This is a genomic window from Azospirillum sp. ST 5-10 (assembly GCF_051225715.1).
GTDB lineage: Bacteria > Pseudomonadota > Alphaproteobacteria > Azospirillales > Azospirillaceae > Azospirillum.
The window spans coordinates 1-57,023 of sequence record NZ_JBPJSP010000006.1 but is presented as its reverse complement, the minus strand read 5'-3'; the positions used below and the strand labels follow the sequence as shown (position 1 = coordinate 57,023).

General features: G+C 71.8%; 49 protein-coding genes (1 of these 49 running past the window's edge). 32 read left to right on the top strand and 17 right to left on the bottom strand.

Annotated features, from left to right (window positions below; all coding sequences use genetic code 11):
- The 3 genes from ACSBPG_RS09190 to ACSBPG_RS09180 all read right to left on the bottom strand — a co-directional run.
- Positions 1-962: the 5' end (the start) of a histidine kinase dimerization/phosphoacceptor domain -containing protein gene (locus ACSBPG_RS09190; protein WP_435536846.1), read on the bottom strand. 1,207 nt of this gene lie to the left of the window's left edge; only the first 962 of its 2,169 coding nucleotides appear in the window; its start codon is at positions 960-962; its stop codon lies beyond the left edge, outside the window.
- A 287-nt stretch (positions 963-1,249) separates the two neighbouring features.
- Positions 1,250-5,062, bottom strand: a complete 3,813-nt coding sequence (gene amt, locus ACSBPG_RS09185; RefSeq protein WP_435536845.1) for an ammonium transporter — start codon at positions 5,060-5,062, stop codon at positions 1,250-1,252.
- Positions 5,063-5,418: 356 nt separating this feature from the next.
- Complete coding sequence (locus tag ACSBPG_RS09180; protein WP_435536844.1) at positions 5,419-6,564, bottom strand: PQQ-dependent sugar dehydrogenase; 1,146 nt, start codon at positions 6,562-6,564, stop codon at positions 5,419-5,421.
- A gap of 309 nt (positions 6,565-6,873) precedes the next feature.
- On the opposite strand from ACSBPG_RS09180, the gene ACSBPG_RS09175 reads away from it, so the two are divergent.
- From ACSBPG_RS09175 to ACSBPG_RS09150, 6 genes are all read left to right on the top strand, one after another.
- Positions 6,874-7,764, top strand: coding sequence for an isocitrate lyase/PEP mutase family protein (locus ACSBPG_RS09175; protein ID WP_435536843.1), 891 nt, complete (start codon positions 6,874-6,876; stop codon positions 7,762-7,764).
- Positions 7,765-7,793: 29 nt separating this feature from the next.
- On the top strand, positions 7,794-8,786 hold the full coding sequence (gene dctP, locus ACSBPG_RS09170; RefSeq protein ID WP_435536842.1) for a TRAP transporter substrate-binding protein DctP: 993 nt from the start codon (positions 7,794-7,796) through the stop codon (positions 8,784-8,786).
- Positions 8,787-8,919: 133 nt separating this feature from the next.
- The gene (locus ACSBPG_RS09165) at positions 8,920-9,489 is read left to right on the top strand and encodes a TRAP transporter small permease (protein WP_435536841.1); all 570 of its coding nucleotides are present in this window, start codon (positions 8,920-8,922) and stop codon (positions 9,487-9,489) included.
- Positions 9,486-10,769: a TRAP transporter large permease gene (locus tag ACSBPG_RS09160; RefSeq protein ID WP_435536840.1), complete on the top strand. Its 1,284-nt coding sequence runs from the start codon at positions 9,486-9,488 to the stop codon at positions 10,767-10,769. The genes ACSBPG_RS09165 and ACSBPG_RS09160 overlap by 4 nt, the downstream gene beginning before the upstream one ends.
- A gap of 80 nt (positions 10,770-10,849) precedes the next feature.
- A complete protein-coding gene (locus tag ACSBPG_RS09155; RefSeq protein WP_435536839.1) occupies positions 10,850-12,703 on the top strand; it encodes an ABC transporter ATP-binding protein in 1,854 nt (617 codons plus the stop codon).
- A 145-nt stretch (positions 12,704-12,848) separates the two neighbouring features.
- The gene (locus ACSBPG_RS09150) at positions 12,849-15,629 is read left to right on the top strand and encodes an ATP-binding protein (RefSeq protein WP_435536838.1); all 2,781 of its coding nucleotides are present in this window, start codon (positions 12,849-12,851) and stop codon (positions 15,627-15,629) included.
- Here the strand turns inward: ACSBPG_RS09150 and ACSBPG_RS09145 are convergent.
- The gene (locus ACSBPG_RS09145) at positions 15,583-16,290 is read right to left on the bottom strand and encodes a response regulator (RefSeq protein WP_435536837.1); all 708 of its coding nucleotides are present in this window, start codon (positions 16,288-16,290) and stop codon (positions 15,583-15,585) included. The two genes, ACSBPG_RS09150 and ACSBPG_RS09145, sit on opposite strands and share 47 nt — an antisense overlap.
- 186 nt (positions 16,291-16,476) lie before the next feature.
- Between ACSBPG_RS09145 and ACSBPG_RS09140 the strand changes: the two genes are divergently transcribed.
- The 7 genes from ACSBPG_RS09140 to fdh3B all read left to right on the top strand — a co-directional run bounded on the left by ACSBPG_RS09140 (position 16,477) and on the right by fdh3B (position 23,162).
- Positions 16,477-17,601, top strand: coding sequence for a NapC/NirT family cytochrome c (locus ACSBPG_RS09140; RefSeq protein ID WP_435536836.1), 1,125 nt, complete (start codon positions 16,477-16,479; stop codon positions 17,599-17,601).
- Positions 17,602-17,644: 43 nt separating this feature from the next.
- Positions 17,645-18,322, top strand: coding sequence for a molecular chaperone TorD family protein (locus tag ACSBPG_RS09135; protein WP_435536835.1), 678 nt, complete (start codon positions 17,645-17,647; stop codon positions 18,320-18,322).
- Positions 18,323-18,415: 93 nt separating this feature from the next.
- Positions 18,416-20,878 (top strand): trimethylamine-N-oxide reductase TorA, encoded by a 2,463-nt coding sequence (torA, locus tag ACSBPG_RS09130; RefSeq protein WP_435536834.1) that lies wholly within the window; start codon positions 18,416-18,418, stop codon positions 20,876-20,878.
- A 75-nt stretch (positions 20,879-20,953) separates the two neighbouring features.
- Positions 20,954-21,259 (top strand): hypothetical protein, encoded by a 306-nt coding sequence (locus tag ACSBPG_RS09125; protein WP_435536833.1) that lies wholly within the window; start codon positions 20,954-20,956, stop codon positions 21,257-21,259.
- A gap of 40 nt (positions 21,260-21,299) precedes the next feature.
- Positions 21,300-22,325, top strand: coding sequence for a GTP 3',8-cyclase MoaA (gene moaA, locus ACSBPG_RS09120; RefSeq protein WP_435536832.1), 1,026 nt, complete (start codon positions 21,300-21,302; stop codon positions 22,323-22,325).
- Between the two features lie 26 nt (positions 22,326-22,351).
- Positions 22,352-22,555, top strand: coding sequence for a twin-arginine translocase TatA/TatE family subunit (gene tatA / locus ACSBPG_RS09115; RefSeq protein WP_435536831.1), 204 nt, complete (start codon positions 22,352-22,354; stop codon positions 22,553-22,555).
- A gap of 10 nt (positions 22,556-22,565) precedes the next feature.
- Positions 22,566-23,162 carry a formate dehydrogenase FDH3 subunit beta gene (fdh3B, locus tag ACSBPG_RS09110; RefSeq protein ID WP_435536830.1) on the top strand — a complete coding sequence of 199 codons (597 nt, stop codon included), beginning with the start codon at positions 22,566-22,568 and terminating at the stop codon, positions 23,160-23,162.
- Between the two features lie 39 nt (positions 23,163-23,201).
- Here the strand turns inward: fdh3B and ACSBPG_RS09105 are convergent, their stop codons facing one another.
- Positions 23,202-23,978 (bottom strand): alpha/beta fold hydrolase, encoded by a 777-nt coding sequence (locus ACSBPG_RS09105; protein WP_435536829.1) that lies wholly within the window; start codon positions 23,976-23,978, stop codon positions 23,202-23,204.
- On the opposite strand from ACSBPG_RS09105, the gene ACSBPG_RS09100 reads away from it, so the two are divergent.
- Complete coding sequence (locus ACSBPG_RS09100; RefSeq protein ID WP_435536828.1) at positions 23,964-25,058, top strand: LysR family transcriptional regulator; 1,095 nt, start codon at positions 23,964-23,966, stop codon at positions 25,056-25,058. The two genes, ACSBPG_RS09105 and ACSBPG_RS09100, sit on opposite strands and share 15 nt — an antisense overlap.
- 58 nt (positions 25,059-25,116) lie before the next feature.
- Here ACSBPG_RS09100 and ACSBPG_RS09095 read toward each other — a convergent pair whose 3' ends face one another.
- Positions 25,117-25,707, bottom strand: coding sequence for a hypothetical protein (locus tag ACSBPG_RS09095; protein WP_435536827.1), 591 nt, complete (start codon positions 25,705-25,707; stop codon positions 25,117-25,119).
- 313 nt (positions 25,708-26,020) lie between these two features.
- Here ACSBPG_RS09095 and ACSBPG_RS09090 point away from each other — a divergent pair, with 313 nt between their 5' ends.
- Positions 26,021-26,605 carry a superoxide dismutase family protein gene (locus ACSBPG_RS09090; RefSeq protein ID WP_435536826.1) on the top strand — a complete coding sequence of 195 codons (585 nt, stop codon included), beginning with the start codon at positions 26,021-26,023 and terminating at the stop codon, positions 26,603-26,605.
- Positions 26,606-26,666: 61 nt separating this feature from the next.
- Here ACSBPG_RS09090 and ACSBPG_RS09085 read toward each other — a convergent pair whose 3' ends face one another.
- Positions 26,667-27,251, bottom strand: a complete 585-nt coding sequence (locus tag ACSBPG_RS09085) for a class I SAM-dependent methyltransferase (protein ID WP_435536825.1) — start codon at positions 27,249-27,251, stop codon at positions 26,667-26,669.
- Between the two features lie 268 nt (positions 27,252-27,519).
- Between ACSBPG_RS09085 and ACSBPG_RS09080 the strand changes: the two genes are divergently transcribed.
- Entirely contained in the window at positions 27,520-28,668 is a 1,149-nt protein-coding gene (locus ACSBPG_RS09080) for an HPP family protein (protein ID WP_435536824.1), read from the top strand.
- Positions 28,669-28,774: 106 nt separating this feature from the next.
- Here the strand turns inward: ACSBPG_RS09080 and ACSBPG_RS09075 are convergent, their stop codons facing one another.
- The 10 genes from ACSBPG_RS09075 to ACSBPG_RS09030 form a co-directional block, all read right to left on the bottom strand.
- Complete coding sequence (locus ACSBPG_RS09075) at positions 28,775-29,035, bottom strand: hypothetical protein (protein WP_435536823.1); 261 nt, start codon at positions 29,033-29,035, stop codon at positions 28,775-28,777.
- A gap of 326 nt (positions 29,036-29,361) precedes the next feature.
- Positions 29,362-30,612 (bottom strand): formyl-CoA transferase, encoded by a 1,251-nt coding sequence (gene frc, locus ACSBPG_RS09070; protein ID WP_435536822.1) that lies wholly within the window; start codon positions 30,610-30,612, stop codon positions 29,362-29,364.
- A 409-nt stretch (positions 30,613-31,021) separates the two neighbouring features.
- Positions 31,022-31,708, bottom strand: a complete 687-nt coding sequence (locus ACSBPG_RS09065; RefSeq protein ID WP_435536821.1) for a GntR family transcriptional regulator — start codon at positions 31,706-31,708, stop codon at positions 31,022-31,024.
- An 11-nt stretch (positions 31,709-31,719) separates the two neighbouring features.
- Entirely contained in the window at positions 31,720-33,369 is a 1,650-nt protein-coding gene (locus ACSBPG_RS09060; RefSeq protein ID WP_435536820.1) for a dipeptide ABC transporter ATP-binding protein, read from the bottom strand.
- 13 nt (positions 33,370-33,382) lie between these two features.
- Positions 33,383-34,276 (bottom strand): ABC transporter permease, encoded by an 894-nt coding sequence (locus ACSBPG_RS09055; RefSeq protein ID WP_435536819.1) that lies wholly within the window; start codon positions 34,274-34,276, stop codon positions 33,383-33,385.
- Positions 34,277-34,279: 3 nt separating this feature from the next.
- The gene (locus tag ACSBPG_RS09050) at positions 34,280-35,314 is read right to left on the bottom strand and encodes an ABC transporter permease (protein WP_435536818.1); all 1,035 of its coding nucleotides are present in this window, start codon (positions 35,312-35,314) and stop codon (positions 34,280-34,282) included.
- A 306-nt stretch (positions 35,315-35,620) separates the two neighbouring features.
- On the bottom strand, positions 35,621-37,243 hold the full coding sequence (locus tag ACSBPG_RS09045) for an ABC transporter substrate-binding protein (protein ID WP_435536817.1): 1,623 nt from the start codon (positions 37,241-37,243) through the stop codon (positions 35,621-35,623).
- A gap of 237 nt (positions 37,244-37,480) precedes the next feature.
- Positions 37,481-37,945, bottom strand: coding sequence for a MaoC family dehydratase (locus tag ACSBPG_RS09040; RefSeq protein WP_435536816.1), 465 nt, complete (start codon positions 37,943-37,945; stop codon positions 37,481-37,483).
- Positions 37,946-37,973: 28 nt separating this feature from the next.
- Positions 37,974-38,804 (bottom strand): SDR family oxidoreductase, encoded by an 831-nt coding sequence (locus ACSBPG_RS09035; RefSeq protein WP_435536815.1) that lies wholly within the window; start codon positions 38,802-38,804, stop codon positions 37,974-37,976.
- Positions 38,801-39,670: an oxepin-CoA hydrolase, alternative type gene (locus ACSBPG_RS09030; protein ID WP_435536814.1), complete on the bottom strand. Its 870-nt coding sequence runs from the start codon at positions 39,668-39,670 to the stop codon at positions 38,801-38,803. The genes ACSBPG_RS09035 and ACSBPG_RS09030 overlap by 4 nt, the downstream gene beginning before the upstream one ends.
- 140 nt (positions 39,671-39,810) lie before the next feature.
- Here ACSBPG_RS09030 and ACSBPG_RS09025 point away from each other — a divergent pair, with 140 nt between their 5' ends.
- The 16 genes from ACSBPG_RS09025 to ACSBPG_RS08950 all read left to right on the top strand — a co-directional run.
- Complete coding sequence (locus tag ACSBPG_RS09025; protein WP_435536813.1) at positions 39,811-41,022, top strand: CaiB/BaiF CoA transferase family protein; 1,212 nt, start codon at positions 39,811-39,813, stop codon at positions 41,020-41,022.
- Positions 41,019-41,864 (top strand): IclR family transcriptional regulator, encoded by an 846-nt coding sequence (locus ACSBPG_RS09020; RefSeq protein ID WP_435536812.1) that lies wholly within the window; start codon positions 41,019-41,021, stop codon positions 41,862-41,864. Before ACSBPG_RS09025 ends, ACSBPG_RS09020 begins: the two co-directional genes overlap by 4 nt.
- Before the next feature lie 402 nt (positions 41,865-42,266).
- Positions 42,267-43,424, top strand: coding sequence for a TAXI family TRAP transporter solute-binding subunit (locus tag ACSBPG_RS09015; RefSeq protein WP_435536811.1), 1,158 nt, complete (start codon positions 42,267-42,269; stop codon positions 43,422-43,424).
- 107 nt (positions 43,425-43,531) lie between these two features.
- Positions 43,532-45,517 carry a TRAP transporter permease gene (locus ACSBPG_RS09010; protein ID WP_435536810.1) on the top strand — a complete coding sequence of 662 codons (1,986 nt, stop codon included), beginning with the start codon at positions 43,532-43,534 and terminating at the stop codon, positions 45,515-45,517.
- A gap of 88 nt (positions 45,518-45,605) precedes the next feature.
- The gene (locus ACSBPG_RS09005) at positions 45,606-46,679 is read left to right on the top strand and encodes a serine hydrolase domain-containing protein (RefSeq protein WP_435536809.1); all 1,074 of its coding nucleotides are present in this window, start codon (positions 45,606-45,608) and stop codon (positions 46,677-46,679) included.
- A gap of 99 nt (positions 46,680-46,778) precedes the next feature.
- A complete protein-coding gene (locus ACSBPG_RS09000; protein WP_435536808.1) occupies positions 46,779-47,675 on the top strand; it encodes a LysR family transcriptional regulator in 897 nt (298 codons plus the stop codon).
- A gap of 174 nt (positions 47,676-47,849) precedes the next feature.
- Complete coding sequence (locus ACSBPG_RS08995) at positions 47,850-49,136, top strand: ABC transporter substrate-binding protein (protein ID WP_435536807.1); 1,287 nt, start codon at positions 47,850-47,852, stop codon at positions 49,134-49,136.
- Between the two features lie 71 nt (positions 49,137-49,207).
- On the top strand, positions 49,208-50,074 hold the full coding sequence (locus ACSBPG_RS08990; RefSeq protein WP_435536806.1) for a branched-chain amino acid ABC transporter permease: 867 nt from the start codon (positions 49,208-49,210) through the stop codon (positions 50,072-50,074).
- Complete coding sequence (locus ACSBPG_RS08985; RefSeq protein WP_435536805.1) at positions 50,074-51,069, top strand: branched-chain amino acid ABC transporter permease; 996 nt, start codon at positions 50,074-50,076, stop codon at positions 51,067-51,069. Before ACSBPG_RS08990 ends, ACSBPG_RS08985 begins: the two co-directional genes overlap by 1 nt.
- Complete coding sequence (locus ACSBPG_RS08980; protein WP_435536804.1) at positions 51,066-51,785, top strand: ABC transporter ATP-binding protein; 720 nt, start codon at positions 51,066-51,068, stop codon at positions 51,783-51,785. Before ACSBPG_RS08985 ends, ACSBPG_RS08980 begins: the two co-directional genes overlap by 4 nt.
- Positions 51,786-51,790: 5 nt before the next feature.
- Positions 51,791-52,495, top strand: a complete 705-nt coding sequence (locus tag ACSBPG_RS08975; RefSeq protein ID WP_435536803.1) for an ABC transporter ATP-binding protein — start codon at positions 51,791-51,793, stop codon at positions 52,493-52,495.
- A 25-nt stretch (positions 52,496-52,520) separates the two neighbouring features.
- Complete coding sequence (locus tag ACSBPG_RS08970; RefSeq protein ID WP_435536802.1) at positions 52,521-53,318, top strand: putative hydro-lyase; 798 nt, start codon at positions 52,521-52,523, stop codon at positions 53,316-53,318.
- A 97-nt stretch (positions 53,319-53,415) separates the two neighbouring features.
- Complete coding sequence (locus ACSBPG_RS08965; protein WP_435536801.1) at positions 53,416-54,174, top strand: substrate-binding periplasmic protein; 759 nt, start codon at positions 53,416-53,418, stop codon at positions 54,172-54,174.
- 75 nt (positions 54,175-54,249) lie between these two features.
- Positions 54,250-55,017: a 5-oxoprolinase subunit PxpB gene (pxpB, locus tag ACSBPG_RS08960; protein WP_435536800.1), complete on the top strand. Its 768-nt coding sequence runs from the start codon at positions 54,250-54,252 to the stop codon at positions 55,015-55,017.
- Positions 55,014-56,039: a biotin-dependent carboxyltransferase family protein gene (locus tag ACSBPG_RS08955; RefSeq protein WP_435536799.1), complete on the top strand. Its 1,026-nt coding sequence runs from the start codon at positions 55,014-55,016 to the stop codon at positions 56,037-56,039. Before pxpB ends, ACSBPG_RS08955 begins: the two co-directional genes overlap by 4 nt.
- Positions 56,040-56,058: 19 nt before the next feature.
- On the top strand, positions 56,059-57,023 hold a 965-nt coding region (locus ACSBPG_RS08950; protein WP_435536798.1), incomplete at its 3' end, for a HAMP domain-containing protein.

Here is a 57,023-nt window from a genome sequence, read left to right as displayed (position 1 = left end):
AGGCGGGCGTCCTCCTTGGCACGGATCTGCCGCGCGAAGCCGCCGGCCAATGTGCGGCAGAGCGCCCGGGCGGCGTGCGGCAGCGGCTTCGCCGTCCAGTGATGGCAGGCGACCAGCCCCCACAGCACGCCGTCGGTGACGATCGACACCGAGGCCGAGGCGGCCACGCCCATGTTCTTGAGATATTGGAGGTGGACGGGCGAGACGCTGCGCAGGGCGACGTCGCTGAGGTCGAGGTCGGCCAGCCCGGCCGCGGCCGGCCGCAGCGGGGCCGGCGCGTACGCGACGTCGGGAATGACGCGCACGCGGTTGCGGACGTACAGGCCGCGCGCCTGCCTGGGGATGTCCGAGGCCGGGAAATGATGGTTGAGGAAGGACGGCACGCCGGCGTCGGCGTCCTCGGCGACGACCTCGCCGGCGCCGTCCTCGTGGAAGCGGTAGATCATGACGCGGTCGAACCCGGTCAGCCGCCGGAAGGCGGTGGCGGCGCGAGCGCACAGGTCGGCCAGGTCGGCCGCCCGCTCGAAGGCGGCGCCGACCTCGTCGATGTCGGCCAGCACCTCGGCGGCGGTGGCCGACGAGGCGGCGGCCGGCTCCAGCTCGACGAGGATGCGGTCGTCCGCAGCGCTGGCGACCGCGTCGAAGCGTTCCGCCGCTCCCTGGACCTGGCCGACGTAGGCGGGGCCGCCTCCCGACCGCCGGCACGCCGCGTCGGCGAGGCCGGGCCCCAGCAGCTCGTCCAGCGTGCGGTGCAGCCAGGGCGCCGCCAGCCGTTCCTCGAGGGCGCCGGCCCCGCCGACGATCCGCCGCGTCGCCCGCTCGGCGACCAGCAGCAGGCCGTGGGGCTGGATTGAGCCGGGGACGTGGATCGGTTCCCGGTCGCAGGCCGTGAGATCCAGGCCGCCGTCCGACGGCGCCGCGGCGGCTCCCGGCCCGGCGTTCGGGGTGTTCCTTTCCGACACAGGCGTACACTTTCCATCGGCGCTTCCGTCCGATGGAAGCATGAGCATCCTTAAACGCCCTTGCAAACGGATTGTTTCCGGCGGCGCGCGGACCCGGCAGCCGGGCCGTACGTGTCATACCCCCGAGCCGAAACCCTGACACACGAGTGCCCCCACCCCGACCCTCCCCCGCTTCGCAGGGGAGGGAGTCAGGCCCTCCCCTGCGAAGCGGGGGAGGGAGGGGACCCGCGGCGGAGCCGTGGGGAGGGTGGGGGCAGCGGGTGTGTCAGCCGTTCCGCGCGACGGTGTCAGTCCTCGCCGGGCTGGGCGGGGACCGGCAGGGCGGTGCGGCGGCCGCCCGGCGCCGGCAGGGGGGCGGAGGGGGCGGTCGACAGGAAGGCGACGACGTCGTCGAGCGGCATGGGCCGCCCCAGCAGATAGCCTTGCGCCTTGGCGCAGCCCAGGGAGGCCAGGCACTCCGCCTGCGGCTCGGTCTCCACGCCCTCGGCGACGACGTCGATCTCCATGCTGCGGGCCATGGCGACCATGGCGGCCACCAGCACCCGGTCGTCCTCGTCGTCGGGCAGCGCCTCGACGAACTCGCGGTCGATCTTGATCTCCTGCACCGGCAGCCGCTTGAGCCGCGACAGCGACGAATAGCCCTTGCCGAAATCGTCGAGCGCCACGGCGATGCCCCGGGCGTTCAGCCGCTCCAGCAGCGGCACCGCGGCGGCCTCCGAGGCGAGCAGGCTGTTCTCCGTCAGCTCCACCGTCAGCATCGCCGGATCGACCCCGTGCTCGCGGCAGGCGGCGGCCAGCGTCTCCTCCAGCCCGGCGCCCTCGGCGAGCTGCTTGACCGAGACGTTGATCGACACCCGCAAATGGCCCTGCCCGCGCGCGCGCAGGCGCACCAGGTCGGCGCACACCAGGCCGATGACGTGGTTGCCCAGCTTGATCGCCAGCCCCAGCTCCTCGGCCAGGCCGACGAAGACGTCGGGGCCGACCAGCCCGTGCTCGGGCGAGCGCCAGCGCACCAGCGCCTCCAGCCCGTAGACGGCGCGGCTGTGCAGGTCCACCTGGGGCTGGTAGACCATGAACAGCTCGCCCTGCGCCAGAGCGCGCGCGAAGCGGGTCTCGAAGTCGAGGCGCTGGCGGGTACGCCGGTTCAGCTCCTCGGTGAACAGCTGGTGGACGTTGCGACCCTGCGCCTTGGCCTGGTAAAGGGCGGCGTCGGCCTTGCGCAGGAGGTCGTCGGCGTCCTCCGCGTGCCCGGGAAACAGTGCCGCGCCGACCGACGTCGACACCTGCACCTCGCCGCCGTCCAGCACCACCGGCTGGGCGACGGCGGCGACGATCTTGCGGGCCACCAGGTCGAGGGTGGCGGCGTCGCCGAGGTTGGTGAGCAGCACCGTGAACTCGTCGCCGCCCAGCCGCGCCACCGTGTCGGAGCTGCGCACGCAGGCGCGCACCGCGCCGGCGACCTGGACCAGCAGCTCGTCCCCGGCCTTGTGGCCGAGCGTGTCGTTGACCGCCTTGAAGCGGTCGAGGTCGAGGAACAGCAGGCCGACCTGGCGGCCGGTGCGCCGCGCCTGCTCGATGGCCTGGGCCAGGCGGTCGAGGAACAGGCGGCGGTTGGGCAGGCCGGTGACGGCGTCGAAGTTGGCGTGGCGCCAGATCGCCTCCTCCTGCTGCTTGCGCTCGCTCAGGTCGGTGAACAGGGCGACGCGGTGGGTGACGTCGCCGGCCGGGTCGCGCACGGCGGAGATCGACACCCACATCGGCAGCAGCGCCTCGTCCTTGCAGCGGATCAGCAGCTCGCCCTGCCACGACCCGCCCGAGCGCACCGCCGCGAGGATCGCCTCGTACTCCTCGCGGGTGTAGCGGGCGCTGCCGAGATGGGACAGCGACAGGCCGCGCGCCTCGCGCTCGCTGTAGCCCAGCACCTGGCGGAAGGCGGCGTTGACCGTCTCGATGGCGCCGTGGGCGTCGAAGATGGCGATGGCCTCGCGGGTGTTGGCGAAGACCGAGGCCGCCAGGCTGAGCGCGCGGGCGTCGCGCCGCGCCGCCGTGATGTCCTCGGCCACCGCCAGCGCCACCGGGGCGGGGTGGCCGGCCAGCCGCGCGTGGGTCAGCGACAGGCGCACCCAGATGATGTGGCCGTCGGCGCAGATGAGCCGCGCCTCCACCGATCCCTTGACGGCGCGCCCGGCGGCCACCTCGGCGACGGCGCGCCGCGCGGCGCCGAGGTCGTCGGCGTGGACGACGTCGACGATCGTGCCGACCACCGGCCGCCGCCGGATCGCCCCGCCGCCGGCCGTCCCGCCGTGGGCGAGCATCCGCAGGAAGGTGGCGTTGGCGTCGAGGACGACGCCGTTCTCGGCCAGCATCAGCATGCCGAAGGCGGCCTCGTTGAACACCGTCTTGAAGCGGGCCTCGCTCTCGCGCAGCTCCGCCTCGGCGTGCTTGCGCTCGGCGATGTCGCGGAAGGTGAGGATGCGCAGCCGGCCGAACTGGGTGTTGGCGCCGGCGCTGGTGACCTCGACCGGGAAGCGGTGGCCGTCGGCGTGGCGGCCGGAGGTCTCGAACAGGGTGTGCTCGCCCGCCGCCTCCTCGTCCAGCCCCTCGGCCAGGTCGGCGGCGCCGAGGAAGGGGAAGATCTCGGCGCTGCGGCCGAACATCCGCTCGGCCAACGCGTTGTGGAACAGCACCCGGCCGGAGGCGGAGAAGATGACGATGGCGTCGTTGGCGGTGCGCACGATGGCCTCGGTCTTGGCCACCGCCTCCTCCAGGCGGTCCATCACGTGGTTGTAGCGGGCGGCGATCTGGCCGGCGTCGGTGAAGGGGTCGACGGGGACGCGCAGCGACAGGTCGCCGGTGCGCGCCTGCTCCTGCAGCACCTCGTAGAGGTCGTGCATCTCCGTCTTGGCGCCGTGCTCGGAGACGTTGAGGCCGATCTCCTCGTGCTCGGGCAGCACGCGCAGCCGCATCACCCGTGCCAGCAGGCGGAACACCAGGTAGGGCACGACGAAGGCGACGACGAAGCAGACCAGCAGCCCCTCCGCCTGCACCAGCAGCTGCTGGCGCGTGTCGAGGCCGGTGCCCAGCAGCTCCGGCTTGCCGAACAGGGCCACCGCCAGGATGCCCCAGATGCCGGCGCCCAGGTGCACCGGCACGGCGCCGACGGCGTCGTCGATGCGCAGGAGCAGCAGGCCGCGCTCCATGCAGATGCCGATGACCCCGGCGATGGCGCCGATCACCAGGGCCGAGCCGAAGGACACGGCGTGGCAGTTGGCGGTGATCGCCACCAGCCCGGCCAGCAGGCCGTTGAGCAGCGCCGTCACCTCGGCCCGCCGGGCCAGCGCCCAGCCCAGCAGCATCGCCGCGACGCCGCCGCTGGCGGCGGCGAGGCAGGTGTTGGCGATGATGCGACCGATGCGGTGGTCGAGGTGGAGCGTGGTGCCGCCGTTGAAGCCGATCCAGCCGAAGCACAGCAGCAGCACGCCGAGGGCGGCCAGCGGCAGGTTCGACATGGCGACCGGGCGCGGCCGGCCGGTCGCCGGGTCGAAGCGGCCGAGGCGCGGCCCCACCACCAGCAGCAGCGCCAGCGCCACCCAGCCGCCGAGCTGGTGGACGGCGCTCGACCCCGCCCAGTCGACGTAGCCGGCGGCGCCGAGCAGCCCGCGCAGCGCCGGCCCGTCCAGCCCGTTCCACACGAGGTGGCCGAAGGTCGGGTAGATCACCCCGGCCACCAGCAGCGAGACGACGATGTAGCCGGAGAAGGTCATGCGCTCGGCCACGGCGCCCGAGACGATGGTCACCGCGGTGGCGCAGAACATGGCCTGGAACAGGAAGAAGAGGGAATCGCCGGCGGTCTCCGCGTCCAGGAAGTAGCCGGTGGTGCCGATCCAGCCGGCGTGGGAGGCGCCGAACATCACCCCGTAGCCGACCGCCCAGAAGGCCAGCAGCGAGACGACGAAGTCGACCACGTTCTTCATCGCCACGTTGATCGAGTTCTTCGAGCGGGTCAGCCCGGTCTCCAGGCACAGGAACCCCGCCTGCATGATCAGCACGAGCCCGGTCGCGGTGGCGACCCACAACAGGTCGGGAAGGGTCAACGCCATCGCAGCACTCCCGTGCGCCACCGCCCGCCGCCCGTGCCCCCAGCGGGCACCGGTCCGGACGGGAGCCAAGCAACAAGCGGGCCATCCGTCGGGGGTAAGACGGTTTCGCCCCGCCGCCCGGCGCGGCTGCCCGTGCGTCCCGGACGGTGTGCCGCCGCCTGCCCAATCGCTGGGCAGCGCGCCCGTTTTGCAGCCTCCCGGCGGGCCCGCACCGTCCCGTTCGCGGCGGCCAAATGTGGAAGACGGTGGGAAAGGGCACCGGGCCGGGGTGCGGCGCCGCCCCGGCGCCGTGGAGGAGCCGGCCGGCGCCGTCGAGGAGGTCGTCGCGCTGTTCCCGGCGGCGGCGCGCCGGCCGCTCACCGCTGCGCGCTTGAGTCCTCGGCCGGGCTGAGCCGCAGCACGGCGCCGTCCTCCTCGTCGGTCAGCGCGTACACCCGGCCGTCCGGGCCTGTCGCCACGTCGCGGATGCGCGCGTCCATCTCGAGGCGCTCGACCTCGCCGACGGACGGGCCGTCCGTGTCCACCCGCACGATGACCTGCGAGAGCCCGCCGACCAGGGCGTCGCCCTTCCACTCGGGAAAGCGCTCGCCGGTGTAGAAGGCGAGGCCCGAGGCGGCGATCACCGGCGTCCAGTGGGTGAGGGCGTCGGTCAGGTCCGGCCGGGTCGGCGGGTCGGGGATGTCCTTGCCGCTGTAGTGGTCGCCCCAGCTCACCAGCGGCCAGCCGTAGTTCTTGCCGGCCTCGGCGACGTTCAGCTCGTCGCCGCCGCGCGGCCCGTGCTCGACCTCCCAGAGCGCCCCCGTCGCCGGGTTGATCGCCGCGCCCTGGACGTTGCGGTGGCCGTAGGACCAGATCTCCGGGCGCGCACCGGCGCGGCCGACGAAGGGGTTGTCGGCGGGCACCGAGCCGTCCGGCTCGATGCGGACGATGGCGCCCAGCGTGTTCGACAGGTCCTGCGCCGGATCGAACTTCGCGCGCTCGCCCAGGGTGACGAACAGGCGCCCGTCCGGTGCGAAGACGAGGCGGGAGCCGAAATGGTTGCCGCCCTGCACCTTGGGCTCCTGGCGGAAGATCACCGCGACGTCCTCCAGCGCCGCACCGGTGAAGCGGCCGCGCGCCACCGCGGTGCCGGCGGTGCCGGCCTCGCCCGGCTCGGCGTAGGACAGGTAGACCAGCCGGTTCTCGGCGAAGGCGGGGTCCAGGGCGACGTCGAGCAGGCCGCCCTGGCTGCGCGCGTACACCTTGGGCACGCCGGCGACGGGCGACGACACCACCCCTTGCGGGGTGACCACGCGCAGCCGTCCCGGCCGCTCGGTCACCAGCATGCGCCCGTCGGGGAGGAAGGCCATGCCCCAGGGATGCTCCAGCCCCTTGGCGACGGTCTCCACCAGCACCGGCCCGGCCTGGGTGTCGAGGGTCCGCGGGTCGGCGCAGGCGGCCGGGGCGTGGGCGAGCAGCGCCAGCAGGGCGGCGGCCGTGGCGGATCGTGGGCTGAAGGGCATGATGCGCGGTCTCCCGTGATGGCGTCCCGGTTCCGGCCCCACAGAGTCGTGCCGCGTACGGCCAGGATCAAGCCGGCCCGGCCGTTTGGCCGAGCCCCCGGCCGATCGGCCGGGCCCTGCCGTCATGGCTGGTAAGCCGATGTTGTGTTCGTTCGCGGGGGTGTTATACCGTTCGCCCAACAGACGCCGCCGTACGGCGTCGCCAGGGGGGACGCCCGGTGCCAGGCGCCGGCCGGCACCGGCCGCCGTCGACCGGTGCGCGCCGGCCGGATCCGCCCTGGTCCCATCGAACCAGGAGCTGTCCGGTCCATGAAACGCACCACCCGCTTCCGCCGGCTCGTCGAGGCGCCCGAGATCCTGGTGCTGCCGGGCATCCAGGACGCGCTGACCGCCCGCATCGCCGAGGCGGCCGGGTTCGCCGCCATCACCTGCGGCGGCTACGCGGCGACGGCGGCGCTGCTGGGCGCTCCCGACACCTCGCAGCTCGGCCTGATGGAGCTGGCCGACCACTACGCCCGCATCTGCGACGCTGTGGCGGTGCCGTTGTTCGTCGACGGCGACACCGGCTTCGGCAACGCCACCAACGTCGCCCGCACCATCCGCGCCTACGAGCGGGCCGGCGTCGCCGGCCTGTTCATCGAGGACCAGGTGTTCCCCAAGCGCTGCGGCCACATGGCGGGCAAGGCGGTGGTGCCGCCCGAGGAGTTCGTCGCCAAGCTGAAGGCGGCGCTCGACGCCCGCCAGGACCCCGACCTGGTGATCATGGCGCGCACCGACGCGCTGGCGGTGAACGGCATCGACGACGCCATCGCCCGCGGCCGGCTCTACCGCGAGGTCGGCGCCGACATGGTGTTCGTCGAGGCGCCGCGCGACGTCGAGCAGATGCGCCGGATCTGCCGCGAGATCCCGGCGCCGGGCATGGCCAACAACATCGAGGGCGGCCTGACCCCGTCGCTGACGCCGGCCGAGCTGCAGGAGATCGGCTACGCCGTCTCCGTCCATCCCGTCGCCACCACCTACGCCGTCACCCACGCCGTCACCCGGCTGATGCGCGAGCTGGCGGCGAGCGGCACCACCGCCGCCGTGCGCGACGGCATGGTCGATTTCGAGACCTTCAACCGCTTCATCGGCCTGCCCGAGCAGCGCCGGCGGGAGCAGGACTACGCCGACTTCGCCCGGGCGCGCTGCGCGGACCGGTGAGACATCGCACAAGGGAGGGAGAGAGACCCATGAAGAACATCGTCGCCGCCGGCGTCGCGGCCACCGCCGTCCTCGGCCTCGCCGGGGCTGCCTGGGCCGCCGACCCGGTGGTCATGCGCATCAGCCACCAGCTCCCGCCGGCGCACCACATCGCCAAGCTGGTGGAGCAGTTCGCCGCGGCCGTCGAGCAGAGCACCAACAACGCCGTCGACGTGCAGATCTTCGGCGCCTCCCAGGCCTACAAGCCGGAGCAGAACCACCCGGCGGTGGCCCGCGGCCAGGTCGAGGCGGCGCTGGCGGTGAACTTCCAGTGGGGCAACACCATCCCCGAGATGAACGTCCTCACCATCCCCTACTACTTCACCGACCTGAAGCGCATCGAGGCCTTCCCCGGCTCCGCGGCCGCGAAGTTCCTCGAGGCGAAGATGGAGGAGAAGGGGGTCAAGAACATCGCCTGGTTCTACACCACCCGGCAGTCCGCCTTCACCTCCAGCACCAAGCCGCTGATCAAGGCGGAGGACTTCGAGGGCGTCAAGATCCGCGGCCTCAACAAGCTGGTGGACAACGCGCTGACCGCCGTCGGCGCCGCCCCCGCCGCCATGCCGGGGTCGGAGGTCTACCAGGCGCTGCAGACCGGGGTGATCGACGCCGGGCTCACCGACATCTCCGCCGCCTACAGCCGCAAGTACTACGAGGTGCAGAAGTACGCGACGGTGACGCCGTTCTTCAGCGTCTACTTCCACATGTACGTCAACCCCGCGTGGTGGAACGGCCTGACCCCGGACGTCCGCGGCGCCATCGAGAAGGCGGCCGTCAAGGCCGAGCGCGACGCCATCCCGCTGACCGAGCAGACCGCCGACGAGGCGGTGGCCGAGCTCAAGGCCAAGGGCATGCAGGTGCACGTGCACAGCCCGGCGGAGGCCAAGGCCCTGGAATCGGTCATGCAGCCGCCGGTGATGGAGGCCTTCAAGAAGGCCTCCGACGACGCCGGCAAGATCATCGAGCTGGTCGACAAGCTGTAAGTCGGCGTCGTTCCAGCGGACCCCCCTCCCGACCTCCCCCCACTCGCGCGGGGGGAGGAGAGAAGCCCTCCCCCGCGTCAGTGGGGGAGGGTTTGGGTGGGGGGCCGATGCGACCACCTCTGCCGGAGCCCCCATGCCCCACTCCTCCTCGTCCGCCGAGCGGCTGGTCGCCGTCGTCGACGGGCTCGCCGCCGTGGTGAGCCGCGTCGGCATGGTGCTGGCCGCCCTCGGCCTGCTGGCCTGTCTGGGGCTGGTGATCTGGGCGGTGGCGATGCGCTACCTCCTCAACGCGCCGGTGCCGTGGACCGACGAGCTGATCGGCTACCTGCTGGTCGGCGTCGTCATGCTGGCCGCCGCCGACGCCCTGCGCCGCGGCGAGCACATCGCCGTCGACGTGCTGACCGAACGGCTGGGGCCGCGGGGGCGGCGCGCCACGGCGGCGTTCGGCATGCTGTCGGTGCTGGCGGCCGGCGCGGTGCTGGTCTACGAGGGCTGGAAGACCATGGCCTTCACCGAGATGCTGGGGATCGTCTCGACCGGCTACCTGGAGATGCCGATGCACCTGCCCCAGGCCCTGGTGCCGGTCGGCGGCGCCCTGCTGATGCTGGCGGCGGTCGCCGGCCTCGCCCGCATGGCGGTCGGCCGGCCGCCGGTCGATCTCCCGGCGGCGCCGGACGCCGGCGACGGGGCGCCCACGCCATGACCTTCCTGCTGATCCTCGTCGGCGTGGTGGCGCTGCTGTTCACCGGCCTGCCCATCTTCACCGGCCTCGGCCTGTTCGCCACCGGCCTCCTGCTGGTCACCCAGGGCGACCTCGGCGCCCTGGCGGAGATCGTCTTCGGCGAGCTCAACCGCTACCTGCTGGTGGCCATCCCGCTGTTCACCCTGATGGCCCACATCATGATCCGCGGCAAGGTGGTGGACGACCTCTACGGCGCCGCCCACACCCTGACCCGCCACCTGCCGGGCGGCCTCGGCGTGGCGACGGTGTCGGCCTGCACCATCTTCGCCGCCATCTCCGGCTCCAGCGTGGCGACGGCGCTGACCGTCGGCTCGGTGGCGATCCCGCAGATGATCCGCTACGGCTACGAGCCGCGCGCCGCCTACGGCGCGGTGGCGGCCGGCGGCACGCTCGGCATCCTGATCCCGCCGTCCGGCCCGCTGGTGCTCTACGGCGTCATCTCCGACACCTCGATCGGCGGCCTGTTCATGGCCGGCGTGGTGCCGGGCCTGCTGTTCGCCGCCGTCTTCGCCGTCTGGTGCATGGTGACGGCCGGCCGCTCCGGCCGGGTGCGGCGGCTGCCGGCGCCGTCGCTCGCCGAGGTGGGGCAGGCCCTGCGCCGCTCGGTGTGGGCGCTGATGCTGCCGGTGCTGGTGCTGGGCGGCATGTACGTCGGCATCTTCACCGCCACCGAGGCGGCCGGCGTCGGCGCGCTGGCGGCGCTGCTGGTCGCCGTCCTCGCCTACCGGAACTTCGGCCTGCGCGACCTCTGGGAATCGGCGGTGGACGCCGCGCGCACCTCGTCCATGCTGTTCATGATCCTGGCGGCGGCCGGCGTGTTCGGCCACGTGCTGACCAAGATGCGCATCCCGCAGGAGATCGTGACCCTGGTGACCGGCCTCGGCTTCGGGCCGATCGAGTTCCTGGTGGCGATGATGGCGCTGATCTTCGTGCTCGGCATGTTCCTGGAGACCATCTCGATCATCCTCATCACCACGCCGGTGGTGCTGCCGGTGCTCGCCCATCTCGGCATCCACCCCATCTGGTACGGCATCCTGCTGGTGATCAACCTGGAGCTGGCGCTGATCACCCCGCCGGTGGGCATGAACCTGTTCACCATCAAGGCCATCACCCGCGCTCCCCTGGAGGAGGTGGTGCGCGGCGTCGTGCCGTACGTGGTGCTGCTGCTGCTCGGGCTGGGACTGGTGCTGGCGGTGCCCTCCATTGCCCTGTGGCTGCCCGGCACCATGTCCTACCAGTAGGGGGCGGGACCCTCCCGCCGCCCGGCGTGTTGACGGGGGGCGCCCTCCCTCGGCGCCCCTTCCCGTCACCGGTGCGGTCCATGCACGCCTTCTTCGAACGCCTCTTCCAGGCCCTGGCCCCGTCGGCGGTGGTCCAGCCGCCCGCCGGCACGGCGGCCTTCTATCACCATTTCCTGCGGCCGATCCGCGGCCTGCTGATCGTCACCCTGCTGGTGGCCGGCCTCGCCTCCCTGTCGGAGCTGGCGCTGTACGCGTTCCTCGGCGCGCTGGTGGACTGGATGTCCACGACCGGCCGCGAGGCGTTCCTCGACACGTACGGCTGGGCGCTGGCCGGCATGGCGGTGTTCGCGCTGATCGTCCGGCCGCTCCTGGTCGTCGCCTCGCGCGGCCTCATCAACCTCGCCGTGGTGCCGGCGCTGACCGACGAGATCCGCTGGCGCAACTACCGCTGGGTGCTGCGCCAGAGCCTGTCCTTCTTCCAGAACGACTTCGCCGGGCGGGTGGCGCAGAAGGTCATGCAGACCGGCCCGGCGGTGCGCGAATCCGTCGTCAACGTCATCGACGGGGTGTGGTTCCTCGTCACCTTCCTCGCCGGCACGCTGACCCTGCTGGGCGCGCTCGACTGGCGCCTGCTGCTGCCGGTGCTGGCCTGGGTGGTGGCGTACGCCGCCGTCATCGCCGGCATGGTGCCGCCGGTGCGGGTCAAGTCGGCGGCCCTCTCGGAGTCCACCTCGGCGCTGTCCGGCCGCGTCGTCGACAGCTACACCAACATCCTCTCGGTCAAGCTGTTCGCCCACGCCGAGCGGGAGGACGCCTTCGTCCACAGCGGCCTCACCCGCCACCTCGCCGCCTACCGCAGCCTGACCCGCGCCATCTTCGACATGACGGTGACCCTGACCGCCATCAACGGCGTGCTGCTGGTGGTCACGGTGGCCCTGACCGTCCATCTGTGGCTGGCCGGCAGCGTCAGCACCGGCGCCATCGCCATGGCGACCGGCCTGATCGTGCGGCTGACGCAGATGTCCAACTGGATCCTGCGCACCGTCACCGCGCTGTTCGAGAACGTCGGCACGGTGCAGAACGGCATGGAGACCATCGCCCGCCCCCACGCCGTCACCGACGCCTCCGGCGCCCGGGACCTGACGGTCGAGCGCGGCGCCATCCGCTTCGAGCACGTGCGCTTCCACTACGGCAAGGCCGGCGGCGTCATCGACGACCTCAGCCTCGACATCCGGCCCGGCGAGAAGGTCGGGCTGGTCGGCCGCTCGGGGGCCGGCAAGTCGACCCTGGTCAACCTGCTGCTGCGCTTCTACGACCTGGAGGGCGGGCGCATCCTGATCGACGGCCAGGACATCGCCGGGGTGACCCAGACCAGCCTGCGCGCCCACATCGGCATGGTCACCCAGGACACCGCGCTGCTGCACCGCTCGATCGCCGACAACATCCGCTACGGCCGGCCCCACGCCAGCGACGAGGAGATGGCGCGCGCGGCCGAGCTGGCCGAGGCGGCCGGCTTCATCGGCGCCCTGCACGACCGCCAGGGGCGCAGCGGCTACGAGGTGCTGGTGGGCGAGCGCGGGGTCAAGCTGTCGGGCGGCCAGCGCCAGCGCATCGCCATCGCCCGGGTGATCCTCAAGAACGCCCCCATCCTGATCCTCGACGAGGCGACCTCGGCGCTCGATTCGGAGGTGGAGGCGGCGATCCAGGGGCAGCTCGCCACGCTGATGCGGGGCAAGACGGTGATCGCCATCGCCCACCGCCTGTCCACCATCGCCGCCATGGACCGCCTGGTGGTGATGGACCGCGGCCACATCGTCGAGGAGGGCAGCCACCGCGAGCTGGTCGCCCGCAACGGCCTGTACGCCCGGCTCTGGCAGCGCCAGTCCGGCGGCTTCCTCGACCTGAACGGCGAGGACGCCCGCCGCTCCGCCTGACGCGACGCCGCCGTCCGCGGCCGGCGGGCGGTGGCCACCATGTCGCGGCCGCGGCGCTGGCCCGTCCCCGGCCGATGCCCGATACTGGCCCACCGGACGGCGGCCGGCCCGATCGGCCGCCGTCCGCCGCGCAAGGGGATGGGGCGTGCTCGGACATTCGCTGGCCAGACTGGTCCTCGTCCTGCAATGGACGTCCATTTCCGCCCTGATCGCCGTCACCTTCCTGCTGGCGGGGCAGGAATGGCTGGCCTACGCCGACGCCGGGCGGATCGTCGTGCTGACCCGGGCCGACCGGGTGCTGTTCCACGCCATGACCGGCATCCGCTTCGAGAACGGGGCGGCTGGCGTGGCGGTGCTGTCGGACGAGCAGCCCCAGGCCGCGGTCGCGGCGTCGAACCACCGGGTCGACCTCCTGTTCGCCGCGGCGATGGAGTCCCTGGCCGACACCGCGGTGCCCGGCCGCGCCGCGGCGCAGGACGCGGCGCGCGCCGCCTACGAGGACCTGCAGCGCCAGCGCTCGCTGATCGCCGCGCTGATGGAGCAGCCGCTGGGCGAACGCGACATGGCGACGGCGGAACGCTGGCTGATGGCGATGTACGCGCTGGTCGAGCGGCTCGGCACCGCCGCCACCGCCGTCGCCAACACCGTGCGCCTGCTGGATCCGGAGATCGCCGAGCTGGTGTACGTCCGTCGCTCCGCCTACGTCATCCGCGACCATTTCGGCAAGCCCTGCTCGGCGCTGCGGCCGGACGTGCAGCGCAACCAGCCGCTCGACCGGGCCCGCATGGCGGCGTGGCGGGAATGGGTCGGCGTCTACACCAGCCGGTGGGACGAGCTGGCCCTCCATCTCGACCGCCCCGGCGCCCCGGCCCAGCTCGTCGAGGATGTGCGCCAGGGCCGCGCCGCCACGGCGGCGGCGCAGAAGCGGATGGACGACATCGTCTACGGGCTCGACGGCTCCGGGACGCCGGCCATCGCCCCGGCCGACTGGTCGCACCTGTGCACCGACGCGTACGGCCCCATCCTCGCCCTCGGCAACCATGCGCTCGACCTCGCCGTGGCGCGCGCCGAGACCCTGAAGGCCCGGGCGTCGGCGCTGCTCGCCGCCATGGTCGTCCTGGCGGCGGCCAGCCTGCTCCTGGGCGCGCTGTCGATCCGCACCGTCCGCCGCCGCCTGTCGCGCCCGCTGGCGCGGCTGATGGAGACGATCGGCCGCCTCTCCCGCCAGGAGTTCGCGACCCCGGTCCCCGCCACCGGCCACCCCGACGAGATCGGGGCGATGGCCGGGGCCTTGGAGGACCTGCGCACCAGCGCGCTGCGGGCGCAGCACCTGCAGCGCCTGCTCGACGAGGCGCGCACCAAGGAAATCGAGCGCGCCAACGAGGTGAGCCGCGCCAAGTCGGCGTTCCTCGCCACCATGGGGCACGAGGTGCGCACGCCGCTGAACGGCATCCTCGGCATGGCCGAGCTGCTGCGCGACAGCCCGCTGTCGGCCGAGCAGCGGCGCTGGCTCGACGCCATCACCGGCTCCGGCGCGCTGCTGCTGGCGATCCTCAACGACATCCTCGACTATTCCAAGATCGAGGCGGGGCGGCTCGAGCTGGAATCCATCCCCTTCAGCCCCGAGGAGGTGGTGCGCACCCTGGAGGCGACGGTGGCGCCGCAGGCCGCCGGCAAGGGGCTGGCCTTCCGCTGCGCGTGCCGGCCCCTGCCCGCCCGTCTTGCCGGGGACCCGGCAAAGCTCGGCCAGGTGCTGCTGAACCTGCTGGGCAACGCGGTGAAGTTCACCCACGCCGGTGAGGTCGTGCTGGCGGTCCGCCGCCTCGACGGGGACGGCGGGGCGGACCGGGCGCGGCTGGAATTCCGCGTCTCGGACACCGGCATCGGCATCGCCCCCGACGCCCTGGCGCACGTGTTCGACGCCTTCACCCAGAGCGACTCCTCGATCACCCGGCGCTACGGCGGCACCGGCCTGGGGCTCGCCATCTGCAAGCGCATCGTCGAGGCGATGGGCGGCAGCCTGTCGGTGGTCAGCATCGTCGACCGCGGCAGCGCCTTCACCCTGACCTTGGATTTCCCGGTGCTGCCGGCGGCGGTGCCGCCGCCGGCGGCCGGCGCCGCCCCGCTGCCGCGGCTGTCGGTGCTGCTGGCGGAGGACAACGCGGTCAACGCGGCGGTGGTCACCGCCATGCTGGGGCGCCTGGGGCACGCCGTCGTCCACGCCGCCGACGGCGCCGCCGCCCTCGCCCTGGCCGCCGAGGCCGATTACGACCTGGTGATGACCGACCTCGCCATGCCCGGCCTCGACGGCATCGGGCTGGCCCGGCGCATCCGCGCCCTGCCCCACGCCACCCGCTGCGAGGTGCCGATCGTCGCCCTCACCGCCGACGTCGCCGCCGAGCGGGCGGACGAATGCTTCGCCGCCGGCATGACGGACATCCTGCGCAAGCCGTTCCGCCGCGACGAGCTGCTGCGCGTGCTGGCGGACGCCACCGGCGCCGCCGCGGACGACGAGGAGGACGGCGCCGCCGCGGCGCCGCCGGGGGGCCGCCGCTCGCTGCTGGAGGAGCGCCTGGAGGACCTCGGCGCGGCCAAGACGGGCTTCATCGTCGAGCTCTTCGTCCGCACCACGCCGCCCCTGCTGGCGGAGGCGGCCCGGGCCGCCGCGGCGGGCGACGCCGCGGCCTTCGCCGAGGCCGCCCACCGCCTGAAGAGCGCCGCCGGCCAGCTCGGGCTGCACCGGCTGGCGCGGCTGGCGCGCGACGGCGAACGGGCGGGCGCCGCCGGCGACGGCGCGGCGGTCCGGCGCGCCGCCGCCGCCATCGCCGCCGCCGCGCCCGGCGCCGTCGCGGCGGTGCAGCGCGCCTGGCGCGGCGTGCTCAGCGCACGGGACCGGCGAAGCGGTAGCCCACCCCGTGCTCCGTGACGATCAGCCGCGGTTCGGCCGGGTCCGGTTCGATCTTCCGGCGCAGGCGGGCGATCAGCACGTCGACCGTGCGGTCGTTGGGCGCCGCGTCGCGGTGGGTGATCTCGTCCAGCAGGGCGTCGCGCGACAGCACATGGCCGGGATGGCGGACCAGGGCGGACAGCAGCTCGAACTCGCCGCGGGTCAGCCGCACCTCGTCCCCCGCGGCCGAGGTCAGGCAGCGCTGCGCCAGGTCGAGGGTCCACCCCGCGAAGTGCCGCACCAGGTTGTTGCGCTCCAGCCGGGGGGCGTCGACGGTGCGGCGCAGGACGGTGCGGATGCGGGCGAGCAGCTCGCGCTGGGAGAACGGCTTGGTGACGTAGTCGTCGGCTCCCAGCTCCAGACCGAGCACCCGGTCGATCTCCTCGCCGCGGCCGGTCACGAAGATGACCGGCAGGTCGGACTGGGCGCGCAGGGCGCGCATGATGGCCAGCCCGTCCTCGCCGGGCAGGCGGATGTCCAGGAGCACGAGGTCGACCGGCCGCGCCTGCAGGACCGCCCGCAGCCCGGCCGCATCCTCCACGGCCGTCACCTCGAACCCTTCGCGCTCCAGGTACGCTGCAAGTGATTCGCGAGCAACCGGCTCGTCGTCGACAATGACGAGATGAATATTCGTACTCATAAAACCTCCGGGGCCGGCTGCGGCATATCGTCCTGTTAATATCCTGTTCGCAACTCCACGGAACTGCGTTCACATTGAGCGGATATCCCCTGTTTCAGCAAGCCCTCTTTGAGGCGATGGAACAGGAGAAGAGCAATGCTTGCACGGGTTGCAAGACTGCGGAATTGGCTGAGGAAGCCGGTGGGAATGGGCACGGTCGCCGTCGCGGTGGTCGTGTCCGCCGGCGCCGCCCTGGCGGGTTGGGGTGCCTTTTCCGTCGTCCTGGAAAAGACCAACTCGCTGGAGTTCTGCATCTCCTGCCACTCGATGGAATCGACGGTCTACCAGGAGTACCAGAACTCGCCGCACTTCAAGAACGCCTCGGGCGTGCGCGCGGTGTGCGCCGACTGCCACGTGCCCAAGGCGCTGGGGCCGAAGCTGCTGGCCAAGGCCATGGCGGCGAAGGACGTGTGGCACACCCTGCTCGGCACCCTCGACACGCCCGAGAAGTTCGAGAAGAACCGCCTGCACCTGGCCAAGCGGGTGTGGGCGAAGCTGGAGGCGACGGACTCGCGGGAGTGCCGCGGCTGCCATTCCCCGCAGGCCATGGATTTCCACAAGCAGCGCCCGAAGGCGGCCGACCAGATGCAGAAGGGCTTCGCCAAGGGCGAGACCTGCATCTCCTGCCACAAGGGCATCGCCCACAAGCTCCCCGACATGTCGAGCGGCTACCGCGAGATGATCGCCGGCCTCAAGGCCGATGCGGCGGCCAGGAGCGCCAAGGCCGATACGCTCTTCGCCATGGAGACCGCCGAGTTCTTCGCCGAGCCGCCGGCTGACGGCGTCAAGGCCGACGGCAGCGTCTTCCCGCTCACCCAGGTCAAGGTCGTCGAGCGTCAGGGCGACCTGCTCAAGGTCGAGGTCGCCGGCTGGGTGCAGGACGGCGTCAACCGCCTGCTGGTCGCCGCCATGGGCCGCCGCATCTTCGAGGTCAGCATGTCGCCGAAGGTGGCGGAGACCGTCGCCCTGGGCGAGGCCCAGGTCGATCCCGACACCGAGCTGTCGTGGCAGCCGGGCCGCGTGACCGGCTGGGTCAAGGCGGCGGCCTTCACCGCCGACCGCGCCGGGCTGCTGGACTACGGTGCCGAGATGGCCAGCGCCGCCTGCGGCGCCTGCCACAGCCAGCCCCAGGCCGGCCATTTCCCGGCCAACCAGTGGATGGGCATCATCAAGGACATGAAGGACGGCACCGCGCTGAGCGCCGAGGACGTCCGCTTCCTGCAGACCTACTACCAGCTCAACGCCAAGGACATGGCGCCGCACGGCTCGTGAGCCGCCGCGCCCGCCGCCCGCCCGTCAACGAGGCCCGACCGCCATGCCCCACCCCGCCCCCGCCCCGGCTCCCATTGCGGCCCCTATCGCGGCCCCCATCCCCGCTCCCCTCGCCGCCGCCGTCATGGCCGACGCGGTCGCCGTCCTCGCCGCGCTGTTCGGCGCCCCGCTCGACGAGCGGGACGTCGCGGCGGTCCGCCGGCCGGTCGACCGCGGCGCCCTCGCCCCGCTGGCCGCCGTTCCCGTCCTGCGGCCGGGCGTCGAGGAGGCCGCGGCGATCGTCCGCCGCCTCGGCGACACGCCGGTCGCGGTGTCGCGGCTGAACCGGGAGTTCTGCCGCCTCTTCCTCGGCGCCGGCGGGCGGATGACGGCCGCTCCCTACGAATCGGCCTACCGCGGCAGCGGCCGCCTCTACCAGGAGCCGGCCGGCGAGATGGCGGCGCTGCTGCGGCGGCGGGACCGGCGGGCGGCCGACGGGTTCCCCGAGGCCCCCGACCATCTGGTGATCGAGCTCGCCCTGCTCGAGGACGCCCTGCGGCTGCCGGGGGCCGAGGACACGGCGACCGCCGAGGCGCTGCTGGCGCGGCTGCGCCGCTGGGTCCCCGCCTTCGCGGCGGCCTGCCGGCTGCACGACGGCACGGGATTCTACGCCGAGGCGGCCGGCGTCCTCGCCGCTCTGCTGGCCGCCGGCGAATCCGGCGCCGCCCCGTCCCCGGCCTGAGCCGGGACCGCCGGGCGCGGCGCACGCACACCAACGACATGGGACGCGGCGGCCCCGAGCGGGCTCCGCCGCGCCAGGAGAGGAGAAGGTAGGATGTTGGACACGTACTCGTTGTCACGTCGGCGCTTCCTCAGCGTCACGTCGTCCCTCGCGGCGCTCGGCGCCGCCGGCGCCATGCTGCCGGCCGGGGCCACGCGCGCCCTCGCCGCGGGCGGCGCCAAGGAGATCCTGACGGGCTCCCACTGGGGCGCCTTCTACGCCACGGTGGAGGACGGCCGCTTCGTCAGCCTGCGCCCGTGGGAGAAGGACTATCACCCCAACCAGGCGCTCGACGGCGTGCAGGACGTCGTCTACTCGCCGAGCCGCATCCGCTATCCCATGGTGCGCCGCGCCTACCTGGAGAAGGGACCGGCCGCCGAGCGCGACAGCCGCGGCTCCGACGACTTCGTGCGCGTCTCCTGGGACAAGGCGCTCGACCTCGTCGCCGGCGAGATCAAGCGGCTGCAGGACCAGGACGGCCCCTGGGCGGTCTACGCCGGCAGCTACGGCTGGCGCAGCTCGGGCGAGATCGGCAACCCGCAGATCATGCTGACCCGCCTGATGAACCTGAGCGGCGGTGCCGTCTACAGCTCGAGCAACTACTCCAAGGCGGCGCTGGAGGGCATCATGCCCTACGTCGTCGGCTCGATCGACGCGGCCGGCCCGCAGACCACCTACCAGTCGGTCGTCGAGAACACCAAGCTGATCGTCTTCTGGGGCTCCGACCCGTTCAAGACCAACCAGATCGCCTTCGCCCTGCCCGACCACGAGGAGTACAAGTGGTTCGAGGACATGAAGAAGGCCGGCATCAAGGCGATCTTCATCGACCCGATCCACCTCGACGCCTGCAAGTTCCTGGACGGCGAGTGGCTGGCCATCCGGCCCAATTCCGACGTCGCCCTGGCGCTCGGCATCTGCCACGTGCTGCTGACGGAGAAGCTGTACGACGCCGACTTCATCGAGAACTGCACCTACGGCTTCGAGCCGTTCGCCGAGTATCTCCTGGGCAAGGGCTGGGACAAGGTGGAGAAGACGCCGGAATGGGCGGCGGAGCTCACCGAGATCCCGGCCGACGTCATCCGCCGGCTGGCCCACCAGTTCGTCGAGAACCGCACCATGCTGGTGAGCGGCTGGAGCTGCCAGCGCCAGCACCACGGCGAGCAGTGGCCGTGGGCGTTCGTCACGCTTGCCTCCATGGTCGGCCAGGTCGGCCTGCCCGGCGGCGGCTTCTGCCAGAACTACCACCTCTACAGCCAGGGCTCGCCGTCCTCGGCGGCGCCGGCGCTCGCCCCCAGCATGTCCGGCGGCACCCGCAAGGAGACCAAGCCCTGGCCGGCCGAGAAGGGTGCCAAGGTCATCCCGGTCGCCCGCGTCGTCGACATGCTGGAGAACCCCGGCAAGCCCTACGAGCACAACGGCGCCACCCACCTCTACCCCGACGTCAAGCTGACCTACTGGGTCGGCGGCAACCCGTTCCACCACCACCAGGACCGCAACCGCATGCGGCAGGCCTGGAAGAAGTTCGAGACCGTCATCGTCCAGGACTTCCAGTGGACCGCCTCGGCCCGCTTCGCCGACATCGTGCTGCCGGCGGCGACGACGGCGGAGCGCGACGACATCGAGATGGTCGGCACCATCTCCAAGCGCGCCTACGTCGCCATGAAGAAGCTGGTCGAGCCGGTCTTCGAGGCGCGCACCGACTACGCCATCTTCTCCGAGCTCGCCGATCGCCTCGGCGTCGGCCAGGAGTTCACCGGCGGCAAGAGCGAGATGGACATGGTCCGCGACGTCTACGCCGCGGCGAAGAAGACGGCCGACGCCAAGAAGTCGGTGATGCTGCCCAGCTTCGAGGAGTTCTGGGAGAAGGGCATCATCGAGTTCGAGATCCCGGAGAAGAACAAGCGCTGGGTGAAGTACGCCGACTTCCGCGAGGACCCGGTGGTCAACATGCTGCCGACGGCGACGGGCCGGATCGAGATCTACTCCAAGCCGATCGAGAAGATGGGCTACGACGACTGCCCGCCGCATGCCTCGTGGCTGGAGCCGGCGGAATGGCTGGGCGGCAAGGACAAGCGCCATCCGCTCCACCTCAACTCCAACCACCCCACCCACCGCATGCATTCCCAGCTCAACGGCACCCGGGTGCGGGCGATCTACGAGGTGGCCGGCCGCGAGCCCTGCCTGATCAACACCCGGGACGCCGCGGCCCGGGGCATCGCCTCGGGTGACGTGGTGCGGCTGTTCAACGACCGCGGCCAGTGCCTGGCCGGCGCCGTGGTCACCGACGACATCCGCCCCGGCGTCGTCCAGCTCCAGGAAGGCGCCTGGTACGACCCGGTCGACATCGCCGACCCCAACACCCTGTGCAAGAACGGCGACCCCAACGTGCTGACGCCGGACATCGGGACCTCCCGCCTGGCCCAGGCGACGTCGGCCCACACCTGCCTGGTGGAGGTCGAGAAGTACAGCGGGACCGCGCCCAAGGTGACGGTGTTCGACACCCCCGCCAACGCGTAACCGGCAACGGCGGGCGCGGCGGCCGGTGGACCGCCGCGCCCGCCCGCGCCCAGGGGATTCACCAAGGAGACGACCATGGTCCGCACGACCGTCACCGCCCTGCTGCTCGCCCTGGCGACGGCCGGCGCCGCCGTCGCCCAGACGCCGGCCGCGCCGGTCTTCGATCCGGCCAACCCGCCGAAGATCGACACCGCTCCGCTGGAGCCCGGCGCCACCGCCTTCACCGAGGCGCAGGCCCGCCGCTGGCTGCTGCGCGCCGGCCTCTCCAACATCGCCGACCTGGTGCTGGAGGAGGACGGCATCTGGCGCGGCAAGGCCGAGCGCTCCGGCATCGTCGTCAACATCGGCCTCGACCGGCTCGGCAACATCACCACCCGCTGACCTCCCCGCCCCCGTTCCCGCCCCCGCCATCCGGTGCATCATGGACGAGAAACCGCCATCGCGTTCGGCGCCACCGGGCACCGGGCCGGCCCTGGTCGACGGCTGCGGCCGGACGGTGTCCTACCTGCGGGTGTCGCTGACCGACCGCTGCAATTTCCGCTGCCACTACTGCATGGCGGACGACGTCAGCTTCCTGCCGCGGGCCGAGGTGCTGACCCTGGAGGAGATCGACCGCCTGTGCGGCGTCTTCGTGGCGCTCGGCGTGCGCAAGCTGCGCCTCACCGGCGGCGAGCCGCTGGTGCGGCCCGGGGTGATGACCCTGGTGCGCGCCCTCGGCCGGCACCTGCGCAGCGGCGCGCTCGACGAACTGACCCTGACCACCAACGGCGCGATGCTGTTCAAGCACGCCGGCGGCCTGGCGGAGGCCGGCGTGCGGCGGATCAACGTGTCGCTGGACACGCTCGACCCGCACAAGTTCGCCGCCATCACCCGCTGGGGCAAGCTGGACAAGGTGCTGGAGGGGCTGGAGGCGGCGCGCGGCGCCGGGCTGGCCGTCAAGATCAACACGGTGGCCCTGAAGGGCGTCAACGACGACGAGGTCCACCGCCTGGTGGCGTGGTGCGGCGAGCGCGGCTTCGACCTCACCTTCATCGAGGTCATGCCGCTGGGCGGCAGCGGCCGCCACGACCAGTACCTGCCGCTGGGCCAGGTGCGCCGCACCTTGGCGGCGCGCTGGACGCTGGAGGACAGCGACCACCGCTCCGGCGGCCCCGCCCGCTACGTCACGGTGGCCGAGACCGGCCGGCGGGTCGGCTTCATCACCCCGCTCACCCACAGCTTCTGCGAGGCGTGCAACCGCGTGCGCCTCACCTGCACCGGCGCGCTCTGCCTGTGCCTCGGCCAGGACGGGGCCGCCGACCTGCGCACGCCGCTGCGCGCCGGCGGCGACGACGGCGCGCTGGCCGAGGCGGTGCGTGCCGCCGTCCGGCGCAAGCCCCGGGGCCACGATTTCGCCGTCGGGCGCGCCGCGGCCGTCCGGCGCTCGATCCACGTCACGGGCGGCTGAGGGCCGCGCCAGGAGGGAGTTCGGTCATGGGAAGCTTCAGCGTGCTGCACTGGCTCGTCGTGCTGACGATCGTCCTGCTGCTGTTCGGCGCGGGCAAGCTGCCCGGCGTCATGGGCGATCTCGCCAAGGGGGTGAGGGCGTTCAAGGCCGGCCTGCGGGAGGAGCCGGAGCCGGCCCGCCCGGCCGTCGCCGACCGGACCGGCGGGCCCGATGGGCTCGGCGCCGGCTGAGGAGCGCACCATGGCGCGCATGGTCTTCCTCTGCGACAGCGACCGCTGCATCGAATGCAACGCCTGCGTCACCGCCTGCAAGAACGAGCACGAGCTGCCCTGGGGCACCAACCGCCGCCGCGTCGTCACCCGCAACGACGGCAAGCCGGGGGAGCGGAGCCTGTCGCTGTCCTGCATGCACTGCGCCGATCCGCCCTGCCTCGGCGTCTGCCCGGTCAACGCCATCCACCAGACCGCCGACGGCGTGGTGCTGCACGACAAGGAGCGCTGCATCGGCTGCGGCTACTGCCTGCCGGCCTGCCCGTTCGGCGTGCCCCGCTTCCCGCAGTCGGGGACGTTCGGCCGCCGCGGCGCCATGGACAAGTGCACCTTCTGCAACGGCGGTCCCGACACCGGCGATCCGCAGGCGGCGCTGCGGCTCTACGGGCGCAACCGCCTCGCCGAGGGCAAGCTGCCGCTGTGCGCCGAGTTCTGCGCGACCAAGGCGCTGCTGGCGGGCGACGCCGAGGTCGTCGCCGCGATCTACCGCGAGCGCGTCGCCGCGCGCGGCTACGGCGCCGGGGCGTGGGGCTGGGCGAAGGCCTACGGCGAGACCGGCGGCCCGTGACGGCCCGGCGGAGGGGCCGGGCCGGGTGACGCGCGGGCGCTACGCCGCGGTGTGCCGCCCGAGGAACCGGAGCAGCAGCCGGGCGATCTCCTCGGGCTGATCCTCCATCGCGAAATGCCCGCAATCCTTGAGGATGGTGAGCTCGGAGCCGGGGATCGCGGCGTGCAGGCGGTGGGCCCAGTCCACCGTCTGCCAGGCGTCGTCGGCGCCCCAGATCAGCTGCACCGGCAGCGCGCCCAACGCGGGCAGGCGGTCGGCGATCTCCATCGTGTGCTTCGGGTCGTAGTGGCGCACCTGGTGCTGGAACAGGCTGGGCCGGCCGATCGGACCGCAGATGTAGTCCAGATACGTGTCCAGCGCCCCCGCGCCGAGACGCCGCCCGTCGTGCACGGCGCTGAGGAGCCACGCGCGGAAATGCGCCCGGTGTTCGGCCTCCGGCCGCCTCGCCATCGCCTCCAGCCCCTGCTCCATCTGCTGCCGGGTGCGCTGGGACGGATAGCTGTCGAAGCTCACCGTGTCGATCATGGTGAGCGAGCGCAGGCGGTGGGGCGAGAAGACGCCGAAGCGCTGCGCGATGCCGCCGCCGATGTCGTGGGCGACGAGGTGCGTCGTTTCCAGACCCCAGTGGTCGAGCAGACCTTCCAGGATCGCGACCTGCCCCGTGATCGAGGTGTCCACGTCGGGGGCGTGCGGCCGCTCGGAAAGGCCGTAGCCGAGAAGATCGAAGACGTGCGCCCTGTAGCCGGCGCGCGTCAGATGGGGCACGACGTCGCGCCAGATGAGCGAGGAGGACGGGGTTCCGTGCAGCAGCACCACGGGCGTGCCGTCTCCGTGGACGCCGTGCGCGATGCGGCTTCCGTTGATCACGACGTGGCGTGTGGCAAGGGCGTTCATGGCGTGGCTCCTTCCTGCTGTCACGGCGAAAGCTGGAGCGGCGGGCCCCATGACGCAAATGGATTTGCTTCATTGATCCATCGATATCCGTCATGTAAAACCGGCGTCATGAGCCACCGGCTGGACATCGACGCACTTCAGGCGCTCTGCGCCATCGCGGATCATGGCGGGGTGACGCGCGCGGCCGCTCGCCTGTCGCTGTCCCAGTCCGCCGTGTCGCACAAGATCAAGCGCCTCGAAGAGCACATCGGGCGTCCGCTTCTGGCGCGCCGCCCGGGCGGCCCGGTCTTCACCGGGGACGGGGAGACCCTGCTCGCCTACGCGCGCCGCATCCTGTCGCTGCACGACGAAGCCGTCGCGAGCCTCGCGACCAGCCCCCTGACGGGGCGCATCCGGCTCGGCATGACCGAGGACGTCATCAGCGGCGGCCTGTCCACCATCCTGGGACGCTTTGCACGGCTGCATCCGGACGTCGCCGTCCACACCCACGTCGGCCAGAGCCTGACGCTCGAGGCGGAGCTCGAATCCGGCGAGATCGACCTCGCCGTGATGCAGCGGTTCAAGCACGCGCCGCATCCCGCCGACATCGTCCTGTTCGAAGACGCGCTGCATTGGGTGAAGTCGGCGGACCTGCGGCTCGATGAAACCCGCCCGGTCCCGTTCCTCGCCTTCGACGGCCGGTGCTTCTACAGGAAGTGGGCGATGGACATGGTGGCGCCGCGCGGCGCCGGCTTCGTCACGGTGCTGGAATGCGCAAGCGTGGCCGGGATGGTGTCCGGCATCCAGGCCGGCCTCGGCGTGGCGCTCCTCAACGCGCGTCACGTGACGGCGGGGATGGAGGTGATCGACCACCTCTTCGATCCGCCGCCGGCGATCGCCTATGTCGTCCGGATCGGCCGGCGGTCCCGCTCCGAGGCGACGCGCGCCCTGGCCGGGGAGATCGCCCGGGAGAACGGGCGGCAGCACGGCGGACGAACCGCGGACGACGGCCGGCGCGTCTGAGGCGACGCGGGCGGCAGGGGCACGAGCTGGCGGCCCCGCCAGACCCCATCGCGCGCGCTCAGTCCGACTCGTCGGTGCCGACGGTGCTGCCGAAGGTGCGGTCGGTGTCGCCGCGGCCCTGCGGCAGCACGGCGAAGCCGTCGGGGAACAGGTCCTTCACCGTGTCGGAGACCAGGAAGCCGAAGGACAGGTCGCCCGGCTGCACCCGCCCGACCGAGCGGTTGGCGCTGGTGCTGAGCGCCCGGTCGCCCTCGCACAGGGCGGCGGCGACGCCCACCGTCGAGGCCATGCTCTCGAAGTCGGCGTCGGCCCGCTCGGCCGTCCGCGCCGCCTCCGTGTCGGGCCGGCAGAGGTCGGCGGTGACGTTGGCCTCGGCGTCGTGGAAGGCGATCACCAGACGGTAGCTCTTGCCCGGGTCGAAGGACTCGTGGGTGGTGAAGTTGCGTTTGGGGTCGCGCAGCTCCTCGGGCAGGGACTCGACCACCGCCGTGGCGAAGGCCTGCGGCTCCATGCCCTCCTTGCTGCCGATGACGGAGACCGCGAAGCCGCTGTCCTGCGGCTGGACGGTCGTCTCCGCGGCGGCCGTGCCGCCGGCGATCAGCAGGCCGGCCGCGGACGCCACCAGGAACGGGCGCATCGTTGCAACCATCGACTCCTCTCCCGATGTCGGTCGCGCCCCGGCGGGGCGGACGCGGTTCTGTCCCATCAGGAACACGCGGCGACGCCAAAGGTGCCCCGCGGTGCAGCGTAGCGTGCACGGGATGCGGAAAAATCGCCGGGCCGGCCGCCGCGGCGCAACGCACGGCGCCGTCCGGCGTTTCCCTACAGCAAGATCGCGTTTGGTCGGACCGACCAGACGCGATCTTGCTGTAGCCAATTGAATTTGGAGCGGGATCACTCCAGGTGATTCCACCTGGAGTGATCCCGCTCTAGGAACGCACCGACGACCGGGAGGACCCCCCATGCGACACGCTCTTTTCGCCGCCGCCCTGCTCGCCGCCCTCGGCGCCACCGCCGCCCACGCCCAGGGCGGCGGCCAGGGCGGCGCCGCCCTGGCGCCGCTGCCCGACGCGCCCGGCGGCCAGGCGCTGGCCACCGCCAATCTCGCCGGCCCCGACGGCAAGGCCATGGGCAGCGCCGCCTTCGTCGAGACCCCGGCCGGCGTGCTGGTCCAGGTGCGCCTGGAGAACGTTCCGCCCGGCACCCACGGGCTGCACATCCACCAGAAGGGCGCCTGCGAGCCGCCCGACTTCAAGTCGGCCGGCGGCCACTTCAACCCCGGCAACGAGAAGCACGGCCTGATGGCGCCGGGCGGCCGCCACGCCGGCGACCTGCCCAACGTCTTCGTCGGCCAGGACGGCCGCGCCAACGCCGACATCCTGAGCGACGCGGTCAGCCTCGGCACCGGCGCCAACAGCCTGTTCCCCCAGGGCGGCACCGCGCTGGTCCTGCACTCCGGCCCCGACGACTACCGCACCGACCCCGCCGGCGCCTCGGGCGACCGCATCGCCTGCGGGTCCATCCTGCGCACCACCCAGGCGCAATGAGCCGGGCGCAATGAGCCGGGTGAAATGACGGGGGCGCCGGCGCCCGCCGCGCGGGCGCCGGTCAGCGGCGTCCGGCGTCCGGCTTCACGACCTCCAGCTCGATGGAGATCTCGTCGACGACGTTGTTGTAGATGGCCGCGGCCTCGTTCAGCCCGTCCTGGGTGATCGCGCCGGACTGCAGCTTGCGGTACCAGATCTCCGTCAGCCGGTGGTCGACCGACACCGTCCGGAAATCGACGTCGAGCTGCATGGCCAGCCGGGTGTTCGGCCAGCCGCGCTCGATGAAAACGCGGTTCGCTTCCTTGGAGAACAGCGACAGGACCGCCGGGGTGACGGGCCGCACGTGCGTCGGGTCGCCGAGGAAGCCGTCGCTGCGCGGGTGCGGCACCTTGATGACGATGCGCGCCCCGTTCCGGCACACCCGGTACATCTCCTTCATGATGTCGAGGAAGACCGCGGTGGTCTGGCCGAGGTGCTCGAGGACGTGGATGAGCCGGATCTCGGCGACGCCGTCGGTGGCGAAGGGCCACGGCGTCGCCTCCAGGTCGACGACCATGTCGGGCGCGAAGGTGTCGTACTTGTCGACGTTGACGTAGCCCGGGAGCTTCCGGTCGCCGCACCCGAGGTTGAGCTTCAGTTCCGTCATGGGCCGGCCTCCGGTGGGATCGCTGCGCCGCCGCCGCACCGACTCGCATAGCATCCCGGCGGCCCGGCGTACAGCCCCGTCCGGCGCGCCGGCGTGCCACGGCCGGGGGGATCGCGCTCCTGGCCATGCGCCCAGCGATTGGGCGGACCACTGCCCAAATTTTCCGCATTGCGCAAATTGATTCATCAGACGTAAATGTTTTCCGCCCACCGCGTTAGGGTCGTGGGCAGCGCGAACATCCATGGCCCTTTCCGCGGAGATGCACGACGTGACGACCGCCGACCCCAGCCAGCGGCCCCACCGGACGGCCGCCTGGCTGCGCCGCTTCCTGCCGTCGCCGCCCACCGTCGACCGCCGGGAGTGGCTGCGCGCCTGCTGCGGCGCCCTGCTCGGCCTGCTGGCGACGGCGTGGCTGAGCGGCACCCTGGCGGGATCGGCGGCGGTTCTGCCGCTGCTGATCGCGCCGATGGGGGCGTCCTCGGTGCTGCTGTTCGCCGCCCCGGCGAGCCCGCTGGCCCAGCCCTGGTCGATCATCGGCGGCAACCTCGTCGCCGCCCTGGTCGGGGTGACCTGCGCGCGCTGGATCGGCGACCCGACCCTGGCGGCGGCCGTCGCGGTGTCGCTCGCCATCGCCCTGATGTTCCCGCTGCGCTGCCTGCACCCGCCGAGCGGCGCCGTGGCGCTCACCGCCGTGCTCGGCGGGCCGGCGGTGGCGGCGCAGGGCTACGCCTTCGTCCTGGCGCCGGTGGCCCTCAACTCCGTGCTGCTGCTGGTCATGGCGCTCCTCTTCAACAACCTCACCGGCCGCTCCTATCCCCACGTCGCGGCGATCGCGCCCAAGGCGTCGCACGCCACCTCGGACCCGGCGCCGGGTGAGCGGGTCGGCCTCACCATGGCCGATGTCGACGCGGTGCTGAAGGCCCACAACGAGGTCATCGACATCGACCGCGACGACCTCGAGATGCTGTTCCGGGAGGCGGAGGCGCGCGCCTACCAGCGCCGTTTCGGCACGGTGCGGTGCGCCGACATCATGTCGCGCGACGTCGTCGCCGTCGCTCCGGAGACCCGCGCCGCGCGCGTCTGGGACCTGCTGCACCGGCACCGCATCAAGGCGATCCCGGTGATCGACGGGGAGCGGCGGGTGATCGGCATCGTCACGCCCGCCGACGGGCTGGCGGTGGCGGCGCAGACCGCGGGCGAGCTGATGACCGCGCCCGTCCGTACGGCGCGGACGGACGATCCCATCACCGGTCTCGTCGCGACCTTGTCGGACGAGGGGCTGCACCACGTGCCGGTGATCGACGAGGCGGGGCGGCTGGTGGGCATCGTCACCCAGTCCGACCTGATCGCCGGACTCTACCGCGGCCGCGCGGCCCTGCCGGGCGGCGATCAGCGCTGGGGCGAACTGCGGGCGTGACGGCGTGACGGCGTGACGGGGGCGGCGAAGACGGTGGCGACGGTGCGCCCGGCCGCCGACGAAGGCAGGATGACGACAGCGATGGCGGTGCGCGCCGGCCGGCGGCTCAGCGCAGCCACTCCTTGACCTCGCGCAGGCGCTCGTCGCCGCGCGGGGTGCGCGCGTACTCGCGGCCGTAGCGGGTCTGGTACTCGCGGACGTAGCCCTGCTCGATCAGCTCCTCGAGCGCCGGGCGGACGACGATCGGCTTCAGCTTGGTGGCGCGGATGATGGAGATCAGCGACGCCGGCAGCAATTGGGTGGCGGAGCCCGGCGTGGCCCGCAAGGTCGTGAGCGTCGTCCAGTTCACCGAAGTCGGCGAGATCATGCGAACCTCCATTGGCTCGTCTGACGGAAATGCACGGGGATCCGGGCGCGGCGGAAGGGGCGCCCCGAGAGGACAACACGCCGGCCGTCCGCCGGTTTCCCGGCAGCCCGCGCGGCGACGCGACGAACCGGCTCGCCCGGGGACGCAGGCCACGCCATCGCGCTCTCCACCCAGACCGCACCAACCCGGAAAGCCTAACACGTTCGGCAGGGGTGGGTAAGGCGGGACGCGGGCTTATGCCGCAGCGCAAAAGAAAACGGCGCCCGGATTCCGGGCGCCGTTTCCTTTTTGCCGCACCGCCGCGGTGGCGCGGCGGGAGAGCGCGATCAGACCGCCTTGGCGGCGTGCATCTCGGCGATCTGCTCCGGCGTGTAGCCGAGCTGGGCCAGGACCTCGTCGGTGTGCTCGCCCAGCAGCGGCGACCCGGTGATCTCGACCTTGAGGTCGGAGAACTTGATCGGGCTGCCGACCGTCAGGTACTTGCCGCGCTGCTTGTGCTCGACCTCGACGATCGAGCCGCTCTTGCGCAGCGACGGGCACTCGGCGAGTTCCTTCATCGACAGCACCGGCGAGCACGGGATGTCGTACTTGCGCAGGATGTCGACCGCCTCGTACTTGGTCTTGTCCTTCAGCCAGTCCTCGATCGTCGCGAAGATGTCGAAGATCTTGTCCTGGCGGGCGCGCGCGGTGTTGTAGGCGGGATCGTCGATCCACTCCTCGCGGCCCAGCGCCTTGCAGATCGGCGCCCAGGCGTGGCCCTGGATGGTGAAGTAGATGTAGGCGTTGGGATCGGTCTCCCAGCCCTTGCACTTCAGCACCCAGCCCGGCTGGCCGCCGCCGCCGGCGTTGCCGCCGCGCGGCACCACGTCGGAGAACTCGCCGTGCGGGTACTGCGGGTACTCCTCGAGGTAGCCGACGCGCTCCAGGCGCTGCTGGTCGCGCATCTTGACGCGGCACAGGTTGAGCACGGCGTCCTGCATGGACACGGCGACCTTCTGGCCCTTGCCGGTCTTCTGGCGGCCGATGATCGCGGTCAGGATGCCGATGGCCAGGTGCATGCCGGTGTTGCTGTCGCCGAGGGCGGCGGCGCTGACGGTCGGGGGGCCGTCCCACCAGCCGGTGGTCGAGGCGGCACCGCCGGCGCACTGGGCCACGTTCTCGTAGACCTTGAGGTCCTCGTAGTGGTGGCCGTCGGAGAAGCCCTTCACCGACGCGACGATCATGCCCGGGTTCAGCTCGTTGATGTGGGCCCAGGTGAAGCCCATGCGGTCGAGCGCGCCCGGCCCGAAGTTCTCGACGAGGACGTCCGACTCCCGGATGAGCTTGGTCAGGACTTCCTTGCCCTGCGGAGTCTTGGTGTCGAGGGTGATCGACCGCTTGTTGCTGTTCAGCATCGTGAAGTACAGGGCGTCCGCGTCCTCGATGTCGCGGAGCTGGGTGCGCGTCACGTCGCCGGCGCCCGGCCGCTCGACCTTGATCACATCGGCGCCGAACCAAGCCAACAGCTGCGTGCACGCCGGACCGGCCTGCACGTGGGTGAAGTCGATGATCTTAATCCCCTCGAGTGGCTTGCTCATGATGCTCTTCACTCCCTTTCGGATGCTCGAGTTTTCCCCGGAGCGGCACTCGCTCGACACGTTCCGGGTTGAAACGGTTTCGTCCTTATCGGGTGGACGGAACGGCGTTCAGCCGGTCGCGGCACGCTGGGTTCGCGCCATACCCTGACATTGGCTATACCGTATACCAGATACGGTGCTCGAGGCAAGACCCATTGGGAGCCGCGCGAACTGTTGTTCGCGCGAACAAAGAAGGGCTGTCATGCACGAGCTTGCCCTCCTCCGCCCCTGGCGGGGGAGGGTGGTGCCGAAGGCGCCGGGTGGGGGCTTGGTCCTGCAAGGATGCCGAACGCCGGACGGCGCGATGCAGGCGTGCGCAATACCTTGCCCCCACCCCGACCCTCCCCCGGCGGCGCCGGGGGAGGGCGTATCAGACCGCCACCGCCGTGCGGTGGACGGTGAGGAAGGTGGCGCTGGCGACGCCGACGGTGAGGACGTGGGCGCGGGCGGCGGCGGTGGCGGCGGCGGCGTCGCCGCGCAGGATGGCGGTGACGATGGCGTCGTGCTCGTCCCAGCTCTTGGCGAGGCGGCCGTCGACGCGGAACTGGGCGCGCCGGAAGGGCGCCAGGCGGGTGCGGGTGGCGGCGGCGAAGTCGCGGAGGTAGCCGCAGTGCGCGCCGTCGTAGAGCAGGGTGTGGAAGCGCACGTTGACCTCCTCGTACGCCGCGCGCGCACCGTCGCGCACGAAGGCGGCGGAGCCCTGGTGGAGGGCGTCGAGCGCCCGGCGCTCGGCGGCGGTCATGCGCCGGGCGGCGAGGCCGGCGCACACCCCTTCCAGCTCGCCCATGGCGTCGAACATCTCGCTCAGCCGCTCGTCGGTGATGGCGCCCACCACCGCCCGCCGGTTGGGCGGCCGCTCGGCCAGCCCCATGGTGGAGAGCTGGCGCAGCGCCTCGCGCACCGGCGTGCGCGACACCCCGAACCGCTCGGCCAGGCCGCCCTCGTCCAGCTTCCCGCCGGGCGGCAGGATGCCGCGGACGATCTCGTCGGCCAGCACCTGGACCATCTGGTCCACCGTCGTCCCGGCCCGCAGCAGCGGCCGCCTGCGGTCGCTCATGCTGCGATCGCTCATGCTGCGGCCGCGGGCGGCGGATGGGGAATCGCGTCGAGCAGCGCCCGGGTGTAGGGATCGGACGGCGCGTGCAGGATGCGCTCGGCGGTCCCCTCCTCGACGATGCGCCCGGCGCGCATCACCATGACGCGGTCGCAGATCAGGCGCACGACGTTGAGGTCATGGCTGATGAAGAGATAGCTCATGCCCAGCTCCGCCTTGAGGTCGGCCAGGAGATTCAATACCACCGCCTGCACGGATACGTCGAGTGCCGCGGTCGGTTCGTCGAGGATGACGAGCTTGGGGTCGAGCGCGATCGCGCGGGCGATGCCGACGCGCGCCTTCTGGCCGCCCGAGAGCTGGTGCGGGAAGCGGTCGAGCAGGTCGAGCGGCAGGCCGACCCGGCGCGCCAGCTCCTCGGCCCGGGCGCGCGCCGCGGCGCGGCCCAGCCCGGCCATGCGGAACAGCGGGTCGGCGATGGAGCGGAACGCCGTCCAGCGCGGGTTGAGGCTGTCGGTGGGGTCCTGGAAGACCATCTGCAGCTTGCCGCGCAGCGGGTGTCGGGCGAAGCGGTCGGCCGGCACGGCGCCGACGTCCTCGCCGGCGAAGCGGATGGCGCCGGCGGTCGGGTCGAGGAGGCGCATCACCATGGCCGAGGTGGTCGACTTGCCGCAGCCGCTCTCGCCCACCAGCCCCAGGCTCTCGCCCTCGTGGACGGTGAAGGAGAGGCCGTCGACGGCGCGGAACGGCGCCGCCCCGTGGCGGCCGGGGAACGCCTTCACGAGGTCGCGCACCTCCAGGAGCGGCCGTCCCCCAGGCGCCGGCGCCGGCACCGCCGCCGGCGGCGGGTCGGGCAGCAGGTCGCGGACGTCGGAGTCGAGGCGCGGGGTGGCGCGCAGCAGGCGCCGGGTGTAGGGGTGCTTGGGTGCTGCGAACAGCTCGGCCGCCGGGGCGTTCTCCACCACCGCCCCCTTCTCCATGACGACGATGCGGTCGCAGTAGGCGGCGGCGAGGCCCAAGTCGTGGGTGATCAGCACCACCGACATGCCGCGCGCGCGGGTCAGCTCGACCATCAGGTCCATCACCGCCTTCTGGGTGGTGACGTCGAGGCCGGTGGTCGGCTCGTCGGCGATCAGCAGCTGCGGCCGGCAGGCCAGCGCGATGGCGATGACGATGCGCTGGCACATGCCGCCCGACAGCTCGAACGGGTAGGCGTGGTAGCGCGCCTCGGGATCGGCGATGCGGACGGCGCGCAGCGCCTCCACCGCCTGCTCCCTGGCGGTGGCCGGCACCGCCAGCCCGTGCTCGATCAGCACGTCCTCGATCTGCCGGCCGACCGGGCGGATCGGGTTGAGGGCGGCGCGCGGGTTCTGGAAGACCATGGAGATCTCGCGCCCGCGCATCTCGGCCATGGTGCGCTCGCGGGCACCGCGCAGGTCGACGCCGCCGAAGACGATCGAGCCCCCGGCGATGCGCCCGGCGCGGTCGAGGATGCGCAGCACGGCGTAGGAGGTGACCGACTTGCCGGAGCCGGACTCGCCGACGATCCCCACGGTCTCGCCCTTGGCGACGGCGAAGGACACGGTCTCGATGGCGCGCACGGTGCCGCGCCGGGTGGCGAACTCCACCGTGAGGTCGCGGACGTCGAGCAGGGGCACGGAGGTCATGGGACGGCGCTCCTCAGGTGCGGCGCTGCGGGTCGACGAGGTCGCGCAGCCCGTCGCCCAGCAGGTTGAAGGTGAAGACGGCGAGCATCAGGGCGGCACCGGGGAAGAGGGCCAGCCACCATTCGCCCGAGACGATGAAGTTGGCGCCCTCGGCCACCATGATCCCCCATTCCGGGGTCGGCGGCCGCACGCCCAGCCCGATGAAGGAGAGGCCGGCGGCGTTGAGGATGGCCCAGCCCATGTTGAGCGACACCTGCACCATCATCGGCGGCAGGGCGTTGGGGAAGAGCTGGAAGGCGAGGATGCGCAGGGAGCCGTTGCCCGACAGCCGCGCCGCCTGGACGAAGCCGGCCTCGCGCCGCACGTTGACCTCGGCGCGCACCATGCGGGCGTAGAAGGGCAGGTTGATGACGGCGGTGGCGTAGACGATGTTCTCCACCGTGTTGCCCGCCGCGGCGACGATGCCCATGGCCAGCACGAAGAGGGGAAAGGCCATGATGGTGTCGAGCGCCCGGCCCACCACCCGGTCGGTCCAGCCGCCGTAGAAGCCGGCCAGCCCGCCGAGCACCGAGCCGGCGACGAAGGACAGCGCCACCGCCGCCACCGAGATGGCGAGGTCGAGGCGCGCCGCCACGACGACGCGCGAGAACACGTCGCGCCCGAGCTGGTCGGTGCCGAACCAGTGCTCCCAGGACGGCGGCTGCAGCGCCGCCGCCGCGTCGGTGGTCAGCGGGTCGTAGGGCACCAGCGCCGGCCCGAACAGGGCCGCCGCGACGATCGCCAGGAACAGGGCGAAGGCGACGGCGGTGATCGGGTTGCTGGCGACGACGTGGCGCAGGTGGCGGGCGAAGCCGCTGCGCCACAGGGCGCGCGGCGCGGCGGCGGCGACGGGAAGCGGCATGGCCATGGCTCAGCCCTCCAGACCCAGGCGCGGGTCGATCAGCGTGTAGAGCAGGTCGATCACCAGGTTGAGCGCCACGAACAGCAGCGCCATGGTGAGCACGAAGCCCTGCACCGCGGCGTAGTCCGACACCACCAGCGCCTCGACCGCGTAGGAGCCGATGCCGGGCCAGGCGAACACCTTCTCCACCAGCACGTTGGCGCCGAGCGCGAAGGAGAACACCATGCCGAGCGTGGTGACGACCGGCAGCAGGGCGTTGCGCAGGGCGTAGGTCACCAGCACGCGGCGGCGCGACAGGCCGGCGGCGCGGGCGGTGCGGATGAACTCGCTGCCCAGCGCCTGCAGCATGGAGGCCCGCGTCATGCGGGCGATCGGCGCCAAGGTGAACAGCGCCAGCGTCACCGCCGGCAGCACCAGGTGCGCCGCGGCACTGGCCGCCGCCTCGGTGTCGCCGGCGAGCAGCGCGTCGATCAGGTAGAAGCCGGTCACCGGCTCCGGCGGCAATGCGATGATGTCGAGCCGCCCCATCGGGGCCGGCGCCCAGCCCGCGAGGTAGTAGAAGACGTAGACCAGCGCCAGCCCGGTGAAGAAGGTGGGCAGCGACACGCCGGCGGTGACGACGAAGCGGCAGAGATGGTCGATCCAGCTGTCCGGCCGGGTCGCCGCGAGGATGCCCAGCGGCACCGCCACCGCCACGGCGATGACGAGGGCCAGCAGGGTGAGCTCCAGCGAGGCCGGCAGCCGGGTGAGGATCTCCGTCAGCACCGGCTGGCCGGTGGAGATGGAGGTGCCGAGGTCGCCGGTCGCCAGGTCCTGCACGTAGGCCAGGAACTGCACCGGCAGGCTGCGGTCGAGGCCGAGCTGGCGGCGGATCTCGGCGATCGACGCCGCGTCCGCCGCCGGCCCGGCGAAATAGACCGCGGGATCGCCGGGCAGCGCCCGGGTCAGCAGGAAGGTGATGACGATGATGCCCAGGAGGGCCGGCACCGCCTGCAGCAGGCGGCGCCCGGCCAACCGGAGCTTGGGGGGAACGGTCACGGCCATGGGCCCTCCGAGCGTGATCAGGCTTGTCGAGGCCCTCTCCCGCGCCGGGAGAGGGAGGGGCCATATGCGCTCATCATTCCGCCCTCCCCTCCGGCGGGGGAGGAAGGGGCCCGACCGAAGGTCGGGAAGGTGGGGGCAAGGTCTTGCCGAAGGAGCCGGTTCCCCGATGCGGCATCATCGGAGTGTCGGCCTCCCCGCGAAACCTTGCCCCCACCCTCCCGCTTCGCGGGGCCCTCCCTCCCCCGGCAGGGCCGGGGGAGGGCCGAAGCGAGCGCACAGGACGGGAGAGGGATAAGGGCGTCCCTCTCAGGCGCTGCGGAAGCCCAGGGCGCGGACGTCGGGCATGCGGTGGAACCAGAACTCGTACCCCGTCACGTCGGGGCGCATGGCGACGTTCATGCTGGGCTGCCACAGCGGGATGCGCGGCACCTCGTCGAAGGCCTTGGCGATCATCCGCTTGATCTTCGGCGCGTAGGCCGGATCGTCCATCGCCATGTCCAGGGTCTCCTCCACCAGCGTCGCCATCTCCGGGTCGTCGTAGTTGGAGGAGTTGAACAGGTTGCCCTTCACGTAGGCCCAGTAGAAGTAGTAGTCCGCGGTGTTGAGCCAGCCGCCGAAGTTCTCCAGGTGCAGCGGCAGCTTCTTCTCGACCAGCGCCACCGTGCGCCAGTTGGCGCCGGGGATCTTCTCCAGGGTGGTCTTGATGCCGATCTTCGCCAGCCCCTCCTGGATCAGCAGCGCCGTCGGCTCGCCCCACTCGGCGGTGCCGAGGTCGAAGGACAGCGGCACCTCGAAGCCCTTGGCGTAGGGGGTCTCGGCCAGCAGCGCCTTGGCCTTGTCGTAGTCGGTGTCGTAGGGGAACGGCTGCGGCCAAGCGATGTCGGCCGGCTCGGCGCTCTTGCCGCCCCACATGGGCGCGCCGAGCTTGTAGGCGGCGTTGGCGAAGATGTCGGCGTAGGGGATGGCGTAGGCGATGGCCTGGCGGACCTTCTTGTCCTTGAACGGCTCGAAGATCAGGTTGGGGCACAGCACGTTGATGCAGTTCTCCACCGGCGTGCCGACCACCTGCACCTTGCCGGCGTCGGCCAGCTCGCGCGCGTCCTTGGCGGGGATGTCGTGCGACAGGTGGACGTCGCCGCGCTCGATCAGCGCGCGCCGCGTCGCCTGGGACGGCACCTCGCGGATGATCACCCGCTTGACCGCCGGCACCGGGCCGCCGGTCCAGGAATCGTTGCGGCTGTAGACGAGCTGCTGGCCGGGGTCCCAGCGCTCCACCTTGAAGGCGCCGGAGCCGGCCGGGTTGCGGTGCAGGTACTCCATCGCCCAGGGATCGTCCTTGGTGGCCTTGGCCTTGGCGACCTCGCTGTTGATGATGAAGGGCACCGGCACGGCGAGGTCGGGCAGGGTCAGCTTCGAGGGATGGATGAAGGTGATGCGCACCGTCTTCTCGTCGACCACCTCGAACTGGTCGGGCGAGACGAGGGAGCCCGCCTTCATCTGGGTGGTGGGGAAGCCGCCGACGGTGACGGCGCGGTCGAGCGACCACTTCACGTCGGCCGCGGTGACCGGCTTGCCGTCCCAGAAGGTGGCCTTCTTCAAGTGGAACACCGCCGACATGCCGTCCGCCGCCACCTCCCAGGCCTCGGCCAGTTCGCCCTCCAGCTTGGAATAGTCGTAGCTCAGCGAGCCGTCCGGCAGGGTCTTGGTGCCGAAGGTCAGGAGCCGGTCGTAGCAGTTGACCGCCACCTGGTAGCTCGGCCGGTTGGTGCCGGTGCGGTGCAGGTCCAGGCTGTTGATGGTGGTGCCGGTGACCACGACCAGGGTGTCGCCCGTGGCCGCCGCGGCGGGCAGCGCCCGCAGGAAGGGCAGCACGCCCGCGCCGAGGGTCGCCGCCGAAGCACTGCCGAGGAAGGTGCGCCGGTTCATCATCGCTGGAGGTCCTTTCGTGGAGCGCAGGGTTTGCGAAAGTGTATGCACTTTCGGGGCCACCACGGCCCGGCGCGGAAAGGACGCGTTGTTCCAAGGAGTTGCTGCGCAGGTGCGTGGTTCTGCAGCGGCCGCCGTTGCGGCCGTTCTGCGCAAATGATGCGCAAATGACCGCAGGCGGGAAAACTGCTTAATAAGTATGCAGAAGGGGGGCCGTTCCCCGGGGTGCGGGGGGTGGGCTCACCGCGCCGCGCCCAGGTAACGGCGGGCGAGCCATTCCGCGACGAGGGCGGGCTTCTCCGCTCCCGCGATCTCGACCGTGACGGTCATCGTCGTCTGCACCTCGCCCGGCCGGATCTCCTCGAACCGCGTCAGGACGAAGCGCCCGCGGATGCGGCTCCCCACCGGGACGGGGGCGAGGAAGCGCACCCGGTTCATCCCGTAGTTCACGCCCATGGCGGCGCCCTCCAGCCGCGGAACGTCGCGCATCATGTCGGCGATCAGGGAGAGCGTGAGGAAGCCGTGCGCGATCGTCGTGCCGAAGGGCGAGGCCTTCGCCCGCGCGGGGTCGACGTGGATGTACTGGTGGTCGCCGGTGCAGTCGGCGAACCGGTCGATCCGTTCCTGCGTGATCGGGATCCAGCGCGAGACGCCGAGCTCCTGGCCGACCTTGGCCTCGTACTCCGTCCGCGACAGCGTCGCCATGGTCGCGCCCTCCGAAGGCCCTCGCCGGTCAGGCATCGACGTAGAGATCGAGCGCGAGGTCCCGGGCCGCGGGATCGCAGAGGTAGCGGTCGAAGTCGGTCTGTCCGTGTCGGCGCAGGACCTCCTCGTCGAGCAGGGTGTGCCCCGTCATCTCGTGCGCCGGAGAGGCGAGGATCAGGCACGCCGCATCGGCCACGATCGCCGGCGTCCGCGACCGCTCCAGGTACTCCGCGCCGACTTCGAACCGCACGGCGTCCGTCGCGACGGTGGTGCGCGGCCACAGCGTGTTGACGGCGATGCGCCGGCTGCGGAACTCCTCCGCCAGGCCCATGGCGATGAGCGTCATCCCGTATTTGGTGACCGTGTAGGGGATGTACGGTGCGAGCCACCGGCGGTCGAGGTTGAGCGGCGGCGACAGGCTGAGGATGTGCGCGTTGTCGGACGCTTCCAGAAGGGGAAGTGCGGCCCGGGCGACGGCGAGAAGGGCCCTGGTGTTGACCTGATGGAGCAGATCGAAGCGCTTCATCTCGAGCGTCGCGGCGGGTTCGAGCCGTATCGCCCCGGCGTTGTTGACGACCGCGTCGAGGCCGCCGAACGCGTTCTTCGCGGCGTCGACCGCCCGGGCGATCGCGGCGTCGTCGCGGACGTCGAGGCGGACCGCAAGGGCGCGGCCGCCGCGGCTGCGGACCTCCTCGGCGACGGAGTGGATGGTGCCCGGCAGCTTGGGATGCGGGACGTCCGACTTCGCCGCGACGACGATGTTGGCCCCCTCCGCCGCCGCCCTCAGGGCGATCTCCCGTCCGATGCCCCGGCTCGCACCGGTGATCAGGATGGTACGCCCGCTCAACGCACCGGTCATTCCGCCTCCTCGCGCGACGACGCGCGCTCCTGCCCGTGGTTGCCGGTGACGGCCGCCGCGTCGCGGGCCGCCGTGAAATCGGGGCGGCGCTTCTCGAGGAAGGCCGCGAGCCCCTCGGCGGCCTCCGCGCCGTAGCGCGCGCGGTTGATGGCGCGCGCCTCGACGTCGAGGTGCGTCGCCAGCTCGTGGTCGAGGGCCGCGTGCACCTGCCGCTTGATGCGCGCCGTCGCCTCCGGCGGGCCGGCGGCGACGCGTTCCGCCAGCTCCAGCGCCGCCGCCAGCACCGTGCCGTCCGGCGCCAACCGGTTGACGACCCCCAGCTCGGCCAGCCGCGCGGCGGCGGTGGGCCGGCCGAGCAGGCACATCTCCATGACGAGCTGGTGCGGCAGGGAGGAGCGCAGGAAATGCGTCACGCCGCCGTCCGGGCTGAGGCCGACGCGGACGTGGGCGACCGTGAAGGCCGCCGACTCCCCGGCGACGATCATGTCGCAGGCCAGGGCGAGGGCGACGCCGGCCCCGGCAGCGCCGCCCTCCACGGCCGCGACGACCGGCGTCGGAGCGCCGACGATGGACCGGATCATCGCGTTCAGCTTGTCGGTGTTGGCCGTCACGTCGGCCAGCGGCCGCGCGGCGCTGTCGCGCAGCGCCCGGACGTTCCCGCCCGAGGAGAAGAAGCCGCCGGCACCGGTCAGCACGATCGCGCGGACGTCGGGGTCCGCCCCGGCGGCGATGATCCGGGCCTGCACCTCCGGGTAGACGTCGGGACCGATCGCGTTGCGGGTCGTCCCCCCGTCGAGCGTCAGCAGCAGGATCCCCCCGCGCCGCTCGGCGTGAACGCGTGTCCGGTCGTCCTCGGGTTCCGCCATCGCTTCCTCTCCCCCTTCCGCACCGGCGAGACTATCGGCATGCGTCCTGCCGAATCAACGATTTTTGATGCAACGGATGGTTTTCGTTTGAAATAGTGAAACGATCTGAGAAAATAGTTCTATCATATGGAGGATCGACCATGAGCCGAACGGAGGGCGAGGGCCCGCTCAGGGGCCTGCGCGTGCTGGACATCGCGACGATCATCGCCGGCCCGATGGCCGGGACCCTGATGGCGGATTTCGGTGCGGAGGTGGTGAAGCTGGAGCTTCCCGGCCTCGGCGACGGTCTGCGCGGGTTCCCTCCGTTCCGCGACGGCAAGTCGCTGTGGTGGAAGGTGACCAACCGCGGCAAGTATTTCGGCACGCTCGACCTGCGCGCGCCGGACGGCCGGGAGCTCTTCCTGCGCATGGTGGCGAAGAGCGACGTCGTCATCGAGAACTTCCGGCCGGGCACGCTGGAGCGCTGGGGGCTCGACATCGCCACCCTGTGGCAGGCCAACCCGCGCCTCGTCGTGCTCCGCCTCAGCGGGTTCGGGCAGGACGGCCCGCATTCCCACCTGTCGGGCTTCGCGCGGATCTTCGAGGCGATGGGCGGGCTGACCGGCATCTCGGGCACGCCGGAGCTGCCGCCGATGCACACGGGCTACCCGATCGGCGACCCCATCGGCGGGCTGTTCGGCGGCTTCGCCATCATGGCGGCGCTCTGGAGGGTGGCGCAGGGCGAACGCGAGCAGGGGGAGGAGATCGACCTGTCGCTGACCGAGGCCATGTTCCGGATCATCGAGGTCCTGGCGATCGAGTACGACCAGCTCGGCGAGGTGCGCCGGCGCAGCGGCAACAGGAACCTCTACTCCGCGCCGTCCGACGTCTATCTGACGGCGGACAAGCGCTACGTCTCGCTCGCCGGCAGCACCAATCGCACCTTCGCCAACAACGCCCGGGCGATCGGGCGGCCGGAGCTCGCCGAGGACCCGCGTTACGCCACCAACGCGGCGCGGGTGGAGCATGCGGCCGACCTGGACCGGATCTTCGGCGGCTGGATCGCCGCCCACACCCAGGAGGAAGCCGTCGCCGCGTTCCGCGCGGCCCACGGCACGCTGGCCCCCATCTACTCCGTCGACCAGATCTTCGAGGATCCGCAGTTCGTCGCCCGCCGGGCGATCGCCACCGTGGCGGACGAGGACTTCGGCGAGGTGCGCATGCAGGGGCTGGTGCCCCGGTTCAGGAGGCGTCCGGGGAAGATCCGCTGGGCGGCAAAGGGGCTCGCTGCCGACAACGATTATATCTATAAGGAGATCGTCGGCCTCGGCGACGCCGAGATCGCGGGGTACAAGGCCAAGGGCATCATATGAGCGAGGGGCGGGACGTCGCCAACGGCGGTGCGGAGGACGGGGGTCCGCTCGATGCCCGCGCCGTGCAGGACGCCTCCCTGTCCTCCACGCTCATCCGCGGCATCGAGATCCTGCAGTGCTTCAGCTCCGGCGACCGGGCGCTCGGCAACGCGGACATCGCCCGCCAGGTCGGCCTCAACCGGCCGACCGTCTCGCGGCTGTGCAAGACGCTGGTGCACCTCGGCTATCTGCGCCGGGACAGGAAAGGGGCGTTCCGGCTGGCGCCGAAGCTGCTGGCGCTCACCTACCCCGTGCTGTCGGCGATGCCGTGGCGGCACGACGTCCTGCCGACGATGCGCGAACTCGCCGAGATGTGCGCCGGCAACGTCTCCCTCGGCGTGATGTCGGGAGACTCGTTCGTCCACATCCAGACGGCCGGCAGTCCGCCGGGCTGGCCGCACGTTCCCGACATCGGACAGACCGGTCCGCTGCACCGGTCGGCCCTGGGATGGGCGCTGCTGTCCATGCTGTACGGGCCGGAGTTCGACGACAAGCTCGCCGAGCTGCGCGGTCTCCACCCCGCGGAGTTCGCCGCCTTCGCCGACGCCACCGCCGCCGCGGTCGAGCGCTGCCGGACGCAGGGTTTCTGCGTGTCCTACGGCGACTGGCGGCCGAACCTCGTCGCCGCCGCGGCGCCGCTGGGGCGGACCGACGACGGGCTGTGCGTCGCCATCGCCTGCGCCGTGCCGCGCTATCGCGCGGTCGCCGAGCATTTCGAGACCGACCTCGGCCCGCGCCTGGCCGATGCGGCGGAGTCGATCCGCCTGTCGGGCGTCTTCGCCCTGCCCAAGGCGCCGGGCTGACCACGGCCGCACCGGGCCGGCGTCCGCCGGAACGCCCCGGTGACCGCATTCGCATTCGCCCTGTGTATTCGCCCATGTCGGCCGCGTGCCTTTCCCTCCCCTGGCCCTGCCGGGAGGGGCGGACCGGCTCGCCCTCAAGGAGATGCGTGAATCCGCTGGCCCCGCGAGGGAGAGGGTTCATGACACCGGACGCAATCGCCGTGGGCGGACCGCCGCCGATCCGGCGACACCCTCGCCTCCCGCGCCCACCGTCGCCTGGCCGTATCAGTTTCATTATTTTGAACGAGACTGCTTGATACGCGCGTATTTTGAAATTTTCGATTGAGCCGCGGGAGTCGCTGTGTCAAAGTGATTCGGGAATCCAGCCATCAGAAGTGCGGATTGCCCATGGGGAGGAACGATATGCGGATAAGGACACTCGCCGCCGCGGTGTGCTTCGTCACGTCGTCGGCCTACGCAGCGGAATTCGACCTGCCCGACCAGCTCGTCTGGTCGGCCTACGGCACCGGATCGGCCGGCTACAACCAGGCCGTCGCCATCGGCGCGGCGTTGAAGGAGGCGGCGGGCGTGAACCTGCGGTTGCTGCCGGGCCAGAACGACATCGCCCGCATGGAGCCGCTGCGCCAGGGCAAGGCTCCGTTCTCGGCGAACGGCATCGGTGTCTATCTCGCGCAGGAGGGCGTCTTCGAGTTCGGCGCGAAGACCTGGGGACCGCAGAAGATCCGTCTTCTCGCCACCAACACCGGCGGCGGCGTCGCCATGTCGCTCGGCGTCGCCCGCGACGTGTGCGACGCCAAGGGCAAGCCGGACTGCAAGGGCTTTACCTTCGCCGACCTGAAGGGGCTGCGGGTCGCCTGGATCAAGGGCGCGCCGGCGCTCAACGTCAACTCGACCGCCTGGCTCGCCTATGGCGGGCTGGACTGGGACGACGTCGAGAAGACCGAATTCGGCGGGTTCGCCGCGGCCTGGAAGGGGCTCGTCGAAGGCTCGGTCGACGCCGCCTTCTCCGCGACCAACGCCGGAAACACCTACGAGGCGGCGGCCGGCCCGCGCGGTCTCGTCTGGCCGCCCTTCGACCCGCAGGACGAGGCGGCCTTCCAGCGGCTGCTGGCGGTGGCGCCCTACTACATCAAGGTCCACGCCACCGTCGGTTCGACGATCGACGGGACCGAGGGCCGGGACATGGCGGCGTTCGCCTATCCGATCCTGATCACCTACGACGCCGTCGATGCCGGCCTGACCTACAACATGACCAAGGCCATGTTCGAGCTGCTGCCGCTCTACGCGGGCAAGGCGCCCGGCATCGACGGCTGGGGGCTGCGCTTCCAGAAGTTCGACTGGGTGATCCCCTACCACGAGGGGGCGATCCGCTTCTACAAGGAGGCGGGCGTGTGGTCCGACGCGGCGCAGGCCCACAACGACCGCCTGGTCGCCCGCCAGGAGGCGCTGGCGAAGGCGTGGGCCGAGCTGAAGGCCGGCAACCCGCAGGACTGGGACGAGGCCTGGGAGGCGAAGCGCCGCGAGGCGCTGAAGGCCGGCGGGTTCGAGATCGCCTTCTGATCATGGGCGGGGCGGGCGTTCGGCCCGCGCCGCCGCGCTGCAGCGGCCGCAAGGAGCCCGCGGGCGTTCTGCGGGTCCGCAGCACAGTGCTCAACCGGGAGGAGCCCATGGACCGTGGCGCGAAAGCCATCGAGGCGGAACGCGTCGCCGAGAGCGCGACGCTGTCCGGGCCGGCCCGCTGGGTCGTCGCCGTCGGGACGGTGGCCGCCATCGGCGTTTCGGTGAACCAGTTGTTCAATCTGCGGCTCGGCGGCTACGCCATGCTGGAGGGGATGTATCTGCATCTCCTCGCCGGCCTCTTCCTCACCATGACCTTCCTGTGCTTTCGCGCCGGCGGCGGCGTCTCGCAGCGGGCGCCGTGGTACGACTGGATGCTCGCCGCCGCCACCCTGGCCGTCGCCGGCTTCTTCGTCCTCACCTCGGACGAGAGCCTGGAGAACGGCTGGGAGTACGCCGCTCCGGAGACGGCGGTGTGGTTCTCCATCGCGTTCTACGGCCTGATCCTCGAAGGCATGCGGCGGGCCGGCGGCAACGTGCTCTTCGCCATCGTCCTGCTGTTCTCGCTCTATCCGACCGTCGCCGACCGGGCGCCCGATCCGCTGAACGGGTTCGCCCAGCCGTTCCGCGACGTGGTGCCGTTCCTCATGCTGTCGTCCGAGGCGTCCTTCGGCATCCCGATGCAGGCCTTCGGCAACCTCGTGATCGGCTTCATCCTCTTCGGGGCGATCCTGCAGTACACCGGCGGCGGGCGCTTCTTCAACGATCTCGCCATGGCGCTCGTCGGCCGCCACCGCGGCGGTGCGGCCAAGGTGGCGATCTTCGCCTCGGGGTTCATGGGCTCCCTGTCGGGTTCGGTGATCTCCAACGTGCTGACCACCGGCGCGATCACCATCCCGGCGATGAAGGAGAGCGGCTTTTCCGCGCGCTACGCCGCGGCGACCGAGGCCTGCGCCTCCACCGGCGGGGTGCTGATGCCGCCGGTCATGGGGGCGACGGCCTTCGTCATGGCGTCCTGGCTGGGCATCCCCTACGTCGACGTCATGATCGCGGCGGTGATCCCCTCGGCGCTCTACTACTTCGGCCTGTTCGTGCAGATCGACGCCTATTCCGCACGGCGCGGCCTCAAGGGCATCGCCCGGGGCTCCATGCCCGGCACGGCCGCCATATGGCGCGAGGGCTGGGGGTACGTCCTGGTGTTCGTGCTCCTGATCTTCCTCATGATGGCGTTCCGCTGGGAGACCACCGCGCCGTTCTACGCGGTCGCGCTCCTGCTGGTCATCGACCAGCTCCAGAAGAGGCGCGGCTTCACCGTGTCCGCCTTCGTCGACATGATCGTCTCGGTCGGCCGCACCCTGGCGGAGCTCGTGGCGATCCTGCTCGGCATCGGCATGATCGTCGGCGCGTTCCAGGTGACCGGCCTCACCGGCCCGCTGGCGACCGAGCTGGTTCACCTGGCCGGCAACTCCGTGGCGATGCTGCTGGTGATGGGCGCCATCACCTCGTTCATCTTCGGCATGGGGATGACGGTCACCGCCTGCTACATCTTCCTCGCCATCGTGCTGGCGCCGGCGCTCGTGGAGGCGGGCCTGAACGCGCTGGCCGTCCATCTCTTCATCCTCTACTGGGGCATGATCAGCTTCATCACGCCGCCCGTGGCGCTCGGCGCCTTCGCCGCGGCGTCGATGGCCGGGGCGAACGCCATCGGCACGGGGTGGGAGGCCACCCGGCTGGGCGTCGTGATCTACGTCGTTCCCTTCTTCTTCGTGCTGAACCCCGCCCTGATCGGCCAGGGCGCGCCGGCCGCGGTCGCGCTCTCCCTGGTGTGCGCGCTGGTCGGGATCTGGTTCGTCGCGGCGGCGATCCAGGGGTATCTCGCGTTTGCCGGAACCATCGGGTCGGGCGCCGCGGCGATGGGGATGAGGCTGATGCTGGCGGCCGCCGGCTTCGCGGTCGCCGCACCGTTCGACGGGCCGTTCGGCCTGAGCCAGCTCGACCTCTCCCTGCTCGGGCTCCTGCTGGCGGTGCCGCCGGCGCTGTTCACCTGGCGCCAGAACCGTGCGGCGGTGGACGACCGCATGGCGGAGACGGGCTGAGCCGAACCGCGGGCCGGTCCCCCTGGAGCCGGTCCCGGCGACAGGCGACCGCTTGGATTGCCCGGCGTCACTGCCCACATGGCCGGACATGGCACCCGCACCCCCCCTGCTCCCCCGGCGCGCGCTGCTGGCCGCGGCGGCGGCCCTGCCCGCCGCGGCCCTCCCGCTCCGGCGCACCGCGGCGGCGACCGCCGCCTTCGACCCCGCCCTGCTGCGCCGGGCGACCGAGCGCGCCGCGCGCCTCGACCAGCTCCACACGCTCGTCGTCGGGCGCCACGGCACGGTGGCGGTGGCCGAGGCCTTCCGCGGCCCGGCGCCGGCCCGGCCGGTCAACGTCAAGTCGGTGTCGAAGACGCTCGTCGCCTCGCTGGCCGGCGCCGCCATCGACCGCGGCGTGCTGGCCGGCGTCGACGCCACGCTCGGCGCGCTGGCGCCCGGCCTGATCCCGGACGGCGCCGACCCGCGGGTGCGCGCGCTCACGGTGGCCCAGCTCCTGACCATGCAGGCCGGGCTGGAGCGCACCTCCGGGCCGGGCTACGGCCGCTGGGTGGCGAGCCGGAACTGGGTCGCCCACGCGCTGAGCCGGCCGTTCGTCGCCGAACCGGGGGAGCGGATGCTCTACTCCACCGGCAGCTACCACGTGCTGGGCGCCGCGCTCGCCCGGGTGACCGGGCGCAGCCTGCTGGCGCTGGCGCGGGACTGGCTGGGCGAGCCGCTCGGCGTCGACCTGCCGTCCTGGACGCGCGATCCCCAGGGCTTCTATCTCGGCGGCAACAACATGGCGATGGCGCCGCTCGACCTCTTCCGGTTCGGCGAGATGTGGCGCCAGGGCGGCGTGTGGGATGGCAAGCGGGTGCTGAGCCAGGGCTGGGTCGACGCCTCCTGGACGCCGCGCACCCGCTCCCCCTTCTCCGGCGACGCCTACGGCTACGGCTGGTTCCTCACCCGGGTTCAGGAGCATGCGGTGGCCTACGCCCGCGGCTACGGCGGACAGATGCTGTATGTGGTGCCGTCGCTCGGCCTGACGGTCGTCGTCACCTCCGACCCCACGCGCCCGGCCCGGTCCGAAGGCTACGTCGGCGATTTGAATCGGCTGCTGGCCGAAGGCATCATTCCGGCGGCCACGCCGGCCGACGCGACACCGGCGCCCGAACCATCATAAAACGCCGGCGGCGGACGGGTGGGCATGCCGGCCGGCCCGGTGTAGGATGGACCACCCGCGCGGCGCCGGCGCCGTGCCGCCCCCGCCGTCGACGGTCCCATGCTCGACCTGAAGTCCCTGGAGATCTTCGTCTGGACCGTGCGCCTCGGCGGCTTCCGCCGTGCCGCGGAGCGGCTGAACACCACCCAGCCCGCCGTCTCCGCGCGCATCGCCCAGCTCGAGGAGGAGCTCGGCGTCACCCTGTTCGAACGCCAGGGCCGCCGTGCCGCGCCGACCCGCCAGGCGGTCGTCCTGCTGGGCTACGCCGAGCGCATGCTGGCCCTGCGCAGCGAACTGGTGTCGGCCATCGCGGACCGCAGCGCCATCCGCGGCATCATCCGCCTCGGCGTCGCCGAGACCCTGGTGCACACCTGGCTGACCACCCTCATCGATTCCCTCAACGCCTTCTACCCCGCCGTCTCGCTGGAAGTGGAGGTCGAAACCTCGCCCAACCTGCGCGAGGCGCTGGTGCGCCACGACGTCGACATCGCCTTCATGCTGTCGTCCTACACCGATGCCCGCTTCCGCGTCCTGCCCCTGTGCAGCTACGCGCTGGCCTGGGTGGCGAGCCCGACGTTGGCTCTGCCCGAAGGGCCGGTGACGCTGGCCGACCTGGCGGCCTGGCCGGTCATCACCTTCTCCCGCACCACCCAACCCTATGGGGTGATCCGCGAGATGTTCCTCTCCGAGGGGCTGCCGGTGCGGATGTTCGGCAACAGCTCGCTGTCCAGCGTCGTGCGCATGGCCATCGACGGCGTCGGGGTCAGTGCCATCCCCGGCGCCATCGTCGGGCGCGAACTGGCCAACGGCAGCCTGCGTCTGATTCGGGGCGAGAGGCCCCTGCCCAGCCTGTCCTTCGCCGCGGCGTACCCGGCGAACCAGGAGAACCACATCGCCGCAGCGGTCGCCCAGCTCGCCGCGGAGATCGCCGATGCCCACCGAAGCGACACGGTTTGATCACGCTACCGCCATTAATTGATAACAGATCGCGATCATTCGACATCCAAACATACGATTGGACGTGATCGATCGAAGTCAGGCCAACTCTGCTTACGGCAAGAACAATTGCCGCGCGGCAAAACGCCACATCCGGGGCGGCAGGCGGCGCGGCCGGCAGCAGAGGAGATGACGATGGGCGCACCTCTTGGCAGGCGGGATTGGCTTCGGCGCGCGGTGGCCGGCGCGGCGATGGTCGCCGCGATCGGCATGGGCTGGACCGGCATGGCGCGGGCGGCCGAGGAGATCCGGATCGGCGTCATCTACCCGCTGACCGGCGCCGCCGCCTCGACCGGCGTCGAACTGAAGGCCGCCGCCGAACTGGCCGCCGCCATCACGAACGGCGAGATCGAGGCGCCGGCCGGCCTGGCCGCCGGCGTCGGCATGCCCAACCTGAAGGGCGCCAAGATCCGCCTCATCTTCGGCGATCACCAGGGCAACCCGCAGGTCGGCGCCACCGAGGCCGAGCGGCTGATCACCAGCGAGAAGGTGGTGGCTCTGGTCGGCTGCTACTTCTCAAACGTCACCGCCACGGCCAGCCAGGTGGCCGAACGCTACGGCGTCCCCTTCCTCAACGCCTCGTCGTCCTCGGCGATGCTGACCCAGCGCAATTTCAAATGGTTCTTCCGCACCACGCCCCATGACGACCTGTTCGTCACCAACTTCTTCGAGTTCCTCCAGGACATGGAGAAGACGACGGGGACCGAGCTGCGCACGCTCGGCCTGTTCAACGAGAACACCCTGTGGGGCAACGAGACGACCAAGCTGGAGCTGAAGCTGGCCGAGGAGCGGAAGTTCACCGTCGCCGAGAAGATCCTGTACCCGGCCAAGGCGACGCAGCTGACGTCGGAGGTGCAGCGGCTGAAGGCGGCCAACCCCGCCATCGTCATGCAGTCGTCCTATCTCGGCGACGCCATCCTGTCGATGAAGACCTACAAGGAGCTGGGCTTCACCCCGTCGATGCTGCTGGCCAACGACGCCGGCTTCAACGACAGCGAGTTCCTGAAGACCCTCGGCAAGGACGGCGAATACGTCGTCAGCCGAGAGGTGTGGGCGCTCGACCAGGCCGACCGCAATCCGCTGATCAAGACGGTCAACGACCTGATGAAGGCGCGTGCCGGTGTCAATTTCAACGGCAACTCGGCGCGCGCCTTCACCGGTGTCGCGGTGCTGGCCGACGCCATCAACCGCGCCGGCTCGACCGAGCCCGAGGCGATCCGCACGGCCCTGCAGAAGACCGACCTCGGGGCCGACCAGATCATCCTGCCCTGGACCGGCGTCAAGTTCGACGCCAACGGCCAGAACGAACGTGGCCGCGGCATCATCGTGCAGGTCCAGAACGGTCGCTACGTCACCGTCTGGCCGACCGACGTCGCCACCGCCAAGGTCGTCTTCCCCCTGCCCGCCTGGGACAAGCGCTGAGCGCCGCGGCGGCGGGGGTCCGCCCCCGCCGCCGCCATCCTTGTCACCACTGGCTTCGGGGGAGACCGGCGATGACGGCCGACCTGTTTTTGCAAATCCTCGTTTCGGGCCTGCTCATCGGCCTCATCTACGCACTGGTGGCGGTCGGCCTGACGCTGATCTTCGGCGTGATGGACATCGTCAACTTCGCCCACGGCGAGTTCCTCATGCTCGGCATGTACGCCAGCTTCTGGGGCTTCGCCCTGTTCGGGCTCGATCCCATCCTCTCGCTGCCGCTGACGGCGGCGCTGCTGTTCGCGGTGGGCGTGCTGGTCTACCAGACGATCATCCGCCGCATCCTCGACGCGCCGATGCTGTCGCAGATCTTCGCCACCTTCGGCCTGATGATCCTGCTGCGCGGCCTCGCCCAGTTCTTCTGGAAGCCCGACCACCGCCTGATCAGCCACACCCTGGTGGACGGCAACGTGTCCCTGGGTGTCGTCCAGTTCGGGCTGCCGCAGTTGGCGGCCGCGGTCGGCGCCGTCGTGGTCACCGGGGCGCTGTGGCTCTTCCTCCACCGCACCCGCCTCGGCACGGCGCTGGAGGCGACCGCCATCGACCGCGAGGCGGCCACGCTGATGGGCATCGACGGCCAGCGCATGTTCGCGCTCGCCTGGGGCATCGGCGCCGCCTGCGCCGGCATCGGCGGCGCGCTGATCGCCACCTTCTTCCCGATCTTCCCCGACGTCGGCGCCAACTTCATCCTCATCGCCTTCGTGGTGGTGGTGCTCGGCGGTTTCGGCAGCATCGCCGGCGCCTTCTGGGCCGGCCTCATCGTCGGCGTGCTCGAGGTGGTGGGCGGCTTCATCATCGGCCCGGAATACAAGACGGCGATCGTCCTGTCGCTCCTGCTGCTGGTGCTTCTGGTCCGGCCCAAGGGCCTCATGGGGAAAGCCTGATGACCTCGATCGACCTGCCCAAGACCGCCGGCAGCCTGGCGCTGCTCGCCGTCGCCCTCGTGCTTCCCCTGGTCGTCGCCGACCCGGCGCAGCAGAACTTCCTGATCCTCATCCTCATGGGCGCCCAGCTCGGCGTCGCCTGGAACATCATCGGCGGCTACGCCGGCCAGGTGTCGCTGGGGCATGCCGTGTTCTACGGCATCGGCGCCTACACCTCGTCGACGCTGCTGCTGACGTTCGGCGTGTCGCCGTGGCTCGGCATGCTGGCCGGCGGGCTGGTGGCCGCCGCGTTCTCTCTGGCGATGGGCTGGCCCTGTTTCCGCCTGAAGGGGCATTACTTCGCCATGGCGACCATCGCGGTCGCGGAGATCGTGCAGATCCTGGTCACCAACTCGGAGACGCTCTCCGGCGCCGTCGGCCTCTATCTGCCGATGGACCGCACGGGCATGGCGGCGCTCGTCTTCGCCACGTCGAAGCTGCCCTACTACTACGTCATCCTCGGCCTGCTGCTGCTCACCGTGGCGGTCTCCTGGGCCATCGAGCGCAGCCACATCGGCTACTATTTCCGCGCCATCAAGGACGAGCCGGAGGCGGCCCGGGCGCTCGGAGTCAGCCTCACCCGCTACAAGCTGATCGCCATCGCCGCGTCCAGCTTCCTGACGGCCCTCGGCGGCACCTTCTACGCCCAGAAGGAACTGTTCATCGATCCCGGCTCGGTGTTCGCGACGGGCATCTCCATCAAGATCGCCCTGATCGCCATCCTCGGCGGTGTCGGCACCCTGCTCGGCCCGGTGCTGGGCGCGGTGATCCTGGTCGCCATCGAGGAGTACAGCCGCACCCTGTTCGGCAGCACCGGTTCGGGCACGGACATGATCATCTACGCGGCCATGATCATCCTGGTCGCCGTCTACAGCCCGGCCGGCGTCAGCGGCCTGCTGCACGACCTGCGCCGCCGCCTGCCGGCGATGCGCGCCAAGCGGGAGGTGCGGGCATGAACACAGCGCCGCTCCTCGCCGTCGACGGTCTCGGCAAGGCGTTCCAGGGCCTCGTCGCCAACCGCGACATCGACTTCGTCATCCATCACGGCGAAATCGTCGGGCTGATCGGCCCCAACGGCGCCGGCAAGACCACCCTCTTCAACTGCGTCGCCGGCTTCCATCAGCCGACCTCGGGGCGGATCGCCCTGGAAGGCCGCGACATCACCGGTGCGGCGCCGGAGACCGCGGCGGCGCTGGGCATCGCCCGCACCTTCCAGATCGTGCGCGTCTTCCACTCCATGACGGCGCTGGAGAACGTCATGGTCGGCGCCATGCTGCGCGACAAGCGGGTGTCCCACGCGCGGGCCCGCGCCCGGGAGGAGCTGGCCTTCGTCGGCCTGTCCCACCGCGCCGACACGCCCGCCAGCGCCATGACCGTGTCGGAGCAGAAGCGCCTGGAGGTGGCCCGCGCGCTGGCCACCGACCCCAAGCTGATCCTGCTGGACGAGGTGATGGCCGGCCTCAACCCCACCGAGGTGCGCGAGGCGTCCCAACTCGTGGTGGGCATCCGCGAGCGCGGCATCGCCAGCATCATCGTCGAGCACGTCATGGAGGGGATCATGCCCATCGCCGACCGCATCCTGGTGCTCGACTACGGCGCCAAGATCGCCGACGGCACGCCCGGCCAGATCGCCGAAGACCCGGCGGTGATCGCCGCCTACCTCGGGGAGTGACCGGCATGCTCGAGGTCCGCAACATCCAGTCCAGCTACCGCCGCGTCCCCGCCATCCGGGACGTCAGCCTGACCCTCGAGGCCGGCGAGATCGTCGCCATCGTCGGCGGCAACGGCAACGGCAAGTCCACCACCCTGCGCGCCATCGCCGGCCTCAACGCGCTGGACGGCGGCGCCATCCGCCTGAAGGGTGAAGCGCTGGACGGCGTCCCCGCCCACGCCCGCGTGCGCCGCGGCCTGGTGCTGGTTCCCGAGGGGCGCCGCCTGTTCCCGCGCCTCAGCGTCGAGCAGAACCTGCAGCTCGGCGCCTACACCGCCGACGACCCGGCGGCGCGTCAGGAGCAGCTCGCCTTCGCCTACGAGACCTTCCCGGTGCTGGGCGAACGTCGCCGCCAGCAGGCCGGCACCCTGTCCGGCGGCGAACAGCAGATGCTCGCCATGAGCCGCGGCCTGATGAGCCGGCCAGACCTGCTGATGCTCGACGAGCCGTCGTGGGGCGTCGCACCCAAGCTGGTCACCCGCATCTTCGAGACCATCCAGCGCATCCGCGAGCGCGGCATCTCCATCCTGCTGGTGGAACAGAACATCCACCGCGCCCTGGAGATCGCCGATCGCGGCTACGTGATCCAGACCGGACGCATCGTCATGCAGGGGACGGGCCGCGACCTCCTCGGCAACGACATGGTCCGCCAAGCCTATCTCGGCATGTAGACGGCCCCGCCCGCAAAGGACAGCCATGCAGCTTCAAATCGACGATTACACTCCCGGGCTGGCCGAACGCCGGCGCATCCGTGCCGGCTTCCACACCGGCCCGACCGCCGGCCTCGCCCCAGGCTACGTCCAGTGCAACCTGGCGATCCTGCCCGCCGACTGGGCCGCTGAGTTCCTGCGCTTCTGTCAGGCCAACCCCAAGCCCTGCCCCCTGCTCGCCGTGTCGGAGCCGGGCGACCCCACCCTGCCCACGCTGGGACGCGACATCGACATCCGCACCGACGTGCCGCGCTACCGCGTGTTCCGCGACGGCGCCTTCGTCGACGAGCCCGCGGACATCCGCGCCCTGTGGCGTGACGATCTCGTCAGCTTCCTGATCGGCTGCTCCTTCTCGTTCGAGGAGGCGCTGCTGGCCGAGCGCCTGCCGGTGCGCCACATCGCCCAGGGCAGCAACGTGCCGATGTACCGCACCACCCTGCCCTGCACGCCGGCCGGCCGCTTCCACGGCGGCACGGTCGTGTCGATGCGCCCCATGGCGCCGCGCGACGCCATCCGCGCGATCCAGATCACCTCGCGCTTTCCCTCGGTGCACGGCGCACCGGTGCACTTCGGGAACCCCGAGGCGCTCGGGATCGCCGACCTCGACAAGCCCGACTTCGGCGACCCGGTGCCGGTGGCACCCGGCGAGGTGCCGGTGTTCTGGGCCTGCGGCGTCACCCCGCAGGTGGCCATCGCCAACGCCCGGCCTCCCATCGCCATCACCCACAGCCCGGGCGCGATGCTCGTCACCGACCTGCTGAACGCCCAGCTCTCGGCCCTCTGAGGCCATCCCCGTCCGTCCGCCTGGTCCACCGCGCCGCGCCGCCGGCGCGGCAACGGGCTCCGCTTGCCCGGTCGCCACCCCAGCCAAGGAGAAAGGCATGCGCACTCCCCGCCTCATTGCCGCCGGTCTTGCCGTCGCCACCGGCCTTCTGGCCGCCGGTTCGGCGGCGGCCGACACGCTCAAGCTGGTCGCCCTCAACTTCCCGCCGTTGATCTTCGAGGAGAACGGTGCGCCCACCGGAATCGCCTTCGATCTCGTGACCGAGGCCCTGCGCCGCGCCGGTCATCAGGCGAGCGTCGAGGTGATGCCGTGGGCGCGCGCGCTGGACATGACCCGCGACGGCCAGGCCGACGCCATCTTCACCGCCTACCGGACGCCCGAGCGCGAGCAGTTCCTGAACTACTCCAACGAGGTCGTCGTCCCCCAGGTGGTCTCGCTGTTCGTGCGTGCGGATTCCCCCGTCGCCTTTGCCGGCGACCTCGCCGCCCTCGCCCCCTACCGCGTCGGCGTCGTCAACCAGATCAGCTACGGCAAGGCGATCGACGACGCCATCAAGGACGGGGTCCTCGCCAACGTCGAGAAGAGCAACGATTCCGACAGCAACGTGAAGAAACTGGTGGCCGGCCGCTTCGACGTCATGCCCAGCAACCGGTACGTCGCCCGCCACATCCTGAAGGCGCAGGGCGTCACCGACCAGGTCAAGGAACTGACGCCGGAGGTGCAGAACATCCCCAGCTACATCGCCTTCACCAAGGCGCGCGACACCGCGGCGCTGCGCGACGCCTTCGACGCCGCCCTGGCGGCCATGAAGGCGGACGGGACCGTCCAGACGATCATGGACAAGTACACGCGCTGATCCCGGCGGGGGGCCGGCCAGCCCCCCGTTTCGCCCCCGCCCGTCCAACGAGGCCGCCAACGAGGCGCATCCCCCGTGTCCCGATCCCCCACTCCGCCCCGCCTCCTGCCGGCCGGCGACGCCGCCCTGGTCATCGAGCTCGGCGACGGCATCGCACCGGAGCTGAACGAGGCGGTCCAGTGCCTGGACCGCCGCATCGCGGCGGCGCACCTGCCCGGCGTCGTCGAGACGGTGCCGACCTACCGCTCGCTCCTGCTGACCTTCGACCCCGTGCTCACCAGCGCCGAGCAGCTGACGCCGGCCCTGCTCGATCTCGCCCAGGGGTTGGCGGCGGACCCGGCGACGACGGCCCGGCGCTGGGTCATTCCCGTGCGCTTCGGCGGCGCCCGTGGCGAGGATCTCGACGCCGTGGCCCGCCACGCCGGGTTGAGCACCGACGAGGTCGTGCGCCTGCACTGCGCCGCCGACTACCGCGTCTACATGCTGGGCTTCTCCCCCGGGTTCGCCTACCTCGGCGGCCTGCCCGACGCGCTGCACCTGCCGCGCCGCCAGAGCCCGCGCCTGAGCACGCCGGCCGGCAGCCTGATGCAAGGTGGCGCCCAGGCGGCCGTGTCGCCGGTCGCCATGCCCAGCGGCTGGCACCTTCTGGGCCGCACCCCGCTGCGCGTCTTCGACCTCCGGCGCGAGCGGCCCTTCCTGCTGGCCCCCGGCGACCGCGTGCGCTTCACCGCCATCGACGATGGGGAGTACGAGCGCCTCGCCGCGGCCGCGGAACGGGGCGAAGCGGTGCCCGGGGCGGTGCCCGGAACGGCGGCGCGCGACGTGGTGGAGGCGGTGCCGTGACCGCGCTCGTGGTCCAGGCGGCCGGGCCTCTCTCCACCCTTCAGGACGCTGGCCGGGTTGGCTTCCAGCGGTTCGGCGTGTCGGTGGCGGGCGCCGCCGACCCCCTGCTGCACGCCGTCGCCAACGCGCTCGTCGGCAATGGACCGGCCGAGGGAGCCATCGAGTTCACCCTGTCCGGCGATACCCTGCGCGTCGAGGACGGCGGCTGCCGCCTCGCCGTCGCCGGCGACGTGGAGCTGACGATCGACGGCGCCACCGCCGCACCCTGGCGCAGCCACCGCCTGGACGCCGGGCAGACGGTGCGCGTGGGCCTGTTGCGCGCCGGCCTGCGCGGCTACCTCGCGGTCGCCGGCGGCTTCGCCGTGGCGCCGGTGCTGGGCAGCGTGGCGACGCACCTGCGCAGTCGCCTGGGCGGACTCTCCGGCGACCGGCTGCAGGCCGGCGACCGATTGGCGCTGCGCGCCGCAGCACCGCCGGCCAGCGGCGAGCGGCGCCTCGACCCCGACGCGCTGCCGCGTCGCGGCGACGTGCTGCGCGTGGTGCCCGGCCCCCAGGACGACCACTTCACCGCCGCCGGCATGGCGGCGTTCCTGGAGGGAACATACCGCGTCGGCCATGAGAGCGACCGCATGGGTTGCCGCCTCGAGGGCCCGCCCATCGCCCACGCCCGCGGCTTCGACATCACCTCCGATGGCGTGCCGCCGGGCGCCGTGCAGGTGCCGGGGACCGGGCAGCCCATCGTCATGCTGGCCGACCGCCAGACCACCGGCGGCTATCCCAAGATCGCCTGTGTCATTACGCCGGACATCGCCGTGCTGGCGCAGAAGCGGCCGGGACAGACCGTCCGTTTCCGCGCGATCGGCCGGACCGACGCCGAGGAGGCCCACCGCCGCCAGCACCGCGTCATCGCCGAACTGCCGGGCCTGCTGCGCGAAGCCGCCGACGGCGCCCTCTTCGCCAGCGAGCGCCTGCTGTCGATCAACCTCGTTGACGGCGTCTTCGACGGGATGGCGACCGAGTAGCCACCGACTAGGAGGGACCATGCGCACACGCTTCCGGGACCGCATCGCCGCGCGGGTGGTGTTTCCCATCGCCCTGCTGATCGCGGTCTGCGTCGCCGCCGCCACCACGGCGGTGGCGCTGGTCAACGTGGCGGACGCCCGGGCCGCGATCGTCGGACGGACCACGCTGGTGACCCGCATCATCGCCGGCGGATTGGCCGAGCCGATGTGGCAGATCGACGAGGCCGCCGCCGCCGGGCAGCTGGCCGCGCTGGCGGGCGACGGCGACTACGTCGGCAGCGTCGTCTATGACGCCAAGGGGGCTCCTTTCGTGCGCGACGGGGCGGCGTTCGACGGCAGCCCCTCGGTGCTGGTGGAGACCGCCGACATCGTGCGCGCCGACGGCGACCGCCGCACCACCCTCGGCCGCGTGTCCGTCGCCCTGTCGAGCCGCCGCGCCGAGGCCCAGGCCGCCGTGCGCGCCGCCGCCATCGCCGGCACCGGGGCCGCCTCCCTCCTGGTGATCTGCGGCGTCCTCTTCCTCATCGTGCGCGGCGTCATCCGGCCGCTCATCGACCTGACCGGCGCGATGGGGAGGCTGGCCGGCGGCGACACCACCGTCGCGGTGCCGGCGCTCGGACGGCGCGACGAGATCGGCCGCATGGCGGCGGCGGTGGAGACCTTCAAGCAGAACGCCATCGACAAGCTGGCCCTGGAAGCCGAGCAGGCGACCCTGCGGCGCGCCGCGGAGACCGAGCGGCGGGACGCCATCGGCCGCATCGCCGCCGACTTCGAGACCCACGTCCAGTCCGCCCTGCACCACGTCGGCCGGTCGGTGGAGGACATCGTCGCATCGGTCGACCGGCTGGCCGACAGCGCCGACTCAGCCGGGCGCCTCAGCGACGCCGCCGTCGGCGAGGCGGGCGCCGTGAGATACCGTCACGTTGAGCAAGCCCTATTTTCAGGGGGCGAGCTTTGGTTCGAAGGGCTTTCGGGCCTTGGCGA

Excerpts from the sequence above, each read along its gene's own strand:
- ACSBPG_RS08995 (WP_435536807.1), top strand. The coding sequence starts at position 47,850 with ATGGGCGCACCTCTTGGCAGGCGGGATTGGCTTCGGCGCGCGGTGGCC.
- tatA (WP_435536831.1), top strand. The coding sequence starts at position 22,352 with ATGGGAAGCTTCAGCGTGCTGCACTGGCTCGTCGTGCTGACGATCGTC.
- frc (WP_435536822.1), bottom strand. The coding sequence starts at position 30,612 with ATGAGCAAGCCACTCGAGGGGATTAAGATCATCGACTTCACCCACGTG.
- ACSBPG_RS08990 (WP_435536806.1), top strand. The coding sequence starts at position 49,208 with ATGACGGCCGACCTGTTTTTGCAAATCCTCGTTTCGGGCCTGCTCATC.
- ACSBPG_RS08965 (WP_435536801.1), top strand. The coding sequence starts at position 53,416 with ATGCGCACTCCCCGCCTCATTGCCGCCGGTCTTGCCGTCGCCACCGGC.
- ACSBPG_RS09015 (WP_435536811.1), top strand. The coding sequence starts at position 42,267 with ATGCGGATAAGGACACTCGCCGCCGCGGTGTGCTTCGTCACGTCGTCG.
- ACSBPG_RS09145 (WP_435536837.1), bottom strand. The coding sequence starts at position 16,290 with ATGAGTACGAATATTCATCTCGTCATTGTCGACGACGAGCCGGTTGCT.
- ACSBPG_RS08975 (WP_435536803.1), top strand. The coding sequence starts at position 51,791 with ATGCTCGAGGTCCGCAACATCCAGTCCAGCTACCGCCGCGTCCCCGCC.
- ACSBPG_RS09025 (WP_435536813.1), top strand. The coding sequence starts at position 39,811 with ATGAGCCGAACGGAGGGCGAGGGCCCGCTCAGGGGCCTGCGCGTGCTG.
- ACSBPG_RS09165 (WP_435536841.1), top strand. The coding sequence starts at position 8,920 with ATGCCCCACTCCTCCTCGTCCGCCGAGCGGCTGGTCGCCGTCGTCGAC.
- amt (WP_435536845.1), bottom strand. The coding sequence starts at position 5,062 with ATGGCGTTGACCCTTCCCGACCTGTTGTGGGTCGCCACCGCGACCGGG.
- ACSBPG_RS09055 (WP_435536819.1), bottom strand. The coding sequence starts at position 34,276 with ATGGCCATGCCGCTTCCCGTCGCCGCCGCCGCGCCGCGCGCCCTGTGG.
- ACSBPG_RS09030 (WP_435536814.1), bottom strand. The coding sequence starts at position 39,670 with ATGGCGGAACCCGAGGACGACCGGACACGCGTTCACGCCGAGCGGCGC.
- ACSBPG_RS09135 (WP_435536835.1), top strand. The coding sequence starts at position 17,645 with ATGCCCCACCCCGCCCCCGCCCCGGCTCCCATTGCGGCCCCTATCGCG.
- fdh3B (WP_435536830.1), top strand. The coding sequence starts at position 22,566 with ATGGCGCGCATGGTCTTCCTCTGCGACAGCGACCGCTGCATCGAATGC.
- ACSBPG_RS09095 (WP_435536827.1), bottom strand. The coding sequence starts at position 25,707 with ATGGTTGCAACGATGCGCCCGTTCCTGGTGGCGTCCGCGGCCGGCCTG.
- ACSBPG_RS08980 (WP_435536804.1), top strand. The coding sequence starts at position 51,066 with ATGAACACAGCGCCGCTCCTCGCCGTCGACGGTCTCGGCAAGGCGTTC.
- ACSBPG_RS09085 (WP_435536825.1), bottom strand. The coding sequence starts at position 27,251 with ATGACGGAACTGAAGCTCAACCTCGGGTGCGGCGACCGGAAGCTCCCG.
- ACSBPG_RS09005 (WP_435536809.1), top strand. The coding sequence starts at position 45,606 with ATGGCACCCGCACCCCCCCTGCTCCCCCGGCGCGCGCTGCTGGCCGCG.
- ACSBPG_RS09020 (WP_435536812.1), top strand. The coding sequence starts at position 41,019 with ATGAGCGAGGGGCGGGACGTCGCCAACGGCGGTGCGGAGGACGGGGGT.
- ACSBPG_RS08970 (WP_435536802.1), top strand. The coding sequence starts at position 52,521 with ATGCAGCTTCAAATCGACGATTACACTCCCGGGCTGGCCGAACGCCGG.
- ACSBPG_RS09125 (WP_435536833.1), top strand. The coding sequence starts at position 20,954 with ATGGTCCGCACGACCGTCACCGCCCTGCTGCTCGCCCTGGCGACGGCC.
- torA (WP_435536834.1), top strand. The coding sequence starts at position 18,416 with ATGTTGGACACGTACTCGTTGTCACGTCGGCGCTTCCTCAGCGTCACG.
- ACSBPG_RS09010 (WP_435536810.1), top strand. The coding sequence starts at position 43,532 with ATGGACCGTGGCGCGAAAGCCATCGAGGCGGAACGCGTCGCCGAGAGC.
- ACSBPG_RS09160 (WP_435536840.1), top strand. The coding sequence starts at position 9,486 with ATGACCTTCCTGCTGATCCTCGTCGGCGTGGTGGCGCTGCTGTTCACC.
- ACSBPG_RS09075 (WP_435536823.1), bottom strand. The coding sequence starts at position 29,035 with ATGATCTCGCCGACTTCGGTGAACTGGACGACGCTCACGACCTTGCGG.
- ACSBPG_RS09065 (WP_435536821.1), bottom strand. The coding sequence starts at position 31,708 with ATGAGCGACCGCAGGCGGCCGCTGCTGCGGGCCGGGACGACGGTGGAC.
- dctP (WP_435536842.1), top strand. The coding sequence starts at position 7,794 with ATGAAGAACATCGTCGCCGCCGGCGTCGCGGCCACCGCCGTCCTCGGC.
- ACSBPG_RS09060 (WP_435536820.1), bottom strand. The coding sequence starts at position 33,369 with ATGACCTCCGTGCCCCTGCTCGACGTCCGCGACCTCACGGTGGAGTTC.
- ACSBPG_RS09040 (WP_435536816.1), bottom strand. The coding sequence starts at position 37,945 with ATGGCGACGCTGTCGCGGACGGAGTACGAGGCCAAGGTCGGCCAGGAG.
- ACSBPG_RS09175 (WP_435536843.1), top strand. The coding sequence starts at position 6,874 with ATGAAACGCACCACCCGCTTCCGCCGGCTCGTCGAGGCGCCCGAGATC.
- ACSBPG_RS09155 (WP_435536839.1), top strand. The coding sequence starts at position 10,850 with ATGCACGCCTTCTTCGAACGCCTCTTCCAGGCCCTGGCCCCGTCGGCG.
- ACSBPG_RS09045 (WP_435536817.1), bottom strand. The coding sequence starts at position 37,243 with ATGATGAACCGGCGCACCTTCCTCGGCAGTGCTTCGGCGGCGACCCTC.
- ACSBPG_RS08985 (WP_435536805.1), top strand. The coding sequence starts at position 50,074 with ATGACCTCGATCGACCTGCCCAAGACCGCCGGCAGCCTGGCGCTGCTC.
- ACSBPG_RS09180 (WP_435536844.1), bottom strand. The coding sequence starts at position 6,564 with ATGCCCTTCAGCCCACGATCCGCCACGGCCGCCGCCCTGCTGGCGCTG.
- ACSBPG_RS09140 (WP_435536836.1), top strand. The coding sequence starts at position 16,477 with ATGGGCACGGTCGCCGTCGCGGTGGTCGTGTCCGCCGGCGCCGCCCTG.
- ACSBPG_RS09000 (WP_435536808.1), top strand. The coding sequence starts at position 46,779 with ATGCTCGACCTGAAGTCCCTGGAGATCTTCGTCTGGACCGTGCGCCTC.
- ACSBPG_RS09050 (WP_435536818.1), bottom strand. The coding sequence starts at position 35,314 with ATGGCCGTGACCGTTCCCCCCAAGCTCCGGTTGGCCGGGCGCCGCCTG.
- ACSBPG_RS09035 (WP_435536815.1), bottom strand. The coding sequence starts at position 38,804 with ATGACCGGTGCGTTGAGCGGGCGTACCATCCTGATCACCGGTGCGAGC.
- ACSBPG_RS09090 (WP_435536826.1), top strand. The coding sequence starts at position 26,021 with ATGCGACACGCTCTTTTCGCCGCCGCCCTGCTCGCCGCCCTCGGCGCC.
- moaA (WP_435536832.1), top strand. The coding sequence starts at position 21,300 with ATGGACGAGAAACCGCCATCGCGTTCGGCGCCACCGGGCACCGGGCCG.